Genomic DNA, 54157 nt, shown 5'->3' with positions numbered 1-54157 from the left:
AGATCGGGCATTTGGCCAACCCGCTGCCGGCAGTGACTGTGCCGGTGGCGGATCGCGTCGAGGACTACGCAGGGCAGGCCCTGGCCGTCGTGGACAAGACCCGCCAGTTGACGGAGCGGGTGTTGTGGCTGGCCAGTATCGAACTGATCGTTGCCGCGCAGGCGGTGGATCTGCGCGGCGAATTGCGGCTGGGGCAGGGCACTCGGCAGATCCATGACACCGTGCGCAGCCAGGTGGCCCATCTGGACCAGGATCGCCCAGGCTCGGCAGATGTGCGGGTGTTGAGTGCCTTCATTTCGACTTATGGATTTTCGATTGCCAGTGCGGCAACGACCGCCGGGCGCTGACCCACACGCTGCATGAACGCCTGCAGTACCGGGTCCAGCTCGATAGTGTGAAGGGCCGCCCAACGCAGCACCACGAACAGGTAGGCATCGGCGACCGAGTATCGGGTGCCCAGCAGGTAATCCTGACGCGCCAGGGTGTGCACCAGAATCGCAAGGCGCTTGAGCAGCGTGGCCTTGAACAGCGCTTTCACGTCATTCGGGATGGCGCTGTTGAAGAACACGCCCAGCCCGCCATGAATTTCGCTGGCGGTAAAGTTCAGCCATTCCTGCAAACGCACGCGTTCCCAGCTGCCATTGGTAGGAGCCAGGCCGGCCGTGGGTTTCAGGTCGGCCAGGTATTGCAGGATCGCGCTGGCTTCGGTCAGTACCTGGCCGTTCTCCAGTTGCAGCGCAGCCACGTAGCCCTTGGGGTTGATCTGCAGGAAGTCCTCGCCGTCGGCAGTGATCTTGGCCCTGTTGTCGACCTGCACCAACTCGAACGGCAGGGCCAGTTCGCGCAATACGATATGCGGGGCGAGCGAACAGGCGTTGGGGGCGTAATACAGTTTCATCGGGGACAGCTCCGTGGGATTTGCGCCAGTTTCATGGGCATGGCACCGTGCGTAAAATTAAACCTTCAGAGCCCTGCCATAAGGACAGCTACTGTCATGATGAACCTGATGCACTGGCGCTTGCTGGTCGCTGTCGCCGACCATGGCAGCATCACTGCCGCTGCCCAATGCGTGGGCATGACTCAGTCCGCCGCCAGCCAGGCCATGGCCGGGATGGAGGCGACGCTGGGCGCGCAACTGTTTACCCGTGAGCCACGCAAGACGCTGCCCACCGCACTGGGGCTGAGTGTGATCGAACAGGCGAGAGTCATGATGGGCGCGCTGCAGGCGATTCGCAGCACCGTCGATGAAGCCCGGCCCATGTTGCGTGGGACACTGCGCATTGCCAGTTTCCCCATCGTGCTGCAGACCTTTCTCAGCCCGTTGTTGCAGCGTTTCAAGCAGCTGTATCCCGGCATCGAGGTCACCACCCTGGAAGTCACGGATGACGAGGTCAATACCTTGCTTGACGCCGGGCTGATCGACTTGGGCGTGGTGCTCAACCCCAAGCCCGAGCGCAAGGCCACGGTGTTGGGGCGCGACCATTGGACAGCGGTGGTGCCCGCGCAGCATGCACTGGCCCAGCGCCCGGCCGGAGCGGTGGTGACATTGGAGGAATTGCTGGAACAACCCTTTGTACTCGCCACCGGCGGCTGCACCGTCAACGCCGGCAGCCTGAGCGCCGAGGCCGGGTTGGCGTTACGCGATGCCCGCGTGGAAGTGCGCGAATGGAGCAGCGCCTTCAGCCTGGTCCGCGAAGGGATTGGTGTCACGCTGGTCCCGGAAATGACCCTGCCGGCTCAACGCCAGGGGTTGCGCGTGATGCCGCTCAAGGCCCCGGTACAGCGTGAGTTCTGCCTGGTGGGGCCGCCGAACCGGGAGCCGGGTGCTGCTGCGCAGGCTTTGTTGAACATGCTGGTTAACTGAACCGCGTCCTGCAATCCAGCAAGCCCGCGTTATCGTTGAGGTTTTTCGCGAGCAAGCTCGCTTCTACACGCAACGATGTGCGGCTTAGATCGCCGCCAGGGTTTCTTTCACCGCCTGCACCTGTGGGTCGGCGGTTTTCGCCGCTACCTGCTGATCCTGCTGTTGCTTGATGCGCTCAGCCACTTCCTTGGAAATCGCGTCCTGCTTTTCCTGCGGCAGCTTCTGCACATCCTCTTCGGTCAAACCCTGCTCCTTGAGGAGCTGTTCGCGGATGCGTTCGGCCGGCGATTTGCTCATGTAGTCGTTAAAGTCTTCACGGGCGGTCTTGCCGGTCGAGCCGGTGGCCGGCACGTCAGAGGTCGCGCTCGTCGCTGCCGTGCTGGCCTGCAGTTGTACGCGGGTCTTGGCGAAGGCTTCATCGATACGGTCATTGGCCTTGTCCAGGTCCTTCTGCGCGGCCGGCACCGTCACGCTTTGCTGCGCCGCCTGCAGGGCGCCGCTGTACAGCGTGCTGGCGGCCGCGTTGGCGGGGTCCATGTCGGGGCGCTTGATGTGTTGGATCGTCGATACGGCTTGGGCGTTGTTGTTAACCAGCATGATCGCTCACCTGTGGAAATGTTCGGTGGCACAGCTGGAGCAAATAGTGTGCCGGGGGCGATGGGCCCGGTTTTATGGGGCGTAGCCTTATCCAGGAGGCAATATCCGTCCGTTCAGCGGTCATTCGTTGCCGCAGCCTGGCAATGGGAAGGAGCATTTGGCTGAAACGTTTCTCTGTGGGATTTCACAGTATTCAACCGCTTCGACTTGCCGTTGAATCAGCTGTGTTGTTATCCGGGACAAGGAGAAATGAAATGACTGATAAACGAGACCCTATTGGTAGCTTCTATGTGAAGGCTCAATTTTCGGGCGAATCCAAAGCCTTTCACACTGAGGAGGCGATACACTTCTATTCGGGCCGCTACTACCAAATCATGGGGACTACAAAGGAGGGGCTGCCGACTCTGACTGTATTCAGCACATTTAAGTTCGAGCCGACAAAATTTTACACGCTGGTCGAGAATCCCGAAAAAACTGGAGAGGCCGGGTTAATGTTCTCGCACGAGATTCCTGGGGGAATAAAAACTACCCATTACGAAGGGCAGATGCGTTTCCTCGCCGAACCGGATGCTCTGCGTGCCGATTTTGAGGGATCTTCAATCAGTCAACCCGCTCAGACGATCAAAGGTTCGTTTCGTGTGCTCTATGCTCCTAGCGTCCAACCTGCTGATCAGTGAGCAATATTCTCCAACGCCAGATTACGCGTACGCGGCCCGAACCCACCGATGGTGAGCATCACGATCAACATGCTGCCGGCGATGAACGCAAGCACCCCCGGTGTGCCCAGGTGTTCGAGGATAAACCCGATCAGCAGGCTGCTGAACACCGTGGACAAGCGGCTGAAGGAGTAGCAGAACCCCACGGCGCGCGCACGGATGTTGGTGGGGAACAGCTCGCTTTGATACGAGTGATAGCTGAAGCTCAGCCACGCATTGCAGAAGGTGATCATCACCCCGCAGAGCACCAGCCCCACCGCCGTGGTCTGCAGGGCGAACAGGCTGCCGAAGAGCATCGCGCCCAGGGCCGAGCCGACGATCTGCCATTTGTTCTCAAACCGGTTGGCAAACTTCACGAACAGCAACGGCCCCAGCGGGTAGGCGAGGGTGATGATGAAGGCGTACATCAGGCTGTGGGTCACGCTGACGCCCTGGCCCGAGAGCAGCGCCGGCAACCAGTTGCCGAAACCGAAAAAGCCGATGGCCTGGAACACATGAAACACGATCAGCATCAAGGCGCGGCGGCGGTAGGGCGGTTGCCAGATATCGGCAAAACGGCCGCTGCCTTGCACGCTGACCGCCTCGGGCTCGGGTGGGTCCAGCGGTTTGCCGTAGTCTTTCCGGCAGCGTGCTTCCAGGTTGTCCATGATTGCATCGGCTTGCTCGAATCGACCTTGCTGGGCGAGCCAGCGGGGTGATTCCGGCAAGCGTTTACGCAACCACCAGATAAACAGTGCAAACACCGCACTCGACAGCACCACCCAGCGCCAACCGGCCACCCCGAACGGCGCCTGGGGCACCAGCCACCACGACATCAACGCCACCGCCGGCACTGACAGGAACTGGATAAAAAACGCAAAGGCAAACGCCGAGCTGCGCATGCGTTTGGGCACCAGTTCCGAGAGGTAGGCGTCGATGGTCACCAGCTCGATGCCCAGGCCAATGCCCACCAGAAAGCGCATGCAGATGATGCCCAGCGCCGAGGTCTGGATGCCCATCAACACGGTGGCGACGGTGTACCAGATCAATGCAAAGGTGAAGATCGCCCGTCGCCCGAAGCGGTCTGCGATGGGGCTGAGCAGGCTGGCGCCGAGGAACAGGCCGAGGAAGGTCGCCGAGGCGAACGCGGCCTGGTCGGAGAACCCGAACACACCGCCGCTGCCGGTGGCAAACAGGCCGTCCTTGATCAGGCCGGGGCTGATGTAGGCGGTCTGGAACAAATCATACAGCTCGAAAAAACCACCGATCGACAGCAACGCCACCAGGCGCCAGATGCTGGCCACGGCAGGCAGGCGGTCGATGCGCGCGCTGATGTGGGCGGCGCGGATCGGGTCGATACCGTCGGTGGCGGAAGGTGAATGCATGGGCGTGGTTCCGGACGTCATGGCGTGATTGATCAGTTGTGACCGTCGAGCGCATAGGCCTGGAAGCCTGGGCGCTGGCTGAGCCGCTGGTAGTAGGCCGCGACCGCAGGGTAGGGCGGATGCTCCAGCGGCGCATTCCACCAGCGATGCACCGAGAGGCCGACGAGGATATCGGCCAGGGTGAATTCATCACCGGCGACGTAGGCACCGGTTTTGGCCAGTTGCTGTTCCAGCAGCCCCATTTTGTCATTCCAGGCCTGCACGCCGGCGCTGAGGCGTTGCGGGTCTTGGTAATCCGGGTTCTTGCGCACCAGGGCATGGAACGCATAACCCCAGGAGGGGTTGAGTTCGGTGGCTTGCCAGTCCATCCATTGCTCCACTCTGGAGCGGGGGGCGGGTTCGGCGGGCAGCAAGTCATGGCGTTGGTAGAGGCCGACGAGGTAGCGGCAGATGGTGTTGGATTCCCACAGCACGCCGTGGTCATCGATCAGCACCGGCACCTGGGCATTGGGGTTGAGGGCGAGGAACTCGGCGGCTTGAGTGGGCTTGAAGCCAATGCCCCAGTCTTCACGCACATAGTCGATGCCCAGTTCCTGGCAGGTCCACAGTACTTTGCGTACGTTGATGGAAGACGTGCGGCCGAGGATTTTCAGTGAGTGTCCCATGGTGCTTCCCTTGCAGTGGAGAGAGGCCAATCTAGCACGACGAAACAATTTGCAAGCAATACCCCGTATAGCGAGCTTGTCGTGGCGAGGGAGCTTGCTCCCGCTGGGCTGCGAAGCGGCCCCAAACCGTGCGATCGATATGTGTCAGATACAGTTCGTCAACCGGTCTGGGAGTGCTTCGCACTCCAGCGGGAGCAAGCTCCCTCGCCACACAAACTCGCTCCTGCAGAGGGCGTGTCAGTAGCGGGGCGTGTGCTGGTCCATGGCTTTGCCCACCAGCAACACACTCAGTTCGCTGAGCTGATGGATGGCCAGGGCGACATCGCGGTGTTTGCCTTCAAGGTCATCGGACAGGTCAAGCAGCAAGGTGCTGACGGAGCACACGGTTTCGTAGCTGTTGATCAGCAGGGTTTCGGTGGGGACATCGGGGATGAGGGTGAAGAGGGTGGTTGGCGGCGTATCGATTTCTTTGATCATTGGATAGTCCAGGAATTGGCCACCGCCTCTTCGCTACTAAACGAGGGTGGCAGCTGTACGCAGGTTAGTAGACCGGTGGACTCCAAAGCCGGCGCACCCAAGGGTGCCCTACGCACAGCCGCCATCAAACATTTCGCTGAGGCTTGTGCACTGAGAAGTCCGAACATGGGCTACTAAACCCGGTCACCGAGAAATTCAGCGACCGGCAAACCTTAGAGACCCCCTCCCAGGCGCACAAGCCGGCGGATTCTGACCTAAGCGTAGGCAGCCGGGCAAGGCGCCTGGCGCAATGTCGGCCGTGTCCTACAGGCGTCCTACGTGCTTTCCCGCACCTGCAATTCAAACCCCATATCCACTACCGGCTTGGCGATCTTGTTGCCCGCCATGATGCTCAACAAATGCTCCGCTGCACGTCGCCCGATCGCCTCACGCGGGGTGCTGATGCTGCTCAGGCGCGGCACCATGAAGGATGAGGCCGGCAAGTCGTTGAAGCCCAGCACCGCCACGCGCTCCGGCACCTTGATGTTGTGGCGCAGGGCCTCCAGCAGTGCGCCCTGGGCCAGGTCGTCGTTGCCGAAGAAGATCGCGTCCACATCGGGATGGCTTGCCAGCATCTGCAAGAACAGCTCGCCGCCCAGGCCCACGGAGGAGGGGCGTGGTGTCAGCAGCTCCAGCGCCGGGTCGTACAGGCCCGCCTGTTGCAGTGCGCGGCGGAAGCCTTCGCCGCGCAGTAACGTGCGTTGGTCCAGTTGCGCGCCGATGTAGGCCAGGCGCTTGCGCCCGCGGGAGAGCAAATGCGCGGCCGCCGTTTCACCGGCTGCCAACTGTGAAAACCCTACGCAGTTCACGCCGGCGTGCGGGTCCAGGTCCATCATGTAGACGCAAGGCACATGGCTGGCCTCGACCATCCGTCGCGCGCTTTCAGTCCGATCAAAGCCGGTCAGCAGCAAGCCCCGTGGCTGGTAGGCCATGTAGTTGCGCAGCAGGTTTTCTTCTTCATCGCGCGAATAATGGGAGTTGCCGATCAGTACTTCAAAGCCCTTGGGCCGCAGTACCTGGTGGATGGCTTCGAGGGTTTCGATAAACAACAGGTTGGACAGCGACGGCACCAGCACCACCACCGAATGGCTTTGCGCCGAGGCCAGGGCGCGGGCGGCGGGGTTGACGACGTAATTGAGTTCACTGGCGGCGTGTTGCACTTTTTCCACCAGTTCAGTGGCCACGGTGCTGATGCCACGCAGCGCGCGCGAGGCGGTAATCGGGCTGACGCCGGCCAGGCGGGCGACTTCATTGAGGGTCGGGCGACCCGTGGTACGCATTTTTTTATCGTTCTTGGAGGTCATCAGGCGGCTTGCCAAACAAAAATCGAGGCACTAAGGTAGCGCTGTCTCCAAAAGGCTGCAAATGCTTGAACGAAGGGTTGCCTGATCCCGTTCAAATCGCTGGAGAGGATGCACGCGTCACTCCATAAAAAAAGACAAGACGGCGCGGGAAAAGCCTGTTTTTGCACTAGCCTTACAGCGTGCAAAGGTAGCGCTATCTGCGTCCTGAGGTGTTTCATGAGTCAACCTGTTACCGCCCTGGTCATCATGGGTGTTTCCGGCTGTGGCAAGTCCAGCGTCAGCCAGGCCCTGTGCCGCCTGAACGGCGCCACCGCCATTGAAGGCGACAGCTTTCACCCTGCCGCCAATATCGAAAAGATGAGCGCCGGCCACCCTCTCAACGACGACGACCGTGCCGGTTGGCTCGACATCCTCTGCGATGAACTGCGCCGCGCACTCAAGGCCGGCGAGCACCCCGTGCTCACCTGTTCGGCGCTTAAAAAGAAATACCGCGACCACCTGCGCGAAGCCGCGCCGGGCCTGGGTTTTGTGTTCCTGGAACTGACCCGGGCCGTGGCCGCCGACCGTGTGTCCCATCGCCCCGGGCATTTCATGCCGGCAAGCCTGATCGACAGCCAGTTCGCCACCCTTGAATCGCCCAAGGGCGAACCGCTGACCCTGGCGCTCAACGCCAGTGAAGACAGCGTCGAGGAGTTGGCCCGGCAGACCCATGCCTGGTGGCTGCAACACGGCTTTGAACCTACTCATTAATTTTTTGCCGGAAAAGATAGCGCTATCCCCGGCAGGAAATTCAACACCCGCTTTAATAACAACAACAAACAGGAGAGACCCCCCATGTTTGGCATGTCCCACGAGTCCTACCTGCTGCTAGATGCAGTGGTCACCATTATCGGACTGATCGTCTTGATCACCCGGTTCAAAGTTCACCCCTTTATCGCGTTGATCATCGCCGCAGGTTTCCTCGGCCTGACCTCGGGCATGCCCGTGGACAAGATCATCAAAGCGTTCCAGGACGGCTTCGGCGGGGTGCTCGGCTTTGTCGGCATCATCCTCGCGCTGGGCACCATGCTCGGCAAGATGATGGCCGAATCCGGTGGCGCCGATCAGATCGCCCAGACCCTGATCCGTGCCTTCGGCAAGGCGAAGGTGCAGTGGGCCATGATGTTCGCCGCGTTCCTGGTGGGCATCCCGCTGTTCTTCGAGATCGGTTTTGTGTTGCTGATCCCGCTGGTGTTTATCGTCGCCCGGCGTACCGGCGTCTCACTGATCAAGATCGGCATCCCGTTGCTCGCCGGCCTCTCGGCGGTGCACGGCCTGGTACCACCGCACCCGGGTCCGTTGCTGGCCATCGGCGTGTTTGGCGCGGACATCGGCAAGACCATCCTCTACGGCCTGATCGTCGCATTGCCGACGGCCATTATTGCCGGCCCGATCTTCGGTACGTTCATCGCCAAGTACATCCCCGGCAACCCGTCCCAGGAGTTGGTCGACCAACTGGCCCGCGAGACGGACAACAAGTCGCTGCCCAGCTTCAGCGTCACGCTGATCACCGTGCTGTTGCCGGTGTTCCTGATGCTGCTCAAAACCTTCGCCGACATCGCCCTGCCGGATGGCCACGCCATTCGCAACTGGATGGACATGATCGGCCACCCGATCACGGCGTTGTTGCTGGCGTTGCTGCTGTCGCTGTACACCTTCGGCCATCGCCAGGGCATCGGTTCCAAGCAGATCCTCAAGCTGCTCGACGCCAGCCTGGCTCCGACCGCCGCGATCATCCTGATCATCGGTGCCGGTGGTGGTTTCAAGCAGATGCTGGTCACCAGCGGCGTGGGTGACGTGATCGGCCATATGGCGGTGACTGCGCAGATCAATCCGATTCTGCTGGCGTGGCTGGTGGCGGCGGTGATTCGCGTGGCAACCGGTTCGGCAACCGTGGCGACGATCACTGGCGCCGGGATCGTGGTGCCGGTGGTCGGGATGATCCCAGGGGTCAACCGTGAGCTGCTGGTGTTGGCGACGGGGGCGGGTTCGTTGATCTTGTCTCACGTCAACGATGCGGGGTTCTGGCTGGTGAAGCAGTACTTCAATATGACCGTGGCTGAAACGTTCAAGACCTGGACGGCGATGGAAACCATCCTGTCGGTGGTGGCGTTGATCTTCATCATGCTGTTGTCGCTGGTGGTCTAAACCCCAGAACTTGGGGTTAAACCGAATGCACATGTGGGAGGGGCGGGGCGGTGCGACGATTCGACTTGCCCCCTCCCACATTTTGACCGAATCAGGCGCCGGTTTTGGCGACTAGCCCATCCGCCCTGAACATCCCGCGAATCCCGCGCACGGCCTGGCGAATCCGGTCCTGGTTCTCGATCAGTGCAAAGCGTACGTGATCATCCCCGTACTCACCAAAGCCGATCCCCGGCGACACGCATACCTTCGCCTCCAGCAGCAGTTTCTTGGCAAATTCCAGCGAGCCCATGGCGGCATACGCCTCGGGAATCTTGGCCCACACGTACATCGATGCCTTCGGGTTTTCCACCATCCAACCCAGCTCATGCAGGCCCTTGACCAGCACATTGCGGCGTTGGCGGTACTGCTCGGCAATATCCTTCACGCACTGCTGGTCCCCTTCGAGCGCGGCAATCGCCGCCACTTGCAGCGGGGTGAAGGTGCCGTAGTCGTGGTAACTCTTGATACGTGCCAGGGCGCTGACCAGTTCCGGGTTACCCACCATGAAACCAATGCGCCAGCCGGCCATGTTGTAGCTCTTGGACAGGGTGAAGAACTCCACCGCAATGTCCTTGGCACCCGGCACCTGCATGATCGACGGGGCTTTCCAGCCGTCGTAGACGATGTCGGCATACGCCAGGTCGTGGATGACCAGCACGTCGTATTGCTTGGCCAGGGCGATCACGCGTTCGAAGAAGTCCAGCTCCACGCACTGCGCGGTGGGGTTGGACGGAAAGCCCAGGATCATCATTTTCGGCTTGGGGATCGAGCCGCGAATCGCGCGTTCCAGTTCGGCGAAGAAATCCACGCCGGGCACCAGCGGCACCGAGCGCACCTGGGCGCCGGCAATCACGGCACCGTAGATGTGGATCGGGTAGCTTGGGTTGGGCACCAGCACGGTATCGCCCTGGTCCAGGGTGGCCAGCATCAAGTGCGCCAGGCCCTCTTTGGAACCGATGGTGACAATGGCTTCCGACTCGGGGTCGATGTCCACTTCATAACGGTCCTTGTACCAGCGCGAAATGGCGCGGCGCAGGCGTGGAATGCCTTTGGAGGTGGAGTAGCCGTGGGTGTCTTCACGCTGGGCGACGGTGACCAGTTTTTCCACGATGTGCGGTGGCGTGGGGCCGTCGGGGTTACCCATGCTCAAGTCGATGATGTCTTCGCCGCGCCGACGCGCAGCCATCTTCAGCTCGGCAGTGATATTGAAAACATAGGGGGGGAGTCGATCTATGCGCGCAAAGCGGCGCGGCGAACCTTGGTCTGCCATTGTTGCCTCGAGGTACGTAAGCGCCCGGAACCGTCCGAGCGACGTCGGCCACTGCGGTGGCCTGCGGGGCAGACAATACGGTCGATGATGGCCGGTTGTCCAGATGCGTAGGAAAATTTTCTGCATGGTGTGCAGCGCGGATATACCCCTATACTCGATGCGGGCTTGTTCCCTCACAAGAAGGAGACTGTTCGTATGGATCAGCAGATAAAACAACCGCTCGAGCCACGCATGGAGGACGGCAAAGCGCTGGTGATTGCGGGTGTGCAGGGGCGCTATTCAAAAGCTACCGTGGGGGATATCCCCAAGTTATGGGAGCTGTTTGATAGCTGCATCAAGGACATCAAGAAGCGCGTTGGCGGTGTGACCTATGGGGTGTGTCATAACCCTCACCACGGCGAGTTCGATTACATGGCCGGGGTGGAAGTCCCGAGCAAGGGCGACGCACCGGGCAACTTCGAAACCCTGGAAATTCCCCCGCATCACTACGCCGTATTCTCACACCACGGCCCGGTGCAAGCGCTTGAGCAGACCTATGAGCGCATCATGTTCGAGTGGTTGCCGCACTCGGGCTTCAAGGTGGCCGGGGCGGATTTCGAGCGCTATAGCGCGGATTTCGATGTGCGCAAGGGCACGGGGACGGTGGAGATCTGGTTGCCGGTTGAAACCAAGTCCTGAAACGGCTGTGGGTCGATGTCACGTAAACATGACCTGGCCGTCAAACAGTCATGTTTACGTTACATCGACGGGCTGAACGTCCATCTCAACCTGCGCTCATAGTCAGCCCGGCCCTTGTAGGCCTCCCCGCTATCCACCCATCCAGCCGCCCGATACAACCCCATCGCCGCCACATTGTTCGCGTCCACCGACAACTCCAAGCCCTTGATCTGCGGCCAGGCCCGTATCGCCGCTGCCGGCAGCGCTTGCAGGCATGCCTTGCCGAAGCCGCGTCCTTGCTGGGTGCGTTCCACTTGCAAGGCGTGCAGCGTGGCGCTGTGTTCATCAGCCCAATGAGGCAGGCACGGTGGGCGTTTGAGCAGCATGAAGGCCACAGGCCGGTCGTCGGCAAGCAGGGCGAAGCCTTTGATCGCGGCGGGGTTGGGATTGACCAGCAGGCTGTTCAGCGCACAGCCGATATCGCCGGAAAATGCCAACTGTTCGGGATGCACTTGCAGGGTATTGAGCTGCTGTTTTTGCACAAGGCTCAACGTCTCATAGGGGACGAGGCGGGTTTCCATTGGCGGTGCATCCCAAAGACTACAGAGAGGCGCGAATTCTAACGGGTTTGCAGGCGGCTAAATTATTTTTCAGCGGGCTGTCGATTGAGCCAGGGCTGATTCGACTAAGGGTGTCCTTCGTGATGTTTACCCCTCTCCCCACAAAACAGGAGTATCACTATGAGCACTGCCATCCACGCTCTGATCGATCAATGGAAGCAAGCTGTGCTTGCCCGGGATATCGATAAAATTGTCAGCTTTTACGCCGACGATATCGTCTCGTTCGACGCCGTTGTCGCGTTGCAATTCAAGGGCAAGGCCGCCTATCGCGCCCACTGGGAAGCGTGCATGGAGCACTGCCCCGGCCCGGGTATTTTCGAGTTTCATGAACTGCGCATTGTAGAAGCCGCGGATAGCGCCTTTGCCCATTGGTTGGCGCATTGCGGCGGTGCCGGGCCGGATGGCGTGGTGAAGGCGTGCTGGATGCGGGTGACGGCCGGTTACCAGCGCCTCGATGGCCAATGGAAGGTGGTGCATGAGCATTGGTCGGCGCCCTTCGATATGCAAAGCGGCGTCGCCTTGTTCGAGCTGAAACCTTGAGCCGAACTATAGTCATGAGTCCGCAAATGGAGACACACATGAAATACCTCTGCCTGATCTACAGCAACGAACAGGTGTTGCACAGCTCGCCGGACAGCCCCCAGGACCCGGAGTGTTTCGCCTACGCGCAGTCCGTGCAGGCCAGCGGCCGCATGCTTGCCGCCGAGCCGCTGGAGTCGGTGACCACCGCCACTACCGTGCGCATGCGCAATGGCAAGTTGTCGATCACCGATGGGCCGTTTGCTGAAACCAAGGAGCAGTTGGCCGGGTTCTACCTGATCGACGCCAGGGACCTGAACGACGCAATCCAGGTGGCCGGCGGTATTCCGGCGGCGCGGGTCGGCAGTGTGGAAGTGCGTCCCGTGCGTGAATTGAAACTCTGACCAGCATAATCATAAGAACCCAAGAGGATTGGCGATGAGTACCCAAGCTCCCTTCGAACTGTCCATCAGCCGCGTGATCGACGCCCCGCGCAGTCGTGTCTTCCGCGCCTGGACCACGCCTGAATTGTTGCAACAATGGTGGGGACCGCACGGCATGACCACCCCCGAGTGCGAAATGAACCTGTGGGTCGGTGGCCTGTTTCGCACCCTCATGCGTGCCCCGGATGGCAGCGAGTATCCAACCCAGGGCGTTTTCCTGGAAATCGATGCGCCCAACCGGCTGGTGTTTACCGATGCCTTCATGCCTGGCTGGATTCCCTCAGGCAAGCCGTTCATGACCGCTGAGGTCACGTTCGAAGAACTCGACGGTAAAACCCGCTACACCGCGCGCGCCATGCACTGGAATGCTGAAGACAAGCAGGCCCACGAGGCCATGGGGTTTCATGATGGCTGGGGCCAGAGCCTGGACCGCCTGGTGACGCTGGTGACCCAGGGCATGACCGATTGACGCTGCCGATCGAGGCGATCTACCGCAGCGAATCACGGCGCGTACTCGCGACGCTGATTCGCTTGCTCGGTGATTTCGACCTCGCCGAAGAGGCCCTGCACGAAGCGTTTTTTGTCGCGGTGCAGCGTTGGCCACAAGACGGTGTGCCGGACAATCCGCGTGCCTGGCTGGTGTCCACCGGCCGCTTCAAAGCCATCGACCGCCTGCGCCGCCAGGCCCGGTTTACCCCCTTACTGCAGGAGCAGGCTGACGCGCTGGAAGCGGTTGACTGGAATGAGGAAGACGTGGAAGACGACCGCCTGCGCCTGATCTTCACCTGCTGTCACCCGGCGTTGGCGGCCGATGCCCAGGCGGCGCTGACGTTGCGTGAGATCTGCGACCTCACCACCGAGGAAATTGCCCGCGCTTTTCTGGCTTCGCCCACTGCCATCGCCCAGCGCATCGTGCGCGCCAAGGGCAAGATTCGTGAAGCGAAAATCCCCTATCAGGTGCCGTCTTTGGCGGAGTTGCCCGAACGTCTGGACAGCGTATTGCAGGTGATTTATCTGGTGTTCAACGAGGGCTATTCGGCGTCCATGGGCGCCGAGCTCACCCGCGAAGAGCTGACCCGCGAAGCCATCCGTCTGGCGCGCCTGCTCGCGCAGTTGCTGCCGGAGCCGGAAGTCATGGGCTTGCTGGCGTTGATGCTGTTGCATGAATCCCGCCGAGCGGCGCGCACCTCGGCCGCGGGTGAGTTGGTGTTGTTGCAGGAGCAGGACCGCGGTTTGTGGGACGCCTCCTTGATCGCTGAAGGCTGCGCGCTGGTGGAACAGGCACTGACCACGGGGCGTTTCGGGCCATACTGCCTGCAAGCGGCGATTGCCGCGGTGCACGCCGAGGCGGCCAGCGCCGAGGACACCGACTGGTTGCAGATTGTCGGGCTTTACGATGTATTGCTTCGGCAAGTGCCGTCGCCGGTGTTCGAGTTGAACCGCGCCGTAGCGGTGGCGATGTGCGAGGGGCCGTGGGCGGGGTTACAGCAGGTCGAGACGATTCTGGCGCATGGAGAGCTGCTGGATTACCACTTGGCGCATTCGGCGCGGGGGGAGTTTTACCGACAGTTGGGGCGGGTGGAAGAAGCACGTTCGGCTTATGAAACAGCCCTGTCACTGACCCAGCAAATCCCCGAGAAACGCTTCCTCGAAAACCGCCTGGCCAACCTCGAATCCCTTGCGCGATAAAGATCAAATGTGGGAGGGGGCTTGCTCCCGATAGCAGGGTGTCAGTCACAGTATTGGGTGACTGACCCACCGCTATCGGGAGCAAGCCCCCTCCCACATTTTTATTGGGTGGGAAATATCATTCCAACATCTTGGCCAACAACCAACTCCCGGCAGGGCCCGGCGGGTGGTGGCGTGACCATAGCGCATCCACCGCCACCGAACGCGGCCAGCCGCGGGCCTTGAGCTCGACTAATTGCCCGCCGCCAAAGCGCTCCACCAGCCAGCGCGGAATCGGTGCCCAGCCGAAGCCCAATTGAGCCATCTCCAATAGCATCAGGTAACTGGGAGCCGACCAGACGCGGCCGTTGGCACGGGTTTCATTCGGGTTGATGATGCTTGCCAGGCGCAATTCGCGGTGTTGTTGCAGGGCGTGCGCGGTCAGCGTGTCGAGCCCGGCCAGTGGATGTTTCGGTGACACGAAAAGGGCAATTTCCGTGCTCTCTTCCACGGGCGCACGGGTCAGGTCCGGCGGATACACCTCCTGGTGCTCAATAAACGCTATCTGGGCCCGGCCGCTTTGCACCAAGGCGATCAGGTCTTCGCATTCGGCGATCAGGCATTCCAGCTCAAGGTCCGGGTAGCGCTGTTCAAACGCGCTGAGGGCGACCTCGAAACGGTCGGACTGGTAGGTATCGGACATGGCGATACTCAGCTTGGGCTCCAACCCCTGGGCCAGTTGATTGGCGGCCATTTCCAGGCGACTGCTGGCCTCCAGCACCTGCTCGGCCCGTTGCAGCAGCACATGGCCGGCAGGCGTGAGCGTCGGCTTGCGGCTACTGCGATCGAACAGCACCACATCCAGATCAATCTCAAGACTGGCGACCGCCGCGCTGACGGTGGACTGGCTCTTGCCCAGCTTGCGCGCCGCAGCGGAGAACGAGCCTTGGGTGGCCGCTTGCACAAACGCCTGCAGCACTTCATTGGAGGCCATGACTATCGCCTTTATCGATGGTTATTGGTTATGAAGTATCGGTTCGATGCGGGATTATCGCAACCGTCGTCATTTACGGAGCGCAGGTTATGCACCCTACCAAGTCGATTACTGAACGTATCGGTCAAGCCCTGGGTTTTGAGGGCCTGGCCTTGTTGATCTGCACACCGCTGCTGGTGTGGATCACCGGCCGGCCGGCCCTGGAAATGGGCGCGGTGACCCTCGGGCTGAGCCTGTTGGCGCTGACCTGGAACATCATCTTCAACAGCCTGTTCGACCGCCTGAAGGTTCGCCTGCAATTGGCCGGCGGCGCATGGACGCGGGTGTTGCACGCGCTGTTGTTTGAGGGCGGGTTGATTATCGTCGCGGTGCCGTTGATCGCGGTATGGCTGAATATCAGCCTGATGCAGGCGTTCATGCTCGACATCGGCGTACTGCTGTTCTTCCTGCCGTACACCTATGTGTATCACTGGGGGTATGACGTCATTCGGGAAAAAATCCGCAACAAAAACGCTATCCCATGTAGGAGCTAGCATGCTGTGGCGAGGGAGCTTGCTCCCGTACGACAGCGCAGCTGGCGCCCGCTTTCAGGGGCGCTTCGCACCCCAGCGCAAGCAAGCTTGCTCGCCACAACAAGCGAGCGCCTACAGACAGGTAAGCGAGCCGACAAAGTCCAGGAATGCCCGCACCTTGGCGGCGGGCAAATGCCGCGACGGATAGTAGGCGTACAGCGGAAAACGCTCGTCTGGCCAGTCGGGAAACAGCTCCACCAGACTGCCGGCCTTGAGCGCCGGGGCCAGGCCCAGGTCGAGCATCTGGGCCACCGCGTGGCCGTGCTCGCACACGCTGTATAACGTGCTGGCATCGTTGACCACCAGGCGACCATCGGTACGCACGGTCAGTCGCTCGCCGGGGCGGTGGAATTCCCAGGCAAATGGGCGACCGGTTTGTGAGTCGCGAAAATCCAGGCACATATGGCCGTGTTCCAGATCCTGAGGCACTGCAGGTCGGCCGTACTGTTCAAGGTAAGCGGGGGCGGCGACGGTGAGCACCCGCACCTCCATCAACTGACGGGCGATCAGCGAGGAGGATTGCGGGATGCCGAAGCGAACCGCCAGGTCGAAACCGTCGGCCACCAGGTCGCCGAGTTGGTCGCGGGTGTGCAGGTCCAACTGCAATTGCGGGTAGCGGCGCATGAAGTCACCCAGCACCGGGCCCAGCACCAGCCGCGAAAAATACGGGTCGATATTGACCCGCAGGCGCCCGCGCACGGTCAGGGCGCTGTCGGCCGCCGAACTGGCCGCCTCTTCCAGGCCCGCCAGCAGAGGCGCGATGTGTTGATAGAAACGTCGCCCTTCATCGGTCAATTGCACCGACCGTGTCGTGCGGTCGAACAGGCGAATACCCAGGCGTTTCTCCAAGCGCGAAATCGCCCGGCTGACACCGGAGGCCGTCATGTCCAGGCTGTCGGCAGCGCGTGCGAAGCTGCCGCTGTCGACCACCGCCGCCAACACGCCCATGCCACCGGCCAGGCTCGGATCAAAGCTCATTGATGATTTTCCGTCAGGTATGCAATGACACTGATGCTATCGAAGAATCCTACGGTTGCGCAGGATAATTTCCCCATCGCGACACGAGTCGCCTTTGCAGGGGAGAACACTGATGTATGCAGTCACAGGTATCACTGGAAAAGTCGGCGGAGCCGTTGCCCGCACACTGCTCGCCGCTGGGCAGCCGGTACGCGCCGTAGTGCGCAGCGCCGACAAGGGCGTCAGTTGGGCCGCGCGCGGCTGTGAGGTGGCCGTGGCGGAGGTGGATGACCCGCAAGCCATGGCGCAAGCCTTCGCCGGGGTGACGGGCGTGTTCATCATGCTGCCGTCGAATTTCGACCCATCGCCGGGCTTTCCGGAAACCCGCCGGGTGGTGGAAAACATCCGTCAGGCCCTGGCGTGCGCACGCCCTGGCAAGGTGGTATGCCTGTCCACCATCGGCGCCCAGGCCACGCAACCGAACCTGCTCAACCAACTGCACCTGCTGGAGGAAGCGGTGGGCAGCCTGGAGTTGCCGGTGACGTTTTTGCGCCCCGGTTGGTTCATGGAAAATGCATCGTGGGATGTCGAGGCGGCGGTGGCAGGGCGGATCTCAAGTTTCCTGCAACCTTTGGACAAACCGGTGCCGATGGTTGCCACGGCGGATGTCGGACGCGTGGCGGCTGAACTGCTGCTGGCACCCAGCCCGCGTATCGTGGAACTGGAAGGCCCGCAGCGCATCACCCCGTACCAACTGGCCGCCGAATTCGCCCGCGTGCTCGGCAAACCGGTCGACGTAGAAGCGGTTCCCGAGGCGACATGGCATGCACTGTTCAGCGGCCAAGGCATGCGCAACCCGCTACCGCGGATTCAGATGATCAACGGCTTTAACGAAGGCTGGATCGAATTCGAAGGCACCCCTCGCCAAGGCACGGTCGAACTGGGCACGGTGCTTGGCGAGTGGGTGCAACGCAGCGGCGTTTGAACCTTACAGAAACATGCCGCCCGAGGCTTCGATACGTTGGCCGGTGATCCAGTGGCTGCCATCGGCCAGCAAGCTGGCAATGGCCCCGCCGATATCGTCCGGCAGGCCGGCGCGGCCCAGGGCCGTGTTTTGGGCGACCATCGCATTCAGCGCCTGATTGTCGCGCACGGCGCCACCGCCGAAATCGGTTTCGATGGCGCCGGGCGCCAGGACATTCACGCTGATGCCACGCCCGCCCAATTCCTTGGCTTGATAGCGGGTGAGGACTTCCATCGCGCCTTTCATGGCAGCATACGCCGCATACCCCGGCAGGCTGAACCGCGCCAGGCCGCTGGAGATATTGATGATACGGCCACCATCGCGGATCAGCGGCAGCAGTTTCTGGGTCAGGAAAAACGGCCCCTTGAATTGGATTGCCACCAACTGATCGAACTGTGCCTCGGTGGTCTCGGCAAAACTGGCGTGGGCGCCGATGCCGGCGTTGTTGATCAGAAAATCGAAGTGATCCTGTGCGAAAACATCTTTGAGCACAGTGGTGATTTCGCCGACGAAGCCCTCGAACCTGTCGCTGCGGCTGACATCCAGTTGCAGCATGGCGGCACGGCCGCCCAAGGCTTGAACCTGCTCGACCACCGCTTGGGCTTCGGCGGTGGCGCTATGGTAGGTGCCGATGATGTCGATGCCTTGTGCGGCCAGGTGCAGCGCGGCGCTTTTGCCCAGGCCGCGGCTGGCGCCGGTAATCAGTGCGATTTTACGGGGCATGGTGATGTCCTCTCAGGTGATCGGTGACAGCAAGTGTATTTGTCCGGTCATAACGTGATAAACAGCGCTATACCGGAATCACTGGCCGGATAAGGCGAACAATCCCATGAACAAACTTGAGCTGCTGCGCACCTTCGTGCGCGTGACTGAACTGTCGAGTTTCACTCAGGCCGGCGACAGCCTCGGCTTGCCGCGCTCCACCGTCTCCGAACATGTGCAGGCACTGGAGGAACTGCTCGGCGCACGTTTGTTACAGCGCACCACGCGCAAGGTGCAGGCGACCCAGGACGGCCGAGTCTTGTATGAACGCAGCAAGGACCTGCTGGCCCATATGGAGGAGCTGGAAGGCTTGTTCCGCCAGGATGAAACCCAACTGGCCGGGCGTATCCGCGTGGACCTGCCCAACGTGCTGGCGCGGGACATGCTCTTGCCGCACCTGCCGGCATTCCTGGAGCGCCATCCACTGATCGAGATGGAAATCAGCAGTACGGACCGCCAGGTCGACCTGATTGCCGAAGGTTTCGATTGTGTGTTGCGTGTCGGCGCGCAACCCGACCAAACCGTGGTCGCACGCCGCGTGTGCAGCATGCCGATGGTCAACTGCGTCAGCCCCGCCTACCTGCAACGTTATGGCATGCCCACGACCCTGGCTGACCTGGCCGAGCATCAATTGGTGCATTACGTGAGGCCCTTGGGCGCACGCTCGGCAGGGTTCGAATATCAGCAGGGCCACAAGGTGGAGCGCGTGGCGATGGCCGGGCGCGTCACCGTCAACAGCACCGATGCGTATCAGGCCGCCTGCCTGGGCGGATTCGGCATCATCCAGGTGCCGCGCCTCGGTATTGAAGAGTTATTGGCCAGTGGAGAGCTGGTGGCGGTGCTGCCGGATTACCCGGCGCCACCGTTGGACGTGTCCTTGCTGTACGCCGGCCAGCGTCATCTGCCGTTGCGCGTGCGGGTGTTCATGGATTGGCTGACGGCCATCCTGCAAGCCCGGTATTAACGACGTGCCGATAATTGCTGCGGTGCCAGGAAGGCGTCGTGGAAGTAATCGCGGAACGCCTGCATCGGCGGGGTGAAGGCACGCTCGCGGTGCCAGGCCAGGCCCACGCTCATGGGGGTGACCGGATCGGTGACGGTCAGGGTTTCGATGCGCTTGCCTTCCAGGGACCACGGCCGGTGGACCAGGTCTGACAGGATCGCCACACCGCTGCCGTTGGCGACCATGCTGCGCACCGCCTCCACCGAACTGGTGCGCAGCCGCACCTTGGGCGTTTGCCGGGCCTGTTCCCAATAGCGCATGGCGCTGTGTTCGGCCTCGTCGACGGTGAGCAGAATGTAGGGTTCCTGCGCGACATCCGCCAGGCTTACGGCACTGCGTTCGCACAGCGGGTGATGGCTGGGCAGCCACAGGCGGCGTTCCGAGTTGAACAGGGTTTCAGAGACGATATCGGCATGGGTGAGGTTGGCGGTGAGCACCACGGCCATATCGAACTGGCCATCGAGCAGGCCCTGTTCGATGGCCTGGCGCTCCTGCTCGAAGACCTCGATGCTGACGTCCGGGTGCCAATGTTCCATGCGTTGCAGGTGGTGGGGCAGGAAATAACCCAGCACCGTGTAGCTGGCGGCTACGCGCAGCACACCGCTGGCGCGGTAGTCGGGCAAGGGGCTGTTCAGCGCGTCGTCGACACTGCGCAGAATCACGTAGGCACGGTTGAGAAAATGCCGGCCGGCGTCGGTCAGGTTCATGCCTTGGGCCGAGCGCACGAACAGTTGCACGCCAAGCATGGCCTCCAGTTCCTTGATTGCGGTGGTCACGGCCGACTGGGAGATGTTCAGGTGAATCGCCGCCTGGGAAATCTGGCCGATCTCGGCGGTGGCCACGAAGTAGCGGACTTGGCGCAAGGTCAGGGACATCTGCCACTCCAATGCAGTGAGCTATCTGTTTTTCAGAAGATGAGCCATCTGATAATAGATCTTCCCAAGGGGTCAAGGCACAGCCTACCTTCAGCCATCATCTTTTGGCGGAGCGACCCCGATGCAGGCAGTGGATTTAAACTCGGACATGGGCGAAAGCTTCGGCCCCTGGACCATTGGCGACGGTGTCGATGCGCAGTTGATGGCCTACATCAGCTCGGCGAATATCGCCACCGGCTTTCACGCCGGCGACCCCGGCACCATGCGCCGTACGGTCGAGCGTGCCAAGCAACTGGGCGTTGCCATCGGTGCCCATCCGGGTTTTCGCGACCTGGTGGGTTTCGGTCGCCGGCATATCAACGCACCGGCCCAGGAGCTGGTGGATGACATGCTCTACCAACTCGGCGCCCTGCGCGAAATGGCTCGCGCTCAAGGGTTGACCCTGCAACACATCAAGCCCCATGGCGCGCTTTATATGCACCTGGCCCGCGACGAAGCCGCGGCGCGGCTGCTGGTGCAGAACCTGCAAATCATCGAGCCGACATTGCGGTTGTATTGCATGCCCAATTCGGTGATCTGGCGAGTGGCCAAGGAGTTGGGGCAACCGGTGGTGCGCGAGTTTTATGCCGATCGTGAATACGACTTGAGCGGCTCCATCGTATTTACCCGCCAGGTGCGTGCGCTCGATCCTGCAACGGTCGCGGCACGCGTCCTGCGTGCCTGTCAGACCAACCTGGTGCGTACCGTAGAAGGTGAGGATCTGTTTATCGAGTTCGATTCGATCTGCCTGCACAGCGACACCCCGGGTGCCCTGGAGCTGGTGGAAGCCACCCGTGAAGCCTTGGACGAGGCGGGCATCATCGTCAGAACGCCACAATAAAAAACGCCCGATTATTTTTTGCCTGCCTTTCTACAATGATTCCAAGAGGAACAGACATGGCTGAAACGTCCCCCATCCGCTACAGCTTCGGCGGTGATGAACACCTGTTTGCCGAGGTCAGCGACAGCATGTCCCTGCAGGCATTTTTCAAAGGCATGGCGGTGACCCGTGCCGTTGAACGCCTGGCCCTGGAAGGCGTGCTGGATGTATGCCTGGCCAATGCGTCGTTCCAGATCCGCTTCGACCCTGACCGCATCGCGCCCCATGTGCTGCTTGACGCGGTGCAGAGCGCCGAAGCCCAGGCGGTGGCCGAACGCACCTTGCACACGCGCATCATCGAAATCCCGGTGCTCTACAACGACCCCTGGACCCATGAAACCCTGATGCGTTTTCGCGACCGCCATCAAGACCCCGGCAGCACCGATCTGGAGTACGCCGCCCGCATCAATGGCCTGGCCGATGTGGCCGCGTTTATCGCCGCGCACAGTGGCGCACCGTGGTTTGTGTCGATGGTGGGGTTTGTCGCGGGGTTGCCGTTCATGTTCCAGATGGTCGAGCGTGAGCGCCAATTGCAGGTGCCCAAGTACCTGCGCCCACGCACCGACACGCCGAAACTGACCCTGGGCCATGGCGGATGCTTTGGCTGCATCTACTCGGTGCGCGGCGCCGGCGGTTACCAGATGTTCGGCGTGACCCCGGCCCCCATCTATGACCCGGCGCAGCAGTTGGCCTATCTCAAGGAGCACATGGTGTTCTTCCGGCCGGGTGACATCGTGCAGTTCTAGCCCCTGGACCGCGAGGCCTACGACCTGGCCGTCGCCGAGGTCGAGGCCGGCCGTTTCGACCTGCGCATTCGACCAGTGGAATTTTCCCTCGACGCATTTCTCACTGACCCCATCGGCTACCCGAAAACCCTGCAGGAGGCACTGGCATGATCAAGGTGCTCAAACCCGGCCTGGCTACCTCGGTGCAGGACCTGGGGCGTGAAGGTTATTACCACTTGGGCATCCCCCCGTCGGGTGCGCTGGACCAGTATGCGTTGAGTGCGGCCAACCACCTGGTGGGCAACCCGATCAGTGCGGCGGGCCTGGAGTGCACGTTGATCGGCCCGCAGCTTGAGTTTCAACAGGACGCGCTGGTGGCGCTCAGCGGCGCGCTGATGTCGCCGCGCCTGGATGGCGAAGTGGTACATCAGGACACTGCGTTCCAGGTCCGTGCCGGGCAGGTGTTGCGCTTTGAGTTTCCCAAGGCGGGCGCACGTACTTATCTGGCCGTGGCCGGGGGCATTGATGTGCCGCTGGTGCTCGGCAGCCGCTCGACCTACACCCTTGGCGGGCTCGGTGGGTTTGCCGGGCGACGTTTGCAGGAAGGCGATGAACTGCCGATCGGCGAGGCCAGTGGGCGGGGGCGGGCGGGCAATAGTCTGCCGATGGCCCTGCGGCGGTCGGTCGGCGGTGATGTGACGTTACGGGTGGTGCCGGGGTTGTATTACGAGCGGCTGGCCGACGCGGCGAAAAGCAGCTTCTTTGCCGAACCCTGGACAGTCGGGTCCGAGGCGGACCGTATCGGCTACCGATTCAAGGGCGGTAGTGCGTTGAGCTTTCAACCCAGGGAGCAACCGTTTGGTGCCGGGTCGGATCCGTCCAATATCGTCGACAGTTGCTACCCGATTGGCTCGATCCAGGTGCCGGCCGGGCTGGAGCCGATTGTGCTGCATCGGGATGCGGTATCGGGTGGCGGCTACGCGATGATCGGCACGGTGATCAGCGCCGACCTGGACCTGATCGGGCAGATGCAGCCGAACCAGCGTGCGGGGTTTATCGCGGTGACTTTGGAGGAGGCGTTGGAGGCGCGGCGGGTCTATAAAAAGCGCCTGAAAATAATGGGTGGGTTGTTCAATACCTGAAGAACACAGAGGACTATGTGGGAGGGGGCTTGGTGGGAGGGGGCTTGCTCCCGATAGCGGTGGGTCAGTCAATGATTGAGTGACTGATCCACTGCCATCGGGAGCAAGCCCCCTCCCACATTTAGTCCTCTGTCATGTCGGGGTTGGGGGTGGTCAGAACAGTTGGGTGAACAGCCAGTAGAGGCTGCCCGACAACAGGATTGCCGCCGGCAACGTCAGCACCCACGCCATCACCAGATTACGGATGGTCCGCATCTGCAACCCACCGCCATTGGCCACCATGGTCCCGGCCACACCGGAGGACAGCACATGGGTGGTCGACACCGGCAAACCGTACATATCCGCCGCGCCGATGGTCAGCATCGCGACCATTTCGGCCGAGGCGCCTTGGGCGTACGTCAGGTGGGTCTTGCCGATCTTCTCGCCCACCGTCACCACAATGCGCTTCCAACCGACCATGGTGCCCAACCCCAGGGCGATGGCCACGGCGATCTTCACCCACAGTGGAATAAAGCGCGTGGAGTTGTCGATCTGCTCTTTGAACAACTTCAGTTTGTTCTGGGTATCGGCGTCGAAATTGCCGACCTTGCCTTTGTCCATCAAGCGAATGGTTTCGCTGGTCAGGTACATGTCGTTACGCACGTTGCCGACGGCTTCGGCAGGCACTTTGGCCAGGGAGCCGTAGCCTTTGACTTCGTCGCCGATCTGGCCGGCGAGGGCGGCGAGGGCGGGTACCAGCTCCGGCGTGGCTTCCTTGGTGCGTACGTAGGTCGAAAGGATCGGGCGTGGATCACCCGGCAAGACCTGCGGCGCACTTTTCACCAGTGCCACCTGGGTCACCTCGGCCACCGCCGCGAACTGCAACGATTGTTCGGCGGGCATGGTGCGGTTCAGCGCGTAGGCCATCGGCAGCGTGCCCACCAGGATCAGCATGATCAAGCCCATGCCCTTCTGGCCGTCGTTGGAACCGTGGGCGAAGGACACCCCGGTGCAGGTGGCGATCAGCATGCCGCGAATCCACCAAGGCGGTGGGGTGTCGCCCTTCGGTGCCTTGTACAGCGAGCGGTTTTTCACAAAGGCGCGCAGGGCCAGGAGCAGCATCGCGGCAAAAGCGAAGCCGATCAGCGGCGACAGCAGCAATGCGTAACCGATCTTGATCGCCTGGCTCCAATCCACACCGCTGGTGCCGTCACGCCCGTGCATCAGGGCATTGGCCACGCCGACGCCGATGATCGAACCGATCAAGGTATGGGAGGACGACGCCGGCAACCCCAGCCACCAGGTGCCGAGGTTCCACAGGATCGCCGCGATCAGCAGGGCGAAGATCATCGCGAAGCCGGCCGACGAACCGACCTGCAAAATCAACTCGACCGGCAATAACGCAATGATGCCGAACGCCACCGCACCGCTGGAGAGCAGCACGCCGAGGAAGTTGAAGAAGCCCGACCAGACCACCGCAAAATGCGGCGGCAGTGAATTGGTGTAGATCACCGTGGCGACGGCGTTGGCGGTGTCGTGAAAGCCGTTGACGAACTCGAAGCCCAGGGCGATCAACAACGCCACACCCAGCAGCAGGAAGGGCGTCCAGGTGGTGACCACCGTGCCCAGTTCATGCATGTCGTGCATCAGGCTGTAGGCGGTGAACAACAGGCCCATGGCCAGTACCGCGAAGAAAATGATCACCGTGACCAGGCCAGGTTTCTTGTCCAGCCTGGGTTTGGGGTCTGTGCGTGACGCGGTGGTGGAGGCAGTCAGGGAAGGGGTGGCCATGCCGGAGCATCCAGTGTGAGGAGGATGCCGTTCATGATCATTGCTGAATGTTACAGAGATGCTGCCGCAAATCAGTGTTTCGGCCGTTGAGCGTACCGCTGATCCCAAAACACCGCCTGATCCTGTGGGAGGGAGCAAGCCCTAATGCCAGTCAGTCAAGGCTTGACGCGGTCATTGTGGGAGGGGGCTTGCTCCCGATGGGCCGCGAAGCGGCCCCAAAAATGGGCCTGCTACGCAGTCCAGCGGGAGCAAGCTCCCTCGCCACACGTTATCCGTCTTCCGCTCTATCGCTTAACTGACTGGCATTAGGCTTGCTCCCTCCCACTCTCAATAGTCTTTGCGTTTTCTGAACGCCCAGCGCCCGGCAATCAGGGTAAACGTCGCCACCAGTGCCACCAGGATCCAGAACCCCTCCGGGTCGGTAGAGAGCGGCACTCCGCCCACGTTCATGCCAAAAAAACCGGCAATGATGTTGATCGGCAGCGCCAGCACCGTCACCACAGTGAGGGTAAACAGCGTGCGGTTGCTTTGTTCGTTGAGGTTGGCCGCGATCTCTTCCTGCAACAGCTTGATGCGTTCACCCAGGGCCGTGAGGTCGTTGATGATCAGCGCGAACTCCTCGGTGGATTTACGCAACTCCTTCACGTCTTCCTTTTGCAGCCATTGCGGCGGGCGATTGAGCAGGCGCAGCAGCGAGCCCGGCTCCAAGGCCAGCAGGCGTTGCAGTCGCACCAGCACGCGGCGCGCGGCCCCCAGTTCGGCGCGGTTGGTGGATAACCGCGAGGACAGCAACTGGTCTTCGATCTGGTCGACGCTGAGGCTGGTCTTGCGCACGATCTGTGTCAGCACTTCGCCTTGATCGCGCAATAAATGCACAAGCAACTCCAGAGGGGAGCGGAAGTGTTCACCGGCCTTGACCGACGAGCGCAGTTTGTCCACCGAGTGCAACGGTTGCAGGCGCGCACTCACCAGCAAGCGGCTACGGGCGCAGACCCACAGCGTGGAAATATCCGATGAAACCATGCTGCTGAAGTTGAACACCACGTCGTTGACCACCGCCAGCAGCGCCGAGTCGACGTGCTCGATACGCGTGGAGCGCGAGCCTTCGTGCAGCGCCTCGAAAAACTCCTCGGGCAATGCCAGATGCGCCTGCATCCAACGCTGGCAGGCCGCGTGGGCCAGGTTCAAGTGCAACCACAGGAACTCGTCTGGATCGGACGGTTCCTGCAAGGCCTTGAGCGCGGTGGCCGAATCGATCTGCTCGCCTTTTTCGCCGGGTCGGAAACGAAAACCGTAAAGCAGGCCAAACAGGTCGGAATCCTGATGGCCGTGGTCGATGCTGTGGTTCATGGCGGCTCGCAGAGAAAGCGCCTGTAGGACGTTTCACAGGTTCGCGTGGGCGAATCATTGCAAGGATGTTTGACAATTTTGTGACCGTTTCAAGGTTCTGGCGGTACGTGAAGACAATTTTTTGACCACTGGTCAGCTAGGCTCAATATGCGTCTGGAACAGCCGATCCAGCGTATGAGTACCCTGTGCAGCAGCGGTGCCTTTGATGACAGGGACGTTGCGGCGTGCATGCACCATTTCCCTTGTATCGAGGCGTTACCCCGATGAATGTTTTGCGAACCTCCTTGAGAGCACAAATCCTGTCGCTGCTTGGTGGCAGCTTGTTGGCGATGTTGTTGATCGCCCTGGCCTGTTTCAATTTCCTCTCCAATGGGGTGCAGAGTTATCGCAGTTTGATCGAGGGGCCCTTGCTCACCTCACAGTTGATCGATGAAGCCAACCTGCAATTCAAGGTGCAGGTGCAGGAATGGAAAAACGTGTTGTTGCGCGGCAAGCAGCCTCAGGACATGAACAAATATTGGGGCCAGTTCCAGGACCGCCAACGTGATGTGCAAGGCATCCTCACGCGGCTGGTGACCCAGACCCGGGAAGACCCGGCCTTGAGCAAACGGATCGAGACCCTGCGTCAGGAACATCAGCAATTGGGTCTGGCTTACGAAAAAGGGCGTGACGCCTATGTGGCCGCGGGCGCCGACCCGACCGCCGGCGACAACGCTGTCAAAGGTGTGGATCGCGCCGCCAGTGAGCAAATGAGCGCGCTGGTCAGCGACCTGCGTGAGCAAGGCCAGAAACAATCCTTGAGCATCAGCGCCCATGCCGAGCGCACGGTGATGCTGGGCCTGGCGATCATGCTGCTGTCGGGCGTGCTCATCGGTGTGTTCAGCCTGTTCTTGATCAACCGCAATTTGATTCTGCCAATTCGTGGCTTGATCGACTACGTCACCCAACTCAGCCATGGGCGCTTTGCCGAACGCGTCGCCAGTCGCCGTCAGGATGAGTTGGGCCATTTGGCTGCGGCAGCCAATACCCTGCGCGACTTTCTGGCCGAAACTTTCAGCCGCCTGCAGCGCAGCGCCACCGATCTGGTCAGTGCCAGCGGTGAGTTGAATTCGATTGCCGGGCAAATGGCAACCGGCACTCATGAACAATTCAACCGCACCGACCAGGTGGCCACGGCCATGACTGAAATGTCCACCACCGCCCAGGAAGTTGCCCGCCACGCCGCCAGCGCTTCGCGTGCGGCGGATGAGGCTGACCAGTCGGCCCGTGAAGGCGGCGAAGTGATGCAAGTGACCATTGCCACCATCGGCCAGATGCGCACTGAAATCCTCAATACCGGCACCATCATCCGCCGCCTGGAAACCGACAGTGTGCGTATCGGCAAGGTCCTGGAAGTGATCCGCGGCATTGCCGAACAAACCAACCTGCTGGCGCTCAACGCAGCCATTGAAGCGGCGCGGGCAGGTGAAGCCGGGCGTGGCTTTGCGGTGGTGGCCGATGAAGTCCGCAGCCTGGCGCAACGCACGGCGGCGTCGATCATCGAGATCAACCAGATCATTGAGGCGGTGCAAACCGGTGCGGTGGATGCGGCCGAGGCGATTGTCAGCGGCCAGTCCTGCAGTGACGACAGCGTGTTGAAAGTCACCCAGGCTGGCGAGATGCTCACTCATATCACCCAGGCAGTGGAAGCGATCCGTGACATGAACCGTCAGATCGCCACGGCGGCCGAAGAACAGACGTCGGTGGCCGAAGATATCTCATGCAACATCACCCAGATCACCACGGTTGCCACGGCAAACATGGACAACGTGCAGCGCACTGAAGCGGCCAGCCAGAACCTGCGCAGCTTGTCTGCGCAGTTGAATGAAGTGACGGCGCGCCTGGGCGCGTGATCAGGGCAGGGGCAAGTGGAAGCTGAATTGGGTGCCGTGCTGTGCATGGGTGGTCACGTTCAGCTCACCGCCATGGGCGTCGGCAATCTGCTGGACGATATACAACCCCAGGCCCAGACCGGTCTGGGACGTACCGGGAAGCGGGCGTGAGAAAGGCTGGAACAGGCGCGGCAATGCTTGCTCACTGATCTGACCGGCGTTTTTCACCGCCACTATCAAATGATCATGCTCGATCTTCGCCGTGACGTACACCGGGCTGGTCCGGTTGCCGTGATGGAGGGCGTTGACGAGCAGGTTGCAGAGCAGTTGCGCCAGGCGCTCGCGGTCGCCATACACGCCGTGCAGTTCGCCGATGTCGGCGTGAATCAGCCGCTGCGGGTGCGCGCTTTGCACCTCGGCCACCACCTGGCCTAGAGCCTCCTGCAAATCCACGCAGTCGGTGAGGCGCAGGGCAATGCCGCTGCCCATTCGGCTACGGGTGAAGTCCAATACATCTTCGACCCGCTGTGACGCACGTTGCGCGTTGGCGAGGATATGGCGCACCAGTGAGTCGGTCGTCGGGTTGGGGTGTTTGTCCAGCAGCCGCTCGGCACCGAAGTTGACGGCAAACAGCGGATTGCGCAGGTCGTGCCCCAGTGCGCCGATGAGTTGCTCGCGCAGCTCGGCGGTGCCGCGTTCTTCCTGCGAGTCGGTTTCAGTTCGTGGCCGGTTTTCTTCGGCTTCGATTTGCAACGAGAGCACCCGGGCAAACCCCTCCATGATCGATTGGAGGGGGCTGTCACGCAGGGACGCGGGCTTGGGGTCGAGTGCGCAGATCGTGCCGAAGAAACTGCCGTCGGTGCGGAATACCGGCACGGCAATATAGCTTTCAAACACGTAGATACGTGGGGTGTGGTGGTTGCGGTAGATCGGATCTTCGCTGGCCTTGTCGATCACAACGCAATCATGTGAACGGTGAATGTCGTAGCAGATCGTGGTGGTCAGGTCCAACTCGCCGCCCACGCCGATGCCGTAGTTCAGTTGATCGAGCACGGCGCATGCGGTCCAGTTATCGTCGGTCACCCGGGATACGGCGGCAAAGCGCAGGCCGGCCATATCGCAGATGACCTTGAGCATCGCGGGCACGGCATTGATTCGGCCAATCATGGCGACGTCGGCGATCCTTTGCTCCATGCGGCAGCCTCGACCTTGTGGGCGTCGGGCGTTATGCCCTGGCCAGACAGTGAGATTCTACGACCTTGCGCGCCGTAGGTGTCATTTCATCCGAGGGTAGCAAACAGGCTCTGCTTCAGGCGTTCAAACGCCCATAAAAAAACCGCGTCACCCGAAGGTGACGCGGTTTTTTCAAGTTCGACTCAAGTGTCTTGCTTGTCTTCCAGCACGGTGCCGGTCTTGGCATCGAGCTTGACTTCAAACTTCTTGCCGGTGGTATCGGTGATGTCCACCTCATACACCAGCACACCGTTTTTGTGGTCCAGCTCGGTATCGGTGATGGTCGCGCCAGGGTGTTTGGCCAGGGCAGCGGCGTTGAGCTTCTGGAAGTCCATTACCTGGCCGGATTTGAGCAAACTGGGAATCTGGTCCGGGCGCACATCGGCTTGGGCCAGGCCGGCAGTCAGGGTCAGGGCGGCGGCGGCGAACAGGGCGGTCAGACTTTTCATCGTGTGTTTCCTTTTTCGGGTGAGCTGTTTAAGTGGGCTCAGGTTATCCAGTGCAACTTAATTCACCCTTAATTAGTTCAAGCCGTTACGCCGTTCGTTCAATCCGCCATGCCCCTGATTTTTTAATAACCGTGATCGGCCAGCAACTGCTTCACGTTCGACGACGGGAAGCGATTGTAGAACTTCAACAGTTCAGCGGCGCGGTTGGTGAAAATGCCATCAACCCCGGCGTCCATGACTTTCTTGAAGTCCACCGGTTCGTCCACGGTGTAGACATGCACCAGCAGGCCCTTGTCGTGGGTCAGCTTGTTCATTTCAGGCTTGACCAGGTCGGTGTAGCTCTGGTCGCCATGGTGGGTCAGCTCGGCCGAAGGGCCGGTGCCGATGGCGCCGAGGCTCTTGGCGTCGTCGACCCATTTTTCGAACTCGGCGGCGTCCTTCGGCTCTTGCTTGGCGTAGTAGGCGGCCTTGGTCGGCTCGCCGGACTCGGCGAATGTCTGCGTGGATTTTGGCTCGATGCTGCCGGCACCGACCCATAGCAGCAAGATTTTCGGAGTGTTGGGCATTTCTTTTTGCAGCTCTTTCAAGCTGTCTTTTTCAAACGTCTGCAACACCACGCGGCCTTTACCCTGGCCGACGCCAGTGTTGCTCTTGCCCAGCTTGGAGCCGGCGGAGCTCAACCAGCCTTTATCCAGCAGCTTGTTTTTCAGGTCGGCTTCGATGCCCGGGAACTGCTTGGGCTCCTTGGTCTCGATGTACAGGCCGGGTTTGTGCTGCGGGTTGCCTTCGGCGATCTTGATGATGTCATCCAGGCTCTGGATTTTCAGGCCCACGAACCCTGGACGGGCGCGGTCCGGGTAGGCGGCGTTGAACCAGCTGCCGGCATCCAGGGTGCGCAGTTCGGCCCAGGTGAATTCGTTGGCCGGGGCATCTTTGCGTTCCGGGAATTTGCTGGCTACGTCGGTGGTGCGTTGCAGGTTGTTGTCGTGCAAGGCGAACAGGACACCGTCCTTGCTGCGCTGCAGGTCCATTTCCAGGTAGTCGGCGCCCAAATCGCGTGCCACCTTGTAGGCGGCGGCGGTGGACTCAGGAGCGTCGTAGGAAGCGCCACGGTGGGCGATGACCGCCGGGTACGGAATGCCTTCGCTTGTCGCCAATTCAGCCGGGCTGATCGGTTCGGCTGCCTGTGCGGGGCCAAGGCCGAGCATCAGCGCGAGCATCAAGGCACTGCCGATAGTGGTGGGCACCGGGCCGTTGGAAAACGTGACAGGCATATGCGAAGTCCTTTCGTGGAGGTAACTTTGAGAAGGCGTCCTTTTTAACAATTGATTGCGAATGGCGCTATCACCAAACCGACATTAACGTGCGCACGGGCCGATTTTTGGGTTTTTTTGTGCAGTCTTGCAGTACTCTTGCCCCAAGCTGCCCCGTCAGAGGGCCGAATTTTTGTGCCACGCGTGTAAACCATCTTTCCAGTCCCAGTGGGACTTTTCAGTGAGGTTTACCATGCGCATCACCTCCGAGCTTATCTGCCAGGCCGCCGACCAACTCCACGGTTTTGTCGGCCTTAACCGTAAAAGCGGCCAGTACATCGTGCGTTTCAGCGAAGATGCCTTTGGCATGGACGTGGCCGATGACGGCATCATCCCGACGGCCGAATTTGTCTGGTTGCCCGCGGTCGACCACACCATGACCTTGTCCCGCGAGCGCATTCAGTTGCTGCTGGATCAAAATATCGATGACCGCCTCAACATCACCGAGCCGTTGCGTGTGTATATGCGCCGGGTGGAAATCCCGCCGATCAGTGCCTTGCGCAGTCTGGTCAGTTAATTGCGCGCAAAACCGTAGGCCCGCTCCACCTTGCACACCCGCGTTTGAAACGCCGAGTACCAGGTGGCGCGGCCTTGTTCGCGCACCGCACAATGTTCTGCCTGCTGCTTCCAGGCCAGGATGGCCGCCTCGCTGCTCCAGTAGGACACGGTGATGCCCAGGCCGTCTTCGCGTGCCGATTCCACGCCGAGGAACCCGGGTTGTTCACGTGCCAGTTCCAGCATGCGTGCAGCGGCCTGGCCGTAGCCTTGATCACCCTCGGTGCGCAGGGAGCTGAAAATAACCGCGTAGTAGGGCGGGGACGGGGTAGTGGCGATCATCGCGACGCTCCTTGGCAAGCTTGCAGCAACGCTGTCGCCAGTGGCGGTGGGGTGCCTTTGAGGGCTGCCCGCTCCGGCTGGAACAGGGTGGCGACGAAAAACGGATGGTCCAGCAGCTCCACGGCGCGCAGATCGCCTGCCGAGTCATGGCCGCTGGCAATCAGGTCGCCTTCAAGCAGCGCGTTGGCGAACTCGGGGTTGATGCCATAGCGGCAGCGATAGCCTTCATCGATATCCAGGGCGCCGTAGGCCTCGGCAATGCGGGTGTAAGGCGTCAGGCGCACGCTGTCGGTCGCCTCTACCAGGGCGCAGCTCAGGGGGGCGATCACGGCGCGCTTGGCATCGGGCGCCAGTTCGCCATGTTCGGCATCCGCCCAGCCCAGCACATGGCGCGCATATTCCAGCACGGCGTGTTGAAAACCGCCGCAAGTGCCGAGGAAAGGGCGCTTTTGCTCGCGGGCAAATCGAATCGCCCGCAGTGCGCCGTCGGCGTCGCGATAGGGGCTGGCGGGCACGCACCAGAAGCCATCGAAGTGGCGCAGGGTTGTGTGCGGTGTGAGGGTGTCGGTATCCAGCCACTGCACGTCAATCTTGAGTTTCAAGGCGTCGGCCGCTTGTTGCAAGGCGATCGGAATGGCCTGGTGGGCAATCACGTCGGGGTTGTAGTCGCCGATCAGGGCGAGGTGCAGAGCGCTGGGTTTCATCGGGTACGGCCTATGGCTTGTGGTGTTCTGGGGCGCACTATAGATTGGCGTTCACGCAATCAATATTGGCGTTTGCCCACATGCTCAATGCAGCGACGCACTATTCAATCGACTATCCCGACCTGTCACTGATTCTCGCGCTGGTACGCGGTGGCACTCTGGCGCGGGCGGCGACATTGCTGCGGGTGGATGTGTCCACGGTGTTCCGCGCCGTGCGCCGGTTGGAAGCCGCCTTGGGCCAGACATTGTTTGAAAAAAGCCGCAGCGGTTATTTGCCTACCAGCCTGGCAAGCCATCTTGCGCAACAGGCCGAACGTGCCGAGCAGGCCCTGGAGGCGGCGCGTATCGGTGTGGAGCAGGGCGGTGAAGTGATCAGCGGCACGGTGCGCCTGACCTGTACCGATTCGGTGTTGCAAGGCTTGCTGTTGCCGGCCCTGGCGCAGTTCATGCCCGAATACCCGGCGCTGACCCTGGAGTTGAGCACCTCCAATCATTTCGCCAACCTCAGTCGGCGTGATGCGGATATCGCCCTACGCCTGACCAGGACGCCGCCGGAGCATCTGGTGGGGCGCTGCCTGGGCACCGTCCGCTATCAAGTGTGTGCCAGCGCCGAGTATGCGCGCCGGCACGCGGGGCGTGAGTTGGCCGACCTGGCCTGGATCGCACCGGATGATTTTCTGCCGGATCACCCCACGGTGACCTGGCGCCGCGAGCACTTGCCGGGTGTACGCCCCAGCTACCGCTGCAACAGTATGTTGTCGGTGACCGAACTGGTGCGCACGGGATTGGGCGTTGCAGCGCTGCCGGACTTTCTATTGGGCGATGGCCTGCAACCCCTGAGCCCTGCATTGGAGGGGCGTGACACCGCGCTATGGCTGCTGACGCGCCCGGATTGTCGGGCGCTGCGCTCGGTGGTGGCGTTGTTCGATGAGCTGGGACGGCATGTACGCTGGCCGCGGCGCTAGGTTTTTCGCACAAACTGCTCATGCATTTCGCACGTCAGGGTTTCGATACGCTCGGTCAGTTGCTTGGTCATTTCCGTCAGCCGGGTGTTTTGCTCCAGTAGTTCCAGCAGCTGCCTGGTGGTCTGCGCGGCCTGGGCCTGGCGCTCGGTATTGGCGATGGCCAGGGCTTCGCGGTGTTGCGCATCGGCGTCGGACTGGGCTTTGTCTCGCGCCGCCTGGCGTGTCTGGGCCAGCAGGATCAGCGGTGCGGCGTAGGCTGACTGCAGGCTGAAGGCCAGGTTGAGCAGGATAAACGGGTACACGTCGAAGTGCGTGACGCCGCTCATGTTCAGCGCGACCCACAACACCACGATTGCGGTTTGCGCGCCGAGGAAGGTCGGCGTGCCAAAGAAGCGTGCAAAGGCTTCCGCCTTGAGGGCAAAGGTATCGTTGCCGAAGGTCGGCGCGAGGTGAGCGTGGCCTCGGTGAAAGCGCAGGTGGTCGACCGGCGCGGCTTCTGGTTTGTCTGGGGTCATGGCGGGGGCGAATCCTTGGCGTGAACACAGTCAGCACTATAAACCGAGCCCCCGGCCAGGCACATGAAGAACGAGTCAGCTGTGGCCCCGCTCATTGGCAAACGCACTGACCGCCTGCACCGCCTCGCCGGTGCCTTCGCGAATCTGCAGGATTACCGTGCCGGCCTGGTTGGCCAACTCCACGCCTTGGGCTGCGCGGTCACGGGTCGTGCCCATGCTGTCGATGGCTTGGCGGGTTTCTTCCTGGATCATCGCAATCATGCTGGATATCTCCGTCGTCGAGCCGCTGGTGCGTGCCGCCAATTGCCGCACTTCATCGGCCACCACGGCAAAACCACGGCCTTGCTCGCCGGCCCGTGCGGCCTCGATGGCGGCGTTGAGGGCCAGCAGGTTGGTCTGGTCGGCAATGCCACGAATAGTATTGACGATGGCGGTGATCTGCTGCGAACGCTCGCCGAGCTTGGCGATCAGTTGCGAAGAGGCATCAATGTCCACGGCAATTTCACGCATGCCCGTGGCGGTTTTCTGAATCACTTCAGCGCCTTTTTCCGCCATGTCCTGTGTGTTCAGGGACAGGTGGTAAGCCTGTGCAGCGCTTTGCGCATCGGCGGCATGTTGCAGCACCCGAGCGGTCACATCCGAGGCGAACTTGACCACTTTGCACAGGCGTCCGCTGGCGTCGTACACCGGGTTGTAGTTGGCCTCCAGCCACAGGGTCTGGCCGTGTTTATCGATGCGCTCGAACTGGCCGTTGAACAGTTCGCCCTGGTTCAGACGGTTCCAGAACGCACTGTATTCGGGGCTGTTGGCCAACTCCGGCTTACAGAACAGGCGGTGATGCTTGCCCTGGATCTGCGCCAGGGTGTAGCCCATGCGCTGCAGGAAGTTCGCATTGGCGGTGATGATGGTGCCGTCGAGGTTGAACTCGATCATCGCCATGGCACGGTCGATGGCCTGCAGCTTGGCATTGGCTTCGCTTTCGGCCTGCAGGCGCGGGGTGACGTCCATGGCGTACTTCACCACTTTGATCACGCTGCCGGACTCATCGCGTACCGGGTTATAGCTGGCCTCCAGCCACACCGACTGCCCATCGCCGGCGACTCGCTCAAAGGTGCCGGACTGGAATTGGCCATTACGCAGGTGCGTCCACAACTGGTTGTACTCGGCGCTGCGGGCGAACGCCGGGGTGCAAAACATCCGATGGGGCTGGCCCAGGATCTGCTCGGCGCGGTAGTTCATGGTCTTGAGGAAGTTGTCGTTGGCCCGCAGCACGCGACCTTGCAGGTCGAATTCGATCACCGCCATGGACCGCTCGATGGCGTCCAGCAGGCTGGCTTGCTGGGCGTTGGTGTGCTGCAGGGTACTGATGGTTTTTTTATGGGCGTTGAATAGCATGTCGGGGGGCTCGGGCAAGCATGCGTAGGAGAAGGCATCCATGTATATGCGCCTGACCCCGTAGGGCGCGGGGCCTCACGGTTGACGTGCTCATTGTCAGCTTCCTTGTGCTGACAGCGGGAGTGGAACAGCGGATTCAGAGTGTTCAGCTTGCCAAGAAGTTCGCCCCTGGAGCAGGACCATTATTGGGCAGCCGACCAATGGCGGCATTATGCTATTGCTTTGGCGCTGCGACAGAGGATTCAGACGGGAAGTTGTAGGACAACTCAGGCGGAACAGGCGACCGCGTATTCACTGACCTTGACCCGGTTGCGCCCGGTTTTCTTGGCCACATAGAGGGCACGGTCGGCGGCGTTGAGCCACATGACGGCATCGCTGAAAACCGGTTGGAAGTCCGCCAGGCCGATGCTCAGGCTGATGCGCAACTCGGGGATCTGCGGGTTGCGATAGTTACTGAAGGTTTCACGCATGCGCTCCATGACGAGCACCGCTTCCTGCAGGGGCATCTTCGGAAGAATCACACAGAATTCATCGCCGCCGTAACGCCCTGCGAAGTCGTTTTCCCGCAGGTGCTGGCGCAATAGTTGGCTCAGTTGGCGCAGCACGGTATCGCCGACGATATGGCCGTGAGTGTCATTGATCTGCTTGAAGTGGTCGATATCGATCAATGCGATGGTGGCCTGGCCTTGTTGCTGCTGGCACTTATGGAACTTGAGGTTCAGCAGGTCTTTCCACGAGCCGTGGTTGAGCAGGCCGGTCAGGCTGTCGATACGGCTAAGGGCGCTGAGGGTGCGTTTGTGCTCCGACAGTTTGATCGCCAGTTGATAGCAGACCATGCCGATGGCCATCGGGTAGAGCGTCAGCATCGGCAGGCAGGTGTAGACCTGGACGGGGCTGACATTGGGATTGAACGTGATCCCAAAGCACCACCACGCGATGCCGATTCCGCCCGCTTGTGCCACCAGCCCGCGCAGGAACAAACGCTTGCCGCCCGCCGCGACGTTGTTCATGGTCATCATCGACAGAATGGTCACGGTTGCCAGTGGTGTGAATTGGATGGCCGCGGCCCAGAAGCCTCCAAACAGTGAGTCATAGAGCATGTTGCGTTGCTCGGCCTGATAGGGGAAAGGCGAGCGGGTAGAAAGCAGGTAGGCCACATGTGCCCAGGCATACCCGTTGAACAACAGCAAGGCCCACACCCAGCCGGGCATCGACAAGGGGGACAACGCTCCGATCACGCTGATGCTGCCGATACCCAGGCCGATAATCCTTGGCTTGTAGATACGCCTGGCAAATGAAAGCCCTTTGCCTCGTTTGTTTTCCATAGGTCTTGGGTCAGCTCTGTTTTTGCAGATACGGCAGCAAGTGTCAGTGGTTTAAACCGCTGATCGGATTAGGGATGTGAATATTGTCAGTGATTCGTGTGGGAATAATTAGTGTCCTTCCAGGCCATTTGTGCCGAGAAGCGTACGAATACATTAAAAGCGACCTTAAGTGTCGTTCCAGGGCAAGTATCAGCGCAGGTGGGCCGAAGGTATTTCGTAGCCCGCCAGGAACAAGTCGATTGCCGACTCGATAACATGGGCCTGGGCGGCGGTGTCGAGGGTGGGTTGGCCCAGGGTGATCTGCGGCCAGAAGGCAAAGGCCTTGAGCAGGCTCTGGATCTGGTGGGCGGCAAAGGCCGGGTCGGTGCAAGACAGGCGGCCATCGTCCCGCGCTGCTCGCACCCACTGGGTAAAGCCTTCTTCGCGCTGGCTCAGACGGTTGACCATGTCTTGCGCACGTTCCGGTGAATGGATGGTGGCGGCGATGGCAACGCGGGCCAGGTCTAGAAAGTTGGTGTCCGACATCATCTTCATCTTCGCTTCCAGCAGCCCGCGCAATTGCTCGCGCAGCGGGCGGTCGCTGGTGTAGATCACATCCAGTTGCGCGACGGTGCTGGCCCAGAGCTGGTGGAGGATCTCTGCGAACAACTCTTCCTTGCTGGGGAAATGGTTGTACACCGTGCGCTTGGAAACACCGGCGGTGGCGGCGATCTTGTCCATACTGGTGACCTCGAACCCATTTGCCCGGAACTCGGCGATGGCCGCCACTACGATAGCTTCGCGTTTGCGGTCAGTGAGGCGTTGAGGTGCAGTCGCAGTCATGGATAGCATTCGGCTCTGAAAGGAAAATTACACTGGGTAGTTTACTTGCTCCGAGATTTGTTGCAATGTAGAAACTACACTGTGCAGTGTAAGTTTGCCGCGCAGTGTAATTTATGCGCGGACCCCCAGGAGTCACTCTGCAATGGCCACCCTCTCAACCCGACTCGACCCGGCGCCGGCAGCGCTCAAACCTGCCGAGCAGGACCAGGGACACTTCAGCAACGACGCCCCGGTACAGCACGGTGGTTTTGGCAAGACGTTGCGTATTTTCTGGAACATGCTGTTCAACAAACCGCGCAGCACGCGCCCGGTAGGCGCGATCCCGGTGCAACCGCTGACCCGCGAGCAATTGTTGGCCGCCCCGGACCACAGCGTGTTCCGCCTGGGGCATTCCACCGTGCTGCTGAAAATGCGCGGTAAGTTCTGGCTAACCGACCCAGTGTTTGCCGAGCGCGCCTCACCGTTCAGTTGGGCCGGCCCCAAGCGGTTCCACCAGCCACCTATCAGTCTCGAAGAGCTGCCGCCATTGGAGGCGGTGATTCTTTCCCACAATCACTACGACCACCTTGACCGCAAGGCGGTCGTGCAACTGGCCGACAAGACGCGATACTTTCTCGCGCCATTGGGCGTGGGGGACATCCTGATCAAATGGGGCGTCGACACCAGCAAAGTGCGTCAGTTGGATTGGTGGCAGGGCACCGAGGTGGAGGGCATACGTTTTGTCGCCACCCCTGCGCAACATTTTTCCGGGCGCGGCCTGTTCGATGCCAACCAGACGCTGTGGTGTTCCTGGGTGATGATCGATGGCCCGCGGCGGATCTTTTTCAGCGGCGATACCGGCTATTTCGACGGTTTCAAACGTATCGGCGAGCAGTACGGTCCGTTCGACCTGACGCTGATGGAAACCGGCGCCTACAACGTCGACTGGCCCCACGTGCACATGCAGCCGGAGCAAACCCTGCAAGCGCATATCGACCTCAAGGGCCGTTGGCTGCTGCCCATCCACAATGGCACCTTTGACCTGGCATTCCATGCGTGGCACGAGCCCTTCGATCGCATCATGGCCCTGGCGTGGGAGCGCAGTGTGTCGATCACCACGCCGGCGATGGGACAGATGTTCAATCTGAACCAGCCGGAGCGTGGGCATGCATGGTGGCTGGACGTGGAAACCCAAGGCACGCAAGAGCCGCTCGTGAGCTGAACACCGAGGTAACCGAAAAAGGATTTTTCAGCGTGTTTCAGCGCTGCGACAGCGGCAGGAAGAGGGTGCGATGATCCCCGAAACATCATGCTTCGGGGGTAATTCTGATGGAAGACAAGTGTAGGAAAATCTGGCCGCAGGCTTCGCCTTGCCGGCCTGGGCAATTGTTGCCAGCGTTCGCAGAACCCTGTGCACCGCCCGCTACAGCGTCCAACGCTCCTGCCGACAGTGCGAGCCCCCGCGGTATTGCTTTCGATACCGACTCCCACCCCCATGCGCCAATCGGTGTGCTCATCCCCGGATACAGCGTGCCGGGGTCTTCCATCAAACCCGTGCGTGACCCTTCGTTATCGCTGATCGCCTTGAGTGGCGTCGAGCCCGAGACGCCGGTGATGGTGGCGGTGCCGCTGGTGCGGAACAACAGCTCGTTCGCCACCGCGCAATCACTGGCGGGGTGGCGTGTAGGCTTTGCCGACCGCTATGTCCGTAGTAGTGATCACGAACCGATTGAGCACAGCGCCGCCTTCCTGTGTGCACTGGACACCCTGCGTCAGGCCGCTGTGCAGTTGGTGCCGGTGGCCGCACAACGCATGGATGACACGGCCAGGTTTTGCGCGCATACCCGTAATGAAATCGACGACCTCACGTTGGCATATCGTCTTGATGCCCTGGTGTCTGATGGCAGCAGCGCGGCCTTTCATGGTGCTTGCGGGAGCGGCTATCCACGCCTGGAGGCACCACTCGAAGGTGGGGGCACGCTGTACTTCTACGGCTCGCGCCGGGCACGGGATTCGCTGATGGCATTGGTGCAGGGCTACAAAAATAAGGTCGCTTGCCTCGCGGCGGGCAGGGCGCAAACTACCGCTGATGTTGAGTAATCCCACGCTGTGAACGGGCTGGGTCTCGCTGCTGGGAAGGAGGGATGTTTTTAGACTGACGTACGGATCAACGTTGGTTCGTTGTTATTTCTTACCCTTCCCTGGAGGTGATTCATGTTTGGAATTGGCCATGGTCTGAATGTGTTTGTCAGTCACGCTGCGCCGTTTGTAGCCGCGCAAAAGTCCAAGACGGCGTCGAACCCTGTTCCGCCCGGAACGGAGTACGCCACGGTTCAGCAACTGGGCGAGCAAATGGGCAGGCTCGGGGCGTTCACTGCGGCAGATTTGGTCGGTTACCTGCAAGCGCGTATCCGCACGCTGGACCCTGCGTTGAACTCGGTGATTGAGCTAAACCCCAAGGCCCTGGAAGCGGCCCGCGAGCTGGACCGCGAACGCGCCAGCGGCAAGGTGCGGGGGCCGTTGCATGGCATTCCCATCCTGGTCAAGGACACCGTGGAAGTTGAAGGCATGCAAGCCAGTGCAGGGGCATGGGGACTTGTCGGAGCTCCCGTCAGCAAGAGCGCCCCCATCGTTCAGCGCCTGATCGAGCAGGGCGCGGTGATTCTGGGGACCACCAACCTGACTGAAATGGCGGGTTTCCGTGGCGGCCCCGATGGTTACAGCAGCCGCGGCGGCCAAACCCGCAACCCGCATGGTGCGGACGCGGACGTGGGCGGCTCCAGCTCCGGCTCGGCTGCGGCGGTCGCGGCTGGGCTGGCCCCCCTGGCAGTGGGGACCGAGACCAACGGTTCGATCATCGTGCCGGCGGCGCTCAATGGTGTGGTTGGCCTCAAGCCCAGCGTCGGTTTGTTGAATCGCGAGGGGATCATGCCTGCCAGCCGGCGGCAGGACACGCCGGGGCCGATGACCCGTTCGGTTTTGGATGCCGCGCTGATGCTCAACGCCATGACCAACGACCCCCAGGCTCCTGCCGGAGCGCAGGCTGTCGATTACACCCGACAACTGGTGCCAGGCGCCTTGCTCGGCAAGCGTATCGGTTACCCCACGACGTTTTCGGACGGCGCTACAACCCTGCCGGTGGTTAACAGCGAACAGTTCAACCAGACACTGGAAGTACTGCGCAAACAAGGTGCGATTCTGGTTCCGATCAACATGCGCCTGGCCGATGCTTCACGCTACGACGAACTGCTGTTCGGCGATGTGAAGGAAGAATTGAACGGCTATTTGGCCAAGCGAGAGGGACTGCCGGTCAAGTCGCTCAAAGAGCTGATCAGATTCAACGATGCGCGTGAGGGGATACAGGCCGATCACCAACCTGTTCTCAAAGAGATCGACGCATCCACCCTCACACCGGAACAAAGCCAGGCAGCCTGGGATGAGCTTCTGCGGGATTTTCGCGGTACGGTGGATGAGCCCATCAAAGAGCATAATCTGGATGCCATCGTGTCGGATTTCGACAGCAACAGCTACTTTGGCGTTGCAGCTGCTGGCTACCCGGGAATCACGGTCCCCTCGGGCGCGACCGAGGACGGCCTGCCTGGCAGCGCCTACTTTTTCGGCACCGCCGGTTCCGAAGCTCAACTGCTGGCCGTGGCGTATGGCTATGAGCAGGCTTCCCAGGCCGCCATCAAGCCGAAGCTTTCGGCCCCGCATGCACTTGCCAACTCGTAGCGTGCTGCCGGGCTGTGGTGTGACAGCCTAGGGCCCAGGACCAGGCGCGCACGTTCGCAGGCGTGCTGGTTTTTGCCTCAATGATGCGCCGGGCAGTTGCAACTTAAGGTTTGGCGTATCGACGGTCAGACTCAGTGCCGAGGAAAGAACACCATGGCCTACAGAATTCACATCCTCGGCGCTGCGGGTGCCGGCACCACGACCCTGGGCAAGGCCATGGCCGAACGTCTGGGGGTTGCCTACTTCGATTCGGATTTCTTCTATTGGCAGCAAACCCCCGACCCTTTTACCGTTGCCCGGCCCCGGGATGAACGCATCCGCCTGCTGCAAGAGCAGACGGCGGGCCTGCACAGCTGGGTGCTGTCAGGTTCGCTGTGCGGTTGGGGCGACCCGATGCTCCCGCAGTTCACGCACGTGGTGTTCCTGCGTCTGGACGCCGAAACCCGCCTGCATCGATTGCGCCTGCGAGAAGTGCAACGCTACGGCGATGAAGTGCTGGAGGGCGGCAACCGCCACGCCAACAGTCTCGCCTTCCTCGCCCTGGCCGCCCGTTACGACGACGGCAACCACAGCCTACGCAGCCTGCGTCGGCATGAGACCTGGTTGAAGGCGCTGAGCTGCCCGGTGATCCGGTTGGATGTCAGGCACCATTCGGTTGAGACGTTGGTGGGGCAATTGCTTGAAAGGTTGCGTGAAACCAGTGCTCAAGCAAATAGCACTTCAATTCGACCCTGAACACGCGACGCGGGAGCGGTGCTGATGACAATTTGCACATCGCGCCCTAGCAGCGACAAGCATTCCAACATCTTGGCCTCACTGATGCCTCGGAATTTTCCACGAAGCATTTCCGACACTTTGGGTTGTGACAACCCGAGAATCACTGAAGCCTGGGTTTGAGTGAGATTACGTGCCTTGAGGATCTCGCCGATTTTGGCTGCGAGCTGCGCCTTGACCTGCATTTCGGCAGCGTTGGGCTGACCAATATCCTCATAGACATTGCCGCTGCTTTCTTCGATCTCAATGGTTTCGTGATGCTTGTGCATGATCCTGCGCCGCCTTGAGTCGCTGTTTGATCAGTTGTATGTCGTGCTGCGGGGTTGCAATGCCTTTTGTGGATTTTTTCTGAAAACAATGGAGGACATAAACAGCGGAGCCAAACCGAACGGTGTACACCCCTCGATAAGTGTTGCCGTCGAAATCCTCGACGATCTCCAGTACTGCGTTACCTCCAAATCCTTTCAATGCTTTTGTTTGTGAATGCCTTCCACCTTCTTGAGCAAGATGCAGTGCAAAACCGAAAATGTCTTGAACTGAACCCGGCATCAACTGAAGGTCTTTTTTGCTGGCGCCCACCCACAGCAGTGGCTTCCATGAGCTCATGAGAGGTTATACCTAAATAGGGATAAGTGGCAGTGCAGGTAAAAAATTTACTCTGCTGTCTCATGAACGACCTGGAGCGTCGGCTGAGGCGTACCGCCCCGCACACTCATCCCCCAACCCGGCGCAAACCCCGGGAAGAACACCAACCCTTCGGCCTCCAGGCGAAACGCCAATGCCAGGCGGGTGTCATCACCCACGTCGCCCTGGCTTTCAAACTGTTGAAGCGCCTGCACCGTCACACCTGCCAGGCGGGCCAGTTGTTCCTGGCTCCAGCCCAGCATGGCGCGAGCCTGCACGCTGTGCTTGGGGGTGAATTGGTGCAGGACGATCTGCTGTTCTACGAAAGAGCTCATTGCCAGAGAGGACATGGGGTTTCTCCAGATTCGACGGGGGAAGGCAAACTATACTGTGTTTTTGTACAGTTGTTTTGACCGCTCATCAACTGGATGCTGGATAACCCACTATTCCACCCCCGGCGCCTGCCGAATGATCAGGTGATCCAGGTTTTCAATATTCGCGCTGAACACCCCGAACGTCTGTTCGGGGTTCTTCTTGCTGGGCACCTGTTTGAGCGTCGGCGTCACCCCGTAGAAGAAGCAATACAACGCCTGCTCACTGTCCACTGCTGCCTTGATCTGCTCCAGGAACGCTTTGCGCTTGCGGTAGTTCTCGATGAGTTTTTTACTCAGGTAAACGTTGACCGAGTAGGGCTTCTTGTCGAGCCACACTTTCTTTTCGAAGTCGATGCGAAAGCTGCTGGTGTAGTCCTTGATCGCCTTGATCCTGCCCCAGTAGATCAGGCCCTTGTTGTCTTGCAGGTATTCGATTTTCTTGAAAAACGTCCAGTAGGTTGCCGTGTGATCGCCGATCTTCAACGGCATGCGCTTGAGCTTGTCCTTGTCGTCGATATTCGACACATAACATTCCACCGGATGGGCGAAGACGCTGGTTTTGTCCGGTGCGGCATCGGTGGTGCCGACGAGCGCACCGGGCCGGGTTGGCGATGGCTGTGTTGAGTCTTGCGCAAGGTTTCCCTCAGTGCCCGCCAGCGGTTTCTTGCGTTCGTACTGACGCCGCGTCAGTACAAACTCCGATGGGAAGTTGTCCTCTCGCTCGTCGTCGTGTTCACCCGTCGCTGGCTTGTGGGTGCTGGCATAGCGGCAGCCGTCGATATGCCGGGTGCTGGTCTTGTTCTTGAAGTGCGGTGTGCGCTGATAATTGACGTTTTTGGCGTTGAAGGTACTCAGCGCATTCCCCGTGTCGAATGCCCCACGGCATTCATCGTTGGGGCACAGGAAGCGGTCCTTGTCGGAGTCGAAGTCAGCGGTTTCGTCGAAATTCAGGTCTCGTACATCGTAGATCGACAGCTTGTCATCGAGACTCAGGCTGTAGGCCGTGTCGAATTTCATGGGGCTCGGGTCCGTGAGATGTTTCGCTATTAATAGCGGGATCCAGCACAAATATCAGCAAGAACCTGCTACCCGTCGCCCACTCAAGAAGCACAAGGTGCCCCCGATCGCAGTCAGTGCGCCGAGGGCATAGAACATGCTGGTAGGGGCGGCGTTGATCAATAAATACCCACAGATGACCGGGCTCATTGCCCCGCCGAACGCGGCCAGGTTTTGCGCACCGTAGTAACTGCCGCGCAGCGCATCGGGGGCGATGGTATCGATAAACAGAAATTCCGACGGGTAGATGATCATCTCGCCCAAGGTGAACACAAACATCGCCAGGCACCAGGTGAGCAGGCTGTCTGCCAGGCTGAAACCAACCAGCCCGACGATGAACAGCAAGGTGCCCAGCACGATCCAGTAGCGCAGTTGTTCGCGTTTGAGAAAGCGGCCGATCTGGTACTGCATCAGAATCACGGTGATAGCGTTGCAGGCCAGCACCGCAGACAGAATCTTCAACGCGTCGGCAGGCTTGTAGGCCACCAGCAGAAATTGCGACAGATACAACGTATAGCGCCCGTGGACAATGGTGCTCAACAAGCTACCGCCGGTGAACAGGATCAGCGTGCGGTCGCTGCGCAACGTGCGCAGGGTCGTGAGAAAACTCAAGGGCTTGTTGCTGTCATCCTGTTGCGTCGGCGGGATGCCGATCATCAGGAACAGGCTGCCAAACGCAATGGCACTGGCGATCAAAAAGGGCGCCAGTTGCATGTGACCGGCAATCACCACACCAAGCATCGGGCCTGTGGCGTAGCCAACGTTGGTCAAGGTGTAGCGCAGCGAAAATACCTTGGCGCGCTCCGCCACCGGCAGGTTCTCGCTGATGATGGCTTTGGAGCCGATCAGGAACAGCGCCGACGCCGCCTCGGTGATCACAAGTGTCAAGGTGGTGAGGTAGAGATTGCTGGCGAAGGTCAGCAAAAGAAAACCGATGGAGCTGGACAGCATGGCCAGGATCAACAGCTTGCGCTTTTCCAGGCGGTCGATGATGTAGCCGCCGTACAGGCCGAGCAAGGTGGCGGTAAACACGGCAATGCCCATCAGCAGGCCGATGTCTTGCTGGTTGAGGCCCAGCCGGGTGCTCAACAGCAGCGCCAGCAACGGGCTGGTCATGGCACGGCTGACCACGATGGTCACCGAGCAAATCATCAGGCGGCGGATTACCAAAGAGTAGGTGGGCACGGTGGGGCGAGCGTCCTTGTTATTGCTTTGAGACAACACCGGTCGAATGGGAAAACAGACCGCCTGTGGGAGCGAGCAAGCCGCTCCCACAGTCAGGCCGAGTTACTGGCCGGCGTTGATGCTGATTTTTTCTACTGCACCTTGCTCCAGGTCCCACTTCTTCAGGATCTTGCCGTAGGTCCCGTCATCGATCATGCCCTGCAGCGCTGCACTGATCGCGCTGACCAGCTCGGTATTGCTCTTCTCGATGCCCAGCCCGGTGAACTGCTTGGAAATCGCCAGCCCCACCGGCTTGTATTTACCTTTATCCAACGACATCAGATAAGGAATCGTCTCGCTGCCCTGCATGGCCGCATCCAGGCGGTTCTGCTGCAATTGCGCCCGTGCATCCGCCGAGCCTTCGGTGCCGATCACCACGATTGCCGGCTTACCCGCCGCTTCGCAGTTTTGCTTGCTCCACGCGGCAATTTCCGACGGCCAGGTGGTACGGCGGCTGGTGCCGACTTTTTTACCGCACAGGTCAGTCAATTCCTTGAGGTCTTCACGCTTGGCCAGGGTGTACAGCTGCGGGCCGCTGGTGAAGTAGTCGATAAAGGTAACTGACTTCTGGCGTTCGGCGGTATCGCTCATGCCCGACAGCACGATGTCCACGCGTTTGGTGGTCAGGCCGCTGAGCATTTGCTCGAAGGCGGTTTCCTGCCATTTGATCTTCACGCCCAGGCGTTCGCCCAGGGCGTTGCCCAGGTCAAAGTCCAGGCCGGTGATCTTGTTGGTGGCCGGGTCCTTGAAATCCATTGGCGGGTAGTTCGGCACGATGGCCGCGCTGATCTCGCCTTTCTCCTTGATTGCCGCCGGCAATGCCGCGAAAACTGCAGTGGAGGCCATCAGGCCCGCGAGCAAGGTGGGGATAAACAATTTTTTCATGGAGGCGTTCTCGTTAGTTTTCTAGTTAAGTGCGAACGGCAGAAATAAAGCTTTGGGTACGCGGGTTTTGTGGGCTTATTAGAATGTCTTCGGGGCTGCCGGCTTCCACAATCTGGCCGGCGTCCATAAACACCATGCGGTTGGAGACTTCGCGGGCAAAGCCCAACTCATGGGTGACCACGATCATGGTCATGCCGGTGGTCGCCAGGTCGCGCATCACCGACAGCACTTCACCGACCAACTCCGGGTCGAGAGCTGATGTGGGCTCATCAAACAACATCAGCTTGGGGCGCATCGCCAGCGCACGGGCAATCGCCACACGCTGTTGCTGACCGCCGGATAACTCCACCGGGTAGGCATTGCGTTTGTCCGCCAGGCCCACGCGCGCGAGTAACTCCAGCGCATCTTCGGTGGCTTCCTTGGGCGAACGCTTGAGGACCTGGCACGGGCCTTCGATGATGTTCTGTAGCACGGTCATATGCGGGAACAAATTGAAGCGCTGGAACACCATGCCCGTCGCCAGGCGTTGGCGGGCGATCTGCGCTTCATTCATCTCATGCAGCTTGTTGCCGACCACGCGGTAACCGACTAGCTCGCCGTCGACCCACAGGCCGCCCTTGTCGATTTTTTCCAGCTGGTTGACGCAGCGCAGCAGGGTACTTTTACCCGAGCCCGATGGGCCGATGATGCACATGACCTCGCCTTGCTCGACCTCGATGTTGATGTCACGCAGCGCGTGATACTCGTCGTAATACTTGTTCAGGTTGACGGCCTTGACGATGCTTCTCATGGGGCAAATCTCCTCAACCAGGCTTACGAACGCTTGCCGGCGCCGCGGGCAAAACGACGCTCGAGGCGGCTTTGACCAAATGAAAGAACAGTCACCACCGCCAGGTACCAGATGCCGGCCACCATCAGCAGCTCCATGACCCGCGCGTTGGCGTAGTAGATGTTTTGCGCGTTGTGCAGCAGCTCCGAGTATTGGATGACGCTGGCCAGGCTGGTCATTTTCACCATGCTGATGAACTCGTTGCCTACAGGCGGAATGATCACGCGCATGGCCTGCGGCAGAATCACCCTGCGCAGGGCCTGCAAGCTCGGCATGCCGATGGACTTGGCCGCTTCGTACTGGCCCGTGTCGACCGACAGCAAACCGGCACGCACCACCTCGGCGGTATAGGCCCCCTGGTTGATGCTGAGGCCGAGCAGGGCGGCCACAAAGGGCGTCATCAGGTCGACGGTGTCGATGCTGAACAGGCCGGGAATCGCGATCACCGGGAAAATCAACGCCAGGTTGAACCACAGCAGCAGTTGCAGAATCAGCGGCGTACCCCGGAACAGCCAGGTGTAAGTGATGGCCACGTAGCGCAGGATCGGGTTGGCCGACATGCGCATGATCGCCGTGATGACCCCGATCACCACGCCCAGCGCCATCGCCAGGATCGACATGACGATGGTATTCACCAGGCCCCACAGAATCGCCTCGGACGTGAGGAACTGGCCGATGTAGGACCATTCGATCTGGCCATTGGCGAAGGCGCGTAACAACGCGACCAACACGATCACGATCAAGGTGGCAAAAAACATCCGCCCGTAATAGCGACGCGGCACGTGCTCGTACTGCGTGATATCAAACTGGTTTTCGGACAACTTGCGCTCGGCTTCCAAGCGCTCTGCCGGGGTTTGGTTCATGGTGTTACTCCAAAACTAACAACGCTCTAACGGCTGTACTCGGTCCAGATGATGAAACCCTGATCGTTCCCACGCTCTGCGTGGGAATGCATCCTGTGACGCTCCGCGTCACCCTTGCGCATGAACGGGACGCAGAGCGTCCGGGGCGGCATTCCCACGCAGAGCGTGGGAACGATCGTCAACGATCGTCACAGGTCTGAGTTAAATTCGAAATCCGGTGTAGCTGTCAGCCCATTTTTGTTGAGCGGCCAACGATACCTTCAAGCGCTCAATCTGCTCTTTAACCCGTTCCGGCGCCGTCCCGCCCCACCCATTGCGCGCCGCAATCGCCGCTTCCAGTGTCAGGCAGTCGCGCACCTGCGGCGTCAACCGCGCATCCACCTCAGCCAGCAGCGCCGGCGAGGCTTCCCACAACTCAATCTCATGCTTCTCACAGGCTTGTACCAACGCGCCGGTAATCTCATGCGCCTCCTTGAACGGCACACCCCGCGTGGCCAACCAATCCGCCACCTCCGTCGCCAGGGTGAAACCCATCGGCGCCTGCCGCCGCAGCTCTTGCACCTGCACCTGCATGGTCGCGACCATACCGGCCAGCGCCGGCAGCACCAGCAGCAGGGTGTCGACGCTGTCGAGCACACTGTGTTTGTCTTCACTCAAATCGCGGTTGTAGGACAGCGGCAAGGATTTGAGCGTCGACATCAACCCGGTCAGGTTGCCAATCAATCGCCCGGCCTTGCCCCGCGCCAATTCGGCAATGTCCGGGTTCTTTTTCTGCGGCATGATCGAGCTGCCAGTGGCGTAGGCATCATCCAAGACCACCCAGCGGAACTGGCGCGAAGACCACAGGCAAAACTCCTCCGACAGCCGCGAAATATTCACCCCGAGCATGCCCGCCACAAACAGAAACTCCGCCACATGGTCACGGCTTGCTACGGCGTCGATAGAGTTTTCGCACGGCCCGGTGTAGCCCATTTCCTTGGCCGACTGCTCCGGCTGACGCGCAATCGCCGAACCGGCCATGGCCGCTGCACCGAGGGGCGACAACGCCGTACGCGCATCCCAATCGATCAACCGTTGCACATCGCGCAGCATTGACTGGGCGTGGGCCAACAAGTGATGGGCGAACACAATCGGTTGCGCCTGCTGCAAGTGCGTGAAGCCCGGGCAGATGCTCTCAACATGCTGCTCGGCCTGTTGCACCAGCGCCTGCTGCAAAGCCAGCACTTGAGTGGCGATGGTGCGCACATGGTCGCGCAGGAAAAGGCGCAGATCATTGGCCGTCTGATCGTTACGCGAGCGCCCGGCACGCAGCTTGCCGCCCAGGGCGCCGAGGCGCTCGGTCAGTACGCGTTCGATGAAAGTGTGCACGTCCTCGTCATCCAGGGTTGGATGCAGGTTGCCGGCGGCGAAATCTGCGCCAATGCCGTCCAAGGCTTGCAGGGTGCGCAAGGTTTCCGACTCATCCAGCAAACCGGCGCGCTGCAACTCACGGGCATGGGCACGGGAGCCGGCCAGGTCATAGGGCGTGAGGCGAAAATAGCGCTCAGGGCAACGCGACAACGCGGCCAATGCTGCAGACGGACCGGTCTTGAAACGAGCGCCCCAAAGGCGGTCGGTGGGCTGGGACATGGATGTTCCTCACGCTTGTTTTTAGAAGAGTCGGAGGCAGTAAAAAATAAATTTCAACGGCGTAGAACCGGCGTCTGACGCGCCGTATTCAAGGTTGCCAAGGGCGGATGTTTATGTTCATTATCGCCGCCTGGCTATATTCAAGGATTGGGTTCAAGCCTGTTGAATATGGCACTAGAGGTCAACGCGTATTATGGAAACCCCACTTTCCACTTCTGGAAACCTGCCACCCAAACCCGGCACAAGACCGCCGCTGCAATTGAGCGGGCTGGACTTCAAGTTGCTGCGGGTATTCATGGCTGTGGTCGAGGCCGGCGGTTTCAGCGCCGCGCAAAACGAGCTGAATGTGGGCTTGGCAGCTATCAGCAAACAGATTTCCGACCTGGAAATCCGCATTGGCATGCGCCTGTGCACCCGGGGCAGGGAAGGCTTCGGGCTGACCGAAGAAGGCAAGTTGGTGTATCAAGCTTCCATCGAGTTATTTACCTCGGTCGACAGTTTTCGCGACAAGCTTAGTTCAGCGCAAAATGAACTGATCGGCGACCTTAGTGTGGGCGTTATTGATAACACCGTATCGGACGTTAATTCACCGCTTATTGCAGCCCTGGGCAAATTACATAGTGAGTCGCCCAAGATTCGATTACGCCTGCACGCCTCACAACTGGATGAAGTTGAGCGCGGCGTAGTGGAAGGGCGCCTGGTCGCCGGTATCGTCCCGGTCTACCAACGCCGCGAAGAATTCGATTACTTCCCGCTGTACGAAGAAAAGGCCCACGCCTACTGCGCAACAGGGCATCCACTCTTCAACGCGAGCGATATCACGCCCGAAGTCTTGCGCCAATACGAAGTGGTGAACCATCGGTATGCGATCCATCGCGACAAGGCCAACTTCGTCAACTACGACAGCCAGTCAGCCTCGGCCTCCCAGGTTGAAGCCGTGGCCATCCTGATCCTCACCGGCCGCTTCCTCGGCTTCCTGCCGGAGCACTACGCAACGCCGCTAGTGAGAGAAGGACGCCTGCGCGCACTGTGCCCGGAGCAGGTCCACCTGAGCACGGCATTCAACCTCATCCTGCGCCACAACGCACCGCGCAGCCCCATGGTAAAAGCCTTCGCCACGGCCCTTGGCGTAGACCTGAAAGCTGCGACATAAAATCCTGCCGACCACAATCAACGGGCTGGCAAAGATCAAATGTGGGAGCTGTCGAGCCCCAGCGAGGCTGCGAAGGGATCGACGCGATTTCCCTGTCGAGCCCACGAACCCGTATCGCTTCGACTCCTAGCACCCCATGCTAGTGCGCTAGGCTGGCATTCGTCTGATTTTTGCTATAGAGCTTTGCAATAGAGCACCCTCGAACTATCATTCTTTCCAGTCTTTCCTTACCCAGAGAGGTGTTCTCTATGTCTTCTGGAACCATCTTTACTAACAATCGGACGCAAAATATTCGCATCCCTGCCGACATGCGTTTTCCTGCGGGAGTGAAGACCGTGGAGGTCCGTGCTGTGGGAAGAGAGCTGATCATTTCGCCTGTTGAAAACACTTGGGACAGCTTTTTTCTTGCCAGTGAATCGGTATCTGAAGATTTTATGGAGGAACGTGCCGATCAAACCCAGCAAGAACGAGAGTCCTTTGATGATTAAGTACATGCTTGATACCAACATCGTGATCTACATCATCAAGCGGCGTCCGATCGAGATATTGGAAAAATTCAACGCCAACGTTGGGCGTATGGTGATCTCTTCCATCACCCTCGCTGAGCTGATGCATGGAGCAGAAAAGAGTCAGTTCGTAGAAAAAAATACGCGAGCCGTGGAAGACTTCTCTTCCCGGCTCGACGTCCTTAGCTACGACGACAAGGCCGCTTTTCACTACGGCTCGATACGTTCAGATCTGGAGAAAAAGGGCACGCCTATCGGCGTCAATGACCTACATATTGCCGGGCACGCTAGAAGCTCAGGCTTGGTCTTGGTTACTAACAATGAAGGTGAGTTCACGCGCGTAAATGGCTTGATTGTGGAAAACTGGATAGGCGTCTAGTGCAGACTTCCTGCCAACCCCACACACATCATCGCTGCAACCGATCCCGCTTTTTCTTCTTCGCATGAAAATGCCGAAAATGCGCATCCTGCGCCGCTGCCAACAACTCTCGATCCCCACGCGTATCGCCCCAGGCCCGCAGCCGGTATTCCCCCAGGTCGCCATACACCGCCTCAAGCCGCAGCACCTTGTTCTCACAGCGGCAGTTATTCCCGGTGAGCTTGCCGGTCAATACGCCATCAACTACCTCAAGCTCAGTGCCAATCAACTTGATCCCCAGCCGATTCGCAAACGGCTGCAACACCAGCGCCGGCGACGCCGAACACAGCGTCACCACGGCCCCCGAGTTCACCTCATCGGCCACCGACTGCAAGCCCTTGGGGCGCATCAACTTGTTCCAATAGCGCTGGCAATACGCCTCGGCCTGCTGCTGAACCCACGCCTTCTCCACCCCGGTCATAAAGGTGCGAATCAGCTGTGCCTTCAACTCATCCCGACTGATCTGCCGCACCAAAAAGCGCAGCCCCGGCACCGCCAGCTTGACCATCCGGCCATAGAACTCACCGGGGCCAAAGGCAAACTTGAGGAAGGGCACAAAACTGTCGTGGTGGGTCAGCGTGCCGTCGAAGTCAAAGACGGAGAGTACTTTGGCGTCAGCGGGGCCGGCTTCGAGCATGTCTGGGTTCACGGGTGGCCTCGGTCCTATCTAAATGTTTAAGCGTGCATCAGGTGTGACAGCAGGAGTCTACTCCCGTGCCAATCTTCCGATCTTGGCGTAAAGCCCTTCGGTAAAAGCCTCCCGATCACTCGACCGGTGACAACGCTGATGGCAATTGGGGCACAAGGCTACAGCATTGGTGATGTGATCCGAACCCTTCTGGGCGAGGAGCTTGATGTGATGTACTTCAAGAAATGGCGATTCAACGCCAACTTTGCGTTCACTAGAAATCAAAAAGCCCTGAACGAGTCAGGGCTTTTTGATACTGCCTGGCTTTGGGGGAATCAGTCCCAGCTCAGCGCGCCGCCGGTCTGGTACTCGATCACCCGAGTCTCGAAGAAATTCTTCTCTTTCTTCAAGTCCATGATCTCGCTCATCCACGGGAATGGGTTGGTGGTGCCTGGATACTCTTCCTTAAGACCAATCTGCGACAACCGACGGTTAGCGATGAACTTCAAATAGTCTTCCATCATCGCCGCATTCATTCCCAGTACCCCACGAGGCATGGTGTCGCGAGCGTATTCGATCTCCAGCTGGGTCCCTTGCAGGATCATCTGGGTCGCTTCTTCCTTCATCTCGGCATCCCACAGGTGTGGGTTTTCGATTTTGATCTGGTTGATCACGTCGATACCGAAGTTCAGGTGCATCGACTCGTCGCGCAGGATGTACTGGAACTGCTCGGCGACGCCGGTCATTTTGTTGCGGCGGCCCATGGAGAGGATCTGGGTGAAGCCGCAGTAGAAGAAGATGCCTTCCAGCACGCAGTAGTAGGCGACCAGGTTGCGCAGCAGTTCCTTGTCGGTCTCGACGGTGCCGGTTTCGAACTTCGGATCGGAGATCGAACGGGTGTATTTCAGGCCCCAGGCGGCTTTTTTGGCGACCGATGGGATCTCGTGGTACATGTTGAAGATCTCGCCTTCATCCATGGCCAGCGATTCGATGCAGTACTGGTAGGCGTGGGTGTGGATCGCTTCTTCGAAGGCCTGGCGCAGGATGTACTGGCGGCACTCCGGGTTGGTGATCAGGCGGTACACGGCCAGCACCAGGTTGTTGGCGACCAGCGAGTCGGCGGTGGAGAAGAAGCCGAGGTTGCGCATGACGATGCGGCGTTCGTCGTCGGTCAGGCCCTCGGGGTTTTTCCACAGGGCGATGTCGGCGGTCATGTTGACCTCTTGCGGCATCCAGTGGTTGGCGCAGCCGTCGAGGTATTTCTGCCAGGCCCAGTCGTACTTGAAAGGCACGAGCTGGTTGAGGTCGGCGCGGCAGTTGATCATGCGTTTTTCGTCAACGGCGACGCGGGCGGAGGCGCCTTCGAGTTCGGCGAGGCCTTCGGCGATGTCGAGTTTGTCGAGGGCGGCCTTGGCGCGCACGATGGCGGCGGAGTCACTGGCGGTGACGGCGCGGGCTTCAACCGCGGCGGCAGCGCCGGCGCCGTCGAGGCGGTCCATGTTGGCTTCGGTGGCGTGGCCGGCGTTGGCGCC

The 54157-nt window shown here is 60.4% G+C and carries 58 protein-coding genes and 4 pseudogenes (1 of these 62 cut by a window edge); 26 read left to right on the top strand and 36 right to left on the bottom strand.

What is annotated here, in order from left to right:
• Nucleotides 1-347: the 3' portion of an aromatic amino acid lyase gene (locus C9383_RS20190; RefSeq protein ID WP_090368977.1), read on the top strand. It extends 1069 nt beyond the left edge of the window; the window shows 347 of its 1416 coding nt (coding positions 1070-1416); its start codon lies beyond the left edge, outside the window; its stop codon occupies nt 345-347.
• Here C9383_RS20190 and gstA read toward each other — a convergent pair.
• Nucleotides 302-898 carry a glutathione transferase GstA gene (gene gstA / locus C9383_RS20185; protein WP_090368979.1) on the bottom strand — a complete coding sequence of 199 codons (597 nt, stop codon included), beginning with the start codon at nt 896-898 and terminating at the stop codon, nt 302-304. The genes C9383_RS20190 and gstA overlap by 46 nt on opposite strands.
• Nucleotides 899-994: 96 nt before the next feature.
• On the opposite strand from gstA, the gene C9383_RS20180 reads away from it, so the two are divergent.
• On the top strand, nt 995-1864 hold the full coding sequence (locus tag C9383_RS20180) for a LysR family transcriptional regulator (RefSeq protein ID WP_090368982.1): 870 nt from the start codon (nt 995-997) through the stop codon (nt 1862-1864).
• 84 nt (nt 1865-1948) lie between these two features.
• Here C9383_RS20180 and C9383_RS20175 read toward each other — a convergent pair whose 3' ends face one another.
• Nucleotides 1949-2461, bottom strand: coding sequence for a hypothetical protein (locus C9383_RS20175; protein WP_060754093.1), 513 nt, complete (start codon nt 2459-2461; stop codon nt 1949-1951).
• A 254-nt stretch (nt 2462-2715) separates the two neighbouring features.
• Here C9383_RS20175 and C9383_RS20170 point away from each other — a divergent pair, with 254 nt between their 5' ends.
• Nucleotides 2716-3138, top strand: coding sequence for a hypothetical protein (locus C9383_RS20170; protein WP_090368984.1), 423 nt, complete (start codon nt 2716-2718; stop codon nt 3136-3138).
• Here C9383_RS20170 and C9383_RS20165 read toward each other — a convergent pair.
• From C9383_RS20165 to gntR, 4 genes are all read right to left on the bottom strand, one after another.
• Nucleotides 3132-4541, bottom strand: coding sequence for an MFS transporter (locus C9383_RS20165; protein WP_090368986.1), 1410 nt, complete (start codon nt 4539-4541; stop codon nt 3132-3134). The genes C9383_RS20170 and C9383_RS20165 overlap by 7 nt on opposite strands.
• A 32-nt stretch (nt 4542-4573) precedes the next feature.
• Complete coding sequence (locus tag C9383_RS20160) at nt 4574-5206, bottom strand: glutathione S-transferase family protein (RefSeq protein ID WP_090368988.1); 633 nt, start codon at nt 5204-5206, stop codon at nt 4574-4576.
• Nucleotides 5207-5443: 237 nt separating this feature from the next.
• A complete protein-coding gene (locus C9383_RS20150) occupies nt 5444-5683 on the bottom strand; it encodes a DUF6124 family protein (RefSeq protein ID WP_060754090.1) in 240 nt (79 codons plus the stop codon).
• Between the two features lie 314 nt (nt 5684-5997).
• The gene (gene gntR / locus C9383_RS20145; protein ID WP_162492703.1) at nt 5998-7029 is read right to left on the bottom strand and encodes an HTH-type transcriptional regulator GntR; all 1032 of its coding nucleotides are present in this window, start codon (nt 7027-7029) and stop codon (nt 5998-6000) included.
• A 213-nt stretch (nt 7030-7242) separates the two neighbouring features.
• Between gntR and C9383_RS20140 the strand changes: the two genes are divergently transcribed.
• Nucleotides 7243-7776, top strand: coding sequence for a gluconokinase (locus tag C9383_RS20140; RefSeq protein ID WP_090368990.1), 534 nt, complete (start codon nt 7243-7245; stop codon nt 7774-7776).
• Nucleotides 7777-7860: 84 nt separating this feature from the next.
• Nucleotides 7861-9213 carry a GntP family permease gene (locus tag C9383_RS20135; RefSeq protein WP_060754087.1) on the top strand — a complete coding sequence of 451 codons (1353 nt, stop codon included), beginning with the start codon at nt 7861-7863 and terminating at the stop codon, nt 9211-9213.
• Between the two features lie 91 nt (nt 9214-9304).
• On the opposite strand, the gene alaC is transcribed toward C9383_RS20135, so the two are convergent.
• Nucleotides 9305-10522 (bottom strand): alanine transaminase, encoded by a 1218-nt coding sequence (gene alaC / locus C9383_RS20130; protein WP_090368992.1) that lies wholly within the window; start codon nt 10520-10522, stop codon nt 9305-9307.
• Between the two features lie 195 nt (nt 10523-10717).
• Between alaC and C9383_RS20125 the strand changes: the two genes are divergently transcribed.
• The gene (locus C9383_RS20125) at nt 10718-11200 is read left to right on the top strand and encodes a GyrI-like domain-containing protein (protein ID WP_090368994.1); all 483 of its coding nucleotides are present in this window, start codon (nt 10718-10720) and stop codon (nt 11198-11200) included.
• Between the two features lie 59 nt (nt 11201-11259).
• Here C9383_RS20125 and C9383_RS20120 read toward each other — a convergent pair whose 3' ends face one another.
• A complete protein-coding gene (locus C9383_RS20120) occupies nt 11260-11760 on the bottom strand; it encodes a GNAT family N-acetyltransferase (RefSeq protein ID WP_090368996.1) in 501 nt (166 codons plus the stop codon).
• A 159-nt stretch (nt 11761-11919) separates the two neighbouring features.
• On the opposite strand from C9383_RS20120, the gene C9383_RS20115 reads away from it, so the two are divergent.
• From C9383_RS20115 to C9383_RS20100, 4 genes are read left to right on the top strand one after another with little or no spacing between them, the layout of a single operon-like run.
• Nucleotides 11920-12339: a YybH family protein gene (locus C9383_RS20115; RefSeq protein WP_090368998.1), complete on the top strand. Its 420-nt coding sequence runs from the start codon at nt 11920-11922 to the stop codon at nt 12337-12339.
• 38 nt (nt 12340-12377) lie between these two features.
• Nucleotides 12378-12722 (top strand): YciI family protein, encoded by a 345-nt coding sequence (locus tag C9383_RS20110; protein WP_060754082.1) that lies wholly within the window; start codon nt 12378-12380, stop codon nt 12720-12722.
• Between the two features lie 34 nt (nt 12723-12756).
• The gene (locus C9383_RS20105; RefSeq protein ID WP_060754081.1) at nt 12757-13230 is read left to right on the top strand and encodes an SRPBCC family protein; all 474 of its coding nucleotides are present in this window, start codon (nt 12757-12759) and stop codon (nt 13228-13230) included.
• Nucleotides 13227-14450 (top strand): RNA polymerase sigma factor, encoded by a 1224-nt coding sequence (locus C9383_RS20100; protein WP_090369000.1) that lies wholly within the window; start codon nt 13227-13229, stop codon nt 14448-14450. The genes C9383_RS20105 and C9383_RS20100 overlap by 4 nt, the downstream gene beginning before the upstream one ends.
• Before the next feature lie 118 nt (nt 14451-14568).
• Here the strand turns inward: C9383_RS20100 and C9383_RS20095 are convergent, their stop codons facing one another.
• Nucleotides 14569-15423 carry a LysR family transcriptional regulator gene (locus C9383_RS20095; RefSeq protein ID WP_060757211.1) on the bottom strand — a complete coding sequence of 285 codons (855 nt, stop codon included), beginning with the start codon at nt 15421-15423 and terminating at the stop codon, nt 14569-14571.
• Nucleotides 15424-15512: 89 nt separating this feature from the next.
• Here C9383_RS20095 and C9383_RS20090 point away from each other — a divergent pair, with 89 nt between their 5' ends.
• Complete coding sequence (locus C9383_RS20090) at nt 15513-15956, top strand: multidrug/biocide efflux PACE transporter (RefSeq protein ID WP_090369002.1); 444 nt, start codon at nt 15513-15515, stop codon at nt 15954-15956.
• 111 nt (nt 15957-16067) lie between these two features.
• Here the strand turns inward: C9383_RS20090 and C9383_RS20085 are convergent, their stop codons facing one another.
• Nucleotides 16068-16973, bottom strand: coding sequence for a LysR family transcriptional regulator (locus C9383_RS20085; RefSeq protein WP_090369003.1), 906 nt, complete (start codon nt 16971-16973; stop codon nt 16068-16070).
• Nucleotides 16974-17085: 112 nt separating this feature from the next.
• Here C9383_RS20085 and C9383_RS20080 point away from each other — a divergent pair, with 112 nt between their 5' ends.
• Nucleotides 17086-17937, top strand: coding sequence for an NmrA family NAD(P)-binding protein (locus C9383_RS20080; RefSeq protein ID WP_090369005.1), 852 nt, complete (start codon nt 17086-17088; stop codon nt 17935-17937).
• 3 nt (nt 17938-17940) lie between these two features.
• Here C9383_RS20080 and C9383_RS20075 read toward each other — a convergent pair whose 3' ends face one another.
• Nucleotides 17941-18699 carry an SDR family NAD(P)-dependent oxidoreductase gene (locus C9383_RS20075; RefSeq protein ID WP_090369007.1) on the bottom strand — a complete coding sequence of 253 codons (759 nt, stop codon included), beginning with the start codon at nt 18697-18699 and terminating at the stop codon, nt 17941-17943.
• 106 nt (nt 18700-18805) lie between these two features.
• Between C9383_RS20075 and C9383_RS20070 the strand changes: the two genes are divergently transcribed.
• Nucleotides 18806-19702: a LysR family transcriptional regulator gene (locus C9383_RS20070; protein WP_090369009.1), complete on the top strand. Its 897-nt coding sequence runs from the start codon at nt 18806-18808 to the stop codon at nt 19700-19702.
• On the opposite strand, the gene C9383_RS20065 is transcribed toward C9383_RS20070, so the two are convergent.
• Nucleotides 19699-20616, bottom strand: coding sequence for a LysR family transcriptional regulator (locus C9383_RS20065; RefSeq protein WP_060757217.1), 918 nt, complete (start codon nt 20614-20616; stop codon nt 19699-19701). The genes C9383_RS20070 and C9383_RS20065 overlap by 4 nt on opposite strands.
• A gap of 121 nt (nt 20617-20737) precedes the next feature.
• Here C9383_RS20065 and C9383_RS20060 point away from each other — a divergent pair, with 121 nt between their 5' ends.
• The 3 genes and pseudogenes from C9383_RS20060 (at nt 20738) to C9383_RS20050 (ending at nt 23402) form a co-directional block, all read left to right on the top strand.
• Nucleotides 20738-21496: a 5-oxoprolinase subunit PxpA gene (locus C9383_RS20060; RefSeq protein WP_060757218.1), complete on the top strand. Its 759-nt coding sequence runs from the start codon at nt 20738-20740 to the stop codon at nt 21494-21496.
• A 56-nt stretch (nt 21497-21552) separates the two neighbouring features.
• Nucleotides 21553-22431: pseudogene (locus C9383_RS20055) on the top strand (5-oxoprolinase subunit B family protein).
• Nucleotides 22428-23402, top strand: a complete 975-nt coding sequence (locus tag C9383_RS20050) for a 5-oxoprolinase subunit C family protein (RefSeq protein ID WP_090369011.1) — start codon at nt 22428-22430, stop codon at nt 23400-23402. The pseudogene C9383_RS20055 and the gene C9383_RS20050 overlap by 4 nt, the downstream one beginning before the upstream one ends.
• Before the next feature lie 153 nt (nt 23403-23555).
• Here C9383_RS20050 and C9383_RS20045 read toward each other — a convergent pair whose 3' ends face one another.
• Together C9383_RS20045 and C9383_RS20040 are read right to left on the bottom strand one after the other, a co-directional pair.
• On the bottom strand, nt 23556-25172 hold the full coding sequence (locus tag C9383_RS20045) for an inorganic phosphate transporter (protein WP_060757221.1): 1617 nt from the start codon (nt 25170-25172) through the stop codon (nt 23556-23558).
• A 327-nt stretch (nt 25173-25499) separates the two neighbouring features.
• Complete coding sequence (locus C9383_RS20040; RefSeq protein ID WP_060757222.1) at nt 25500-26522, bottom strand: transporter; 1023 nt, start codon at nt 26520-26522, stop codon at nt 25500-25502.
• A 263-nt stretch (nt 26523-26785) separates the two neighbouring features.
• On the opposite strand from C9383_RS20040, the gene C9383_RS20035 reads away from it, so the two are divergent.
• Nucleotides 26786-28414 (top strand): methyl-accepting chemotaxis protein, encoded by a 1629-nt coding sequence (locus tag C9383_RS20035; protein WP_090369014.1) that lies wholly within the window; start codon nt 26786-26788, stop codon nt 28412-28414.
• Here C9383_RS20035 and C9383_RS20030 read toward each other — a convergent pair whose 3' ends face one another.
• The 3 genes from C9383_RS20030 to C9383_RS20020 all read right to left on the bottom strand — a co-directional run bounded on the left by C9383_RS20030 (nt 28415) and on the right by C9383_RS20020 (nt 31349).
• The gene (locus tag C9383_RS20030) at nt 28415-29587 is read right to left on the bottom strand and encodes a sensor histidine kinase (protein ID WP_090369015.1); all 1173 of its coding nucleotides are present in this window, start codon (nt 29585-29587) and stop codon (nt 28415-28417) included.
• A gap of 182 nt (nt 29588-29769) precedes the next feature.
• Nucleotides 29770-30075, bottom strand: a complete 306-nt coding sequence (locus C9383_RS20025; RefSeq protein WP_090369017.1) for a PepSY domain-containing protein — start codon at nt 30073-30075, stop codon at nt 29770-29772.
• A 122-nt stretch (nt 30076-30197) separates the two neighbouring features.
• The gene (locus tag C9383_RS20020) at nt 30198-31349 is read right to left on the bottom strand and encodes a glycerophosphodiester phosphodiesterase (RefSeq protein ID WP_090369019.1); all 1152 of its coding nucleotides are present in this window, start codon (nt 31347-31349) and stop codon (nt 30198-30200) included.
• 232 nt (nt 31350-31581) lie between these two features.
• Between C9383_RS20020 and C9383_RS20015 the strand changes: the two genes are divergently transcribed.
• Nucleotides 31582-31905: a DUF2025 family protein gene (locus C9383_RS20015; RefSeq protein WP_060757226.1), complete on the top strand. Its 324-nt coding sequence runs from the start codon at nt 31582-31584 to the stop codon at nt 31903-31905.
• Here the strand turns inward: C9383_RS20015 and C9383_RS20010 are convergent.
• Together C9383_RS20010 and C9383_RS20005 are read right to left on the bottom strand one after the other, a co-directional pair.
• Complete coding sequence (locus tag C9383_RS20010; protein ID WP_060757227.1) at nt 31902-32225, bottom strand: antibiotic biosynthesis monooxygenase family protein; 324 nt, start codon at nt 32223-32225, stop codon at nt 31902-31904. The genes C9383_RS20015 and C9383_RS20010 overlap by 4 nt on opposite strands.
• Nucleotides 32222-32929 carry a CTP synthase C-terminal region-related (seleno)protein gene (locus C9383_RS20005; RefSeq protein ID WP_090369021.1) on the bottom strand — a complete coding sequence of 236 codons (708 nt, stop codon included), beginning with the start codon at nt 32927-32929 and terminating at the stop codon, nt 32222-32224. The genes C9383_RS20010 and C9383_RS20005 overlap by 4 nt, the downstream gene beginning before the upstream one ends.
• Before the next feature lie 80 nt (nt 32930-33009).
• Between C9383_RS20005 and C9383_RS20000 the strand changes: the two genes are divergently transcribed.
• On the top strand, nt 33010-33894 hold the full coding sequence (locus tag C9383_RS20000; RefSeq protein ID WP_090369023.1) for a LysR family transcriptional regulator: 885 nt from the start codon (nt 33010-33012) through the stop codon (nt 33892-33894).
• On the opposite strand, the gene C9383_RS19995 is transcribed toward C9383_RS20000, so the two are convergent.
• The 5 genes and pseudogenes from C9383_RS19995 to C9383_RS19980 all read right to left on the bottom strand — a co-directional run bounded on the left by C9383_RS19995 (nt 33891) and on the right by C9383_RS19980 (nt 37951).
• Entirely contained in the window at nt 33891-34409 is a 519-nt protein-coding gene (locus C9383_RS19995) for a DUF1003 domain-containing protein (RefSeq protein WP_060757230.1), read from the bottom strand. The genes C9383_RS20000 and C9383_RS19995 overlap by 4 nt on opposite strands.
• A 75-nt stretch (nt 34410-34484) precedes the next feature.
• Nucleotides 34485-34922, bottom strand: a pseudogene (locus C9383_RS28720) (methyl-accepting chemotaxis protein); the annotation flags it as partial.
• Nucleotides 34923-35042: 120 nt separating this feature from the next.
• Nucleotides 35043-35804 (bottom strand): annotated as a pseudogene (locus tag C9383_RS28715) (PAS domain-containing protein); the annotation flags it as partial.
• A gap of 266 nt (nt 35805-36070) precedes the next feature.
• The gene (locus C9383_RS19985; protein WP_060757231.1) at nt 36071-37129 is read right to left on the bottom strand and encodes a diguanylate cyclase; all 1059 of its coding nucleotides are present in this window, start codon (nt 37127-37129) and stop codon (nt 36071-36073) included.
• A 189-nt stretch (nt 37130-37318) separates the two neighbouring features.
• Complete coding sequence (locus tag C9383_RS19980) at nt 37319-37951, bottom strand: TetR/AcrR family transcriptional regulator (RefSeq protein WP_090369025.1); 633 nt, start codon at nt 37949-37951, stop codon at nt 37319-37321.
• Between the two features lie 142 nt (nt 37952-38093).
• Here C9383_RS19980 and C9383_RS19975 point away from each other — a divergent pair, with 142 nt between their 5' ends.
• The 4 genes from C9383_RS19975 (at nt 38094) to C9383_RS19960 (ending at nt 42397) form a co-directional block, all read left to right on the top strand.
• Nucleotides 38094-39152, top strand: a complete 1059-nt coding sequence (locus C9383_RS19975; protein WP_060757233.1) for an MBL fold metallo-hydrolase — start codon at nt 38094-38096, stop codon at nt 39150-39152.
• A 308-nt stretch (nt 39153-39460) separates the two neighbouring features.
• A complete protein-coding gene (locus C9383_RS19970; RefSeq protein ID WP_234016665.1) occupies nt 39461-40030 on the top strand; it encodes a hypothetical protein in 570 nt (189 codons plus the stop codon).
• 114 nt (nt 40031-40144) lie between these two features.
• Nucleotides 40145-41662 (top strand): amidase family protein, encoded by a 1518-nt coding sequence (locus C9383_RS19965; protein WP_090369027.1) that lies wholly within the window; start codon nt 40145-40147, stop codon nt 41660-41662.
• 153 nt (nt 41663-41815) lie between these two features.
• Entirely contained in the window at nt 41816-42397 is a 582-nt protein-coding gene (locus C9383_RS19960) for an AAA family ATPase (RefSeq protein ID WP_090369030.1), read from the top strand.
• On the opposite strand, the gene C9383_RS19955 is transcribed toward C9383_RS19960, so the two are convergent.
• The 9 genes from C9383_RS19955 to argH all read right to left on the bottom strand — a co-directional run bounded on the left by C9383_RS19955 (nt 42367) and on the right by argH (nt 49920).
• The gene (locus C9383_RS19955) at nt 42367-42705 is read right to left on the bottom strand and encodes a helix-turn-helix domain-containing protein (protein WP_060757237.1); all 339 of its coding nucleotides are present in this window, start codon (nt 42703-42705) and stop codon (nt 42367-42369) included. The genes C9383_RS19960 and C9383_RS19955 overlap by 31 nt on opposite strands.
• Complete coding sequence (locus C9383_RS19950; RefSeq protein WP_081087107.1) at nt 42680-43042, bottom strand: type II toxin-antitoxin system RelE/ParE family toxin; 363 nt, start codon at nt 43040-43042, stop codon at nt 42680-42682. The genes C9383_RS19955 and C9383_RS19950 overlap by 26 nt, the downstream gene beginning before the upstream one ends.
• A gap of 47 nt (nt 43043-43089) precedes the next feature.
• The gene (locus C9383_RS19945) at nt 43090-43410 is read right to left on the bottom strand and encodes a helix-turn-helix transcriptional regulator (RefSeq protein WP_060757239.1); all 321 of its coding nucleotides are present in this window, start codon (nt 43408-43410) and stop codon (nt 43090-43092) included.
• Between the two features lie 93 nt (nt 43411-43503).
• On the bottom strand, nt 43504-44451 hold the full coding sequence (locus tag C9383_RS19940) for a hypothetical protein (RefSeq protein ID WP_090369032.1): 948 nt from the start codon (nt 44449-44451) through the stop codon (nt 43504-43506).
• A 54-nt stretch (nt 44452-44505) separates the two neighbouring features.
• Nucleotides 44506-45675 (bottom strand): MFS transporter, encoded by a 1170-nt coding sequence (locus C9383_RS19935; protein ID WP_090369034.1) that lies wholly within the window; start codon nt 45673-45675, stop codon nt 44506-44508.
• A 102-nt stretch (nt 45676-45777) separates the two neighbouring features.
• Nucleotides 45778-46599, bottom strand: coding sequence for an ABC transporter substrate-binding protein (locus tag C9383_RS19930; RefSeq protein ID WP_090369036.1), 822 nt, complete (start codon nt 46597-46599; stop codon nt 45778-45780).
• A 25-nt stretch (nt 46600-46624) separates the two neighbouring features.
• Entirely contained in the window at nt 46625-47389 is a 765-nt protein-coding gene (locus tag C9383_RS19925; protein WP_090369037.1) for an amino acid ABC transporter ATP-binding protein, read from the bottom strand.
• Between the two features lie 23 nt (nt 47390-47412).
• Entirely contained in the window at nt 47413-48291 is an 879-nt protein-coding gene (locus C9383_RS19920; RefSeq protein WP_060757244.1) for an amino acid ABC transporter permease, read from the bottom strand.
• 201 nt (nt 48292-48492) lie between these two features.
• A complete protein-coding gene (argH, locus tag C9383_RS19915) occupies nt 48493-49920 on the bottom strand; it encodes an argininosuccinate lyase (RefSeq protein WP_090369040.1) in 1428 nt (475 codons plus the stop codon).
• A gap of 193 nt (nt 49921-50113) precedes the next feature.
• On the opposite strand from argH, the gene C9383_RS19910 reads away from it, so the two are divergent.
• The 3 genes from C9383_RS19910 (at nt 50114) to vapC (ending at nt 51958) form a co-directional block, all read left to right on the top strand.
• The gene (locus C9383_RS19910; protein WP_090369042.1) at nt 50114-51073 is read left to right on the top strand and encodes a LysR family transcriptional regulator; all 960 of its coding nucleotides are present in this window, start codon (nt 50114-50116) and stop codon (nt 51071-51073) included.
• Nucleotides 51074-51321: 248 nt separating this feature from the next.
• Nucleotides 51322-51561 (top strand): type II toxin-antitoxin system VapB family antitoxin, encoded by a 240-nt coding sequence (gene vapB, locus C9383_RS19905; RefSeq protein WP_080589294.1) that lies wholly within the window; start codon nt 51322-51324, stop codon nt 51559-51561.
• Nucleotides 51554-51958, top strand: coding sequence for a type II toxin-antitoxin system tRNA(fMet)-specific endonuclease VapC (gene vapC / locus C9383_RS19900; RefSeq protein ID WP_090369043.1), 405 nt, complete (start codon nt 51554-51556; stop codon nt 51956-51958). The genes vapB and vapC overlap by 8 nt, the downstream gene beginning before the upstream one ends.
• 28 nt (nt 51959-51986) lie before the next feature.
• Here vapC and C9383_RS19895 read toward each other — a convergent pair whose 3' ends face one another.
• The 3 genes and pseudogenes from C9383_RS19895 to C9383_RS19885 all read right to left on the bottom strand — a co-directional run bounded on the left by C9383_RS19895 (nt 51987) and on the right by C9383_RS19885 (nt 54124).
• Nucleotides 51987-52634, bottom strand: coding sequence for an HAD-IB family hydrolase (locus tag C9383_RS19895; protein ID WP_090369045.1), 648 nt, complete (start codon nt 52632-52634; stop codon nt 51987-51989).
• 69 nt (nt 52635-52703) lie between these two features.
• Nucleotides 52704-52874: pseudogene (locus C9383_RS19890) on the bottom strand (HNH endonuclease); the annotation flags it as partial.
• Between the two features lie 86 nt (nt 52875-52960).
• Nucleotides 52961-54124: a ribonucleotide-diphosphate reductase subunit beta gene (locus tag C9383_RS19885; protein WP_211322901.1), complete on the bottom strand. Its 1164-nt coding sequence runs from the start codon at nt 54122-54124 to the stop codon at nt 52961-52963.
• Nucleotides 54125-54157: the final 33 nt, after the last annotated feature.

Source organism: Pseudomonas palleroniana, assembly GCF_003031675.1.
In the GTDB taxonomy this organism is placed as follows: Bacteria; Pseudomonadota; Gammaproteobacteria; order Pseudomonadales; family Pseudomonadaceae; genus Aquipseudomonas; species Aquipseudomonas palleroniana.
Note: the sequence above shows the minus strand (reverse complement) of the source record. Positions and strands in the feature narration are given on the sequence as shown.

Bases quoted from the DNA above. Each gene is read 5' to 3' on its own strand.
- gstA (WP_090368979.1), bottom strand. From the start codon at position 898: ATGAAACTGTATTACGCCCCCAACGCCTGTTCGCTCGCCCCGCATATC.
- C9383_RS20180 (WP_090368982.1), top strand. From the start codon at position 995: ATGATGAACCTGATGCACTGGCGCTTGCTGGTCGCTGTCGCCGACCAT.
- C9383_RS20175 (WP_060754093.1), bottom strand. From the start codon at position 2,461: ATGCTGGTTAACAACAACGCCCAAGCCGTATCGACGATCCAACACATC.
- C9383_RS20170 (WP_090368984.1), top strand. From the start codon at position 2,716: ATGACTGATAAACGAGACCCTATTGGTAGCTTCTATGTGAAGGCTCAA.
- C9383_RS20165 (WP_090368986.1), bottom strand. From the start codon at position 4,541: ATGCATTCACCTTCCGCCACCGACGGTATCGACCCGATCCGCGCCGCC.
- C9383_RS20160 (WP_090368988.1), bottom strand. From the start codon at position 5,206: ATGGGACACTCACTGAAAATCCTCGGCCGCACGTCTTCCATCAACGTA.
- C9383_RS20150 (WP_060754090.1), bottom strand. From the start codon at position 5,683: ATGATCAAAGAAATCGATACGCCGCCAACCACCCTCTTCACCCTCATC.
- C9383_RS20140 (WP_090368990.1), top strand. From the start codon at position 7,243: ATGAGTCAACCTGTTACCGCCCTGGTCATCATGGGTGTTTCCGGCTGT.
- C9383_RS20135 (WP_060754087.1), top strand. From the start codon at position 7,861: ATGTTTGGCATGTCCCACGAGTCCTACCTGCTGCTAGATGCAGTGGTC.
- alaC (WP_090368992.1), bottom strand. From the start codon at position 10,522: ATGGCAGACCAAGGTTCGCCGCGCCGCTTTGCGCGCATAGATCGACTC.
- C9383_RS20125 (WP_090368994.1), top strand. From the start codon at position 10,718: ATGGATCAGCAGATAAAACAACCGCTCGAGCCACGCATGGAGGACGGC.
- C9383_RS20120 (WP_090368996.1), bottom strand. From the start codon at position 11,760: ATGGAAACCCGCCTCGTCCCCTATGAGACGTTGAGCCTTGTGCAAAAA.
- C9383_RS20115 (WP_090368998.1), top strand. From the start codon at position 11,920: ATGAGCACTGCCATCCACGCTCTGATCGATCAATGGAAGCAAGCTGTG.
- C9383_RS20110 (WP_060754082.1), top strand. From the start codon at position 12,378: ATGAAATACCTCTGCCTGATCTACAGCAACGAACAGGTGTTGCACAGC.
- C9383_RS20105 (WP_060754081.1), top strand. From the start codon at position 12,757: ATGAGTACCCAAGCTCCCTTCGAACTGTCCATCAGCCGCGTGATCGAC.
- C9383_RS20095 (WP_060757211.1), bottom strand. From the start codon at position 15,423: ATGGCCTCCAATGAAGTGCTGCAGGCGTTTGTGCAAGCGGCCACCCAA.
- C9383_RS20090 (WP_090369002.1), top strand. From the start codon at position 15,513: ATGCACCCTACCAAGTCGATTACTGAACGTATCGGTCAAGCCCTGGGT.
- C9383_RS20085 (WP_090369003.1), bottom strand. From the start codon at position 16,973: ATGAGCTTTGATCCGAGCCTGGCCGGTGGCATGGGCGTGTTGGCGGCG.
- C9383_RS20080 (WP_090369005.1), top strand. From the start codon at position 17,086: ATGTATGCAGTCACAGGTATCACTGGAAAAGTCGGCGGAGCCGTTGCC.
- C9383_RS20075 (WP_090369007.1), bottom strand. From the start codon at position 18,699: ATGCCCCGTAAAATCGCACTGATTACCGGCGCCAGCCGCGGCCTGGGC.
- C9383_RS20070 (WP_090369009.1), top strand. From the start codon at position 18,806: ATGAACAAACTTGAGCTGCTGCGCACCTTCGTGCGCGTGACTGAACTG.
- C9383_RS20065 (WP_060757217.1), bottom strand. From the start codon at position 20,616: ATGTCCCTGACCTTGCGCCAAGTCCGCTACTTCGTGGCCACCGCCGAG.
- C9383_RS20060 (WP_060757218.1), top strand. From the start codon at position 20,738: ATGCAGGCAGTGGATTTAAACTCGGACATGGGCGAAAGCTTCGGCCCC.
- C9383_RS20050 (WP_090369011.1), top strand. From the start codon at position 22,428: ATGATCAAGGTGCTCAAACCCGGCCTGGCTACCTCGGTGCAGGACCTG.
- C9383_RS20045 (WP_060757221.1), bottom strand. From the start codon at position 25,172: ATGGCCACCCCTTCCCTGACTGCCTCCACCACCGCGTCACGCACAGAC.
- C9383_RS20040 (WP_060757222.1), bottom strand. From the start codon at position 26,522: ATGAACCACAGCATCGACCACGGCCATCAGGATTCCGACCTGTTTGGC.
- C9383_RS20035 (WP_090369014.1), top strand. From the start codon at position 26,786: ATGAATGTTTTGCGAACCTCCTTGAGAGCACAAATCCTGTCGCTGCTT.
- C9383_RS20030 (WP_090369015.1), bottom strand. From the start codon at position 29,587: ATGGAGCAAAGGATCGCCGACGTCGCCATGATTGGCCGAATCAATGCC.
- C9383_RS20025 (WP_090369017.1), bottom strand. From the start codon at position 30,075: ATGAAAAGTCTGACCGCCCTGTTCGCCGCCGCCGCCCTGACCCTGACT.
- C9383_RS20020 (WP_090369019.1), bottom strand. From the start codon at position 31,349: ATGCCTGTCACGTTTTCCAACGGCCCGGTGCCCACCACTATCGGCAGT.
- C9383_RS20015 (WP_060757226.1), top strand. From the start codon at position 31,582: ATGCGCATCACCTCCGAGCTTATCTGCCAGGCCGCCGACCAACTCCAC.
- C9383_RS20010 (WP_060757227.1), bottom strand. From the start codon at position 32,225: ATGATCGCCACTACCCCGTCCCCGCCCTACTACGCGGTTATTTTCAGC.
- C9383_RS20005 (WP_090369021.1), bottom strand. From the start codon at position 32,929: ATGAAACCCAGCGCTCTGCACCTCGCCCTGATCGGCGACTACAACCCC.
- C9383_RS20000 (WP_090369023.1), top strand. From the start codon at position 33,010: ATGCTCAATGCAGCGACGCACTATTCAATCGACTATCCCGACCTGTCA.
- C9383_RS19995 (WP_060757230.1), bottom strand. From the start codon at position 34,409: ATGACCCCAGACAAACCAGAAGCCGCGCCGGTCGACCACCTGCGCTTT.
- C9383_RS19985 (WP_060757231.1), bottom strand. From the start codon at position 37,129: ATGGAAAACAAACGAGGCAAAGGGCTTTCATTTGCCAGGCGTATCTAC.
- C9383_RS19980 (WP_090369025.1), bottom strand. From the start codon at position 37,951: ATGACTGCGACTGCACCTCAACGCCTCACTGACCGCAAACGCGAAGCT.
- C9383_RS19975 (WP_060757233.1), top strand. From the start codon at position 38,094: ATGGCCACCCTCTCAACCCGACTCGACCCGGCGCCGGCAGCGCTCAAA.
- C9383_RS19965 (WP_090369027.1), top strand. From the start codon at position 40,145: ATGTTTGGAATTGGCCATGGTCTGAATGTGTTTGTCAGTCACGCTGCG.
- C9383_RS19960 (WP_090369030.1), top strand. From the start codon at position 41,816: ATGGCCTACAGAATTCACATCCTCGGCGCTGCGGGTGCCGGCACCACG.
- C9383_RS19955 (WP_060757237.1), bottom strand. From the start codon at position 42,705: ATGCACAAGCATCACGAAACCATTGAGATCGAAGAAAGCAGCGGCAAT.
- C9383_RS19950 (WP_081087107.1), bottom strand. From the start codon at position 43,042: ATGAGCTCATGGAAGCCACTGCTGTGGGTGGGCGCCAGCAAAAAAGAC.
- C9383_RS19945 (WP_060757239.1), bottom strand. From the start codon at position 43,410: ATGTCCTCTCTGGCAATGAGCTCTTTCGTAGAACAGCAGATCGTCCTG.
- C9383_RS19940 (WP_090369032.1), bottom strand. From the start codon at position 44,451: ATGAAATTCGACACGGCCTACAGCCTGAGTCTCGATGACAAGCTGTCG.
- C9383_RS19930 (WP_090369036.1), bottom strand. From the start codon at position 46,599: ATGAAAAAATTGTTTATCCCCACCTTGCTCGCGGGCCTGATGGCCTCC.
- C9383_RS19925 (WP_090369037.1), bottom strand. From the start codon at position 47,389: ATGAGAAGCATCGTCAAGGCCGTCAACCTGAACAAGTATTACGACGAG.
- C9383_RS19920 (WP_060757244.1), bottom strand. From the start codon at position 48,291: ATGAACCAAACCCCGGCAGAGCGCTTGGAAGCCGAGCGCAAGTTGTCC.
- argH (WP_090369040.1), bottom strand. From the start codon at position 49,920: ATGTCCCAGCCCACCGACCGCCTTTGGGGCGCTCGTTTCAAGACCGGT.
- C9383_RS19910 (WP_090369042.1), top strand. From the start codon at position 50,114: ATGGAAACCCCACTTTCCACTTCTGGAAACCTGCCACCCAAACCCGGC.
- vapB (WP_080589294.1), top strand. From the start codon at position 51,322: ATGTCTTCTGGAACCATCTTTACTAACAATCGGACGCAAAATATTCGC.
- vapC (WP_090369043.1), top strand. From the start codon at position 51,554: ATGATTAAGTACATGCTTGATACCAACATCGTGATCTACATCATCAAG.
- C9383_RS19895 (WP_090369045.1), bottom strand. From the start codon at position 52,634: ATGCTCGAAGCCGGCCCCGCTGACGCCAAAGTACTCTCCGTCTTTGAC.
- C9383_RS19885 (WP_211322901.1), bottom strand. From the start codon at position 54,124: ATGGACCGCCTCGACGGCGCCGGCGCTGCCGCCGCGGTTGAAGCCCGC.